This window comes from Okeania hirsuta (genome assembly GCF_003838195.1).
Classification (GTDB): Bacteria; Cyanobacteriota; Cyanobacteriia; order Cyanobacteriales; family Microcoleaceae; genus Okeania; species Okeania hirsuta.
The window spans coordinates 1-51,334 of the sequence record NZ_RCBY01000029.1 but is presented as its reverse complement, the minus strand read 5'-3'; the positions used below and the strand labels follow the sequence as shown (position 1 = coordinate 51,334).

At 36.0% G+C, this 51,334-nt stretch carries 39 protein-coding genes; 18 read left to right on the top strand and 21 right to left on the bottom strand.

The features are described 5' to 3' along the window. Positions 1-124: 124 nt before the first annotated feature. The 4 genes from D5R40_RS07620 to D5R40_RS07605 form a co-directional block, all read right to left on the bottom strand. Entirely contained in the window at positions 125-2,335 is a 2,211-nt protein-coding gene (locus tag D5R40_RS07620; RefSeq protein WP_124144096.1) for a molybdopterin oxidoreductase family protein, read from the bottom strand. 1,100 nt (positions 2,336-3,435) lie between these two features. Next, the gene (locus D5R40_RS07615; protein ID WP_124144095.1) at positions 3,436-4,953 is read right to left on the bottom strand and encodes an MFS transporter; all 1,518 of its coding nucleotides are present in this window, start codon (positions 4,951-4,953) and stop codon (positions 3,436-3,438) included. 335 nt (positions 4,954-5,288) lie between these two features. After that, entirely contained in the window at positions 5,289-5,975 is a 687-nt protein-coding gene (locus D5R40_RS07610; protein ID WP_124154443.1) for a hypothetical protein, read from the bottom strand. 149 nt (positions 5,976-6,124) lie between these two features. Continuing rightward, entirely contained in the window at positions 6,125-7,657 is a 1,533-nt protein-coding gene (locus D5R40_RS07605) for a ferredoxin--nitrite reductase (protein ID WP_124154442.1), read from the bottom strand. 529 nt (positions 7,658-8,186) lie between these two features. Between D5R40_RS07605 and D5R40_RS07600 the strand changes: the two genes are divergently transcribed. Further along, positions 8,187-8,738, top strand: a complete 552-nt coding sequence (locus D5R40_RS07600) for a PAS domain S-box protein (protein ID WP_124144092.1) — start codon at positions 8,187-8,189, stop codon at positions 8,736-8,738. Between the two features lie 130 nt (positions 8,739-8,868). Here D5R40_RS07600 and D5R40_RS37560 read toward each other — a convergent pair whose 3' ends face one another. The 3 genes from D5R40_RS37560 to D5R40_RS37550 are packed head-to-tail and all read right to left on the bottom strand — an operon-like array spanning position 8,869 to position 10,273. After that, complete coding sequence (locus D5R40_RS37560) at positions 8,869-9,147, bottom strand: IS66 family transposase (RefSeq protein WP_205127299.1); 279 nt, start codon at positions 9,145-9,147, stop codon at positions 8,869-8,871. Beyond that, entirely contained in the window at positions 9,131-9,334 is a 204-nt protein-coding gene (locus D5R40_RS37555; RefSeq protein ID WP_205127298.1) for a hypothetical protein, read from the bottom strand. Before D5R40_RS37555 ends, D5R40_RS37560 begins: the two co-directional genes overlap by 17 nt. A 54-nt stretch (positions 9,335-9,388) precedes the next feature. Continuing rightward, positions 9,389-10,273 carry an IS66 family transposase gene (locus D5R40_RS37550; protein ID WP_205127617.1) on the bottom strand — a complete coding sequence of 295 codons (885 nt, stop codon included), beginning with the start codon at positions 10,271-10,273 and terminating at the stop codon, positions 9,389-9,391. A 41-nt stretch (positions 10,274-10,314) separates the two neighbouring features. Between D5R40_RS37550 and D5R40_RS37545 the strand changes: the two genes are divergently transcribed. The 6 genes from D5R40_RS37545 to D5R40_RS07575 all read left to right on the top strand — a co-directional run bounded on the left by D5R40_RS37545 (position 10,315) and on the right by D5R40_RS07575 (position 16,218). After that, positions 10,315-10,482, top strand: a complete 168-nt coding sequence (locus D5R40_RS37545; protein WP_205127296.1) for a hypothetical protein — start codon at positions 10,315-10,317, stop codon at positions 10,480-10,482. Then, on the top strand, positions 10,460-10,645 hold the full coding sequence (locus D5R40_RS37540; protein ID WP_205127295.1) for a hypothetical protein: 186 nt from the start codon (positions 10,460-10,462) through the stop codon (positions 10,643-10,645). Before D5R40_RS37545 ends, D5R40_RS37540 begins: the two co-directional genes overlap by 23 nt. Continuing rightward, on the top strand, positions 10,588-10,782 hold the full coding sequence (locus tag D5R40_RS42475; protein WP_205127301.1) for an ATP-binding protein: 195 nt from the start codon (positions 10,588-10,590) through the stop codon (positions 10,780-10,782). The genes D5R40_RS37540 and D5R40_RS42475 overlap by 58 nt, the downstream gene beginning before the upstream one ends. Then, entirely contained in the window at positions 10,769-10,915 is a 147-nt protein-coding gene (locus D5R40_RS39265; protein WP_240038859.1) for a response regulator, read from the top strand. Before D5R40_RS42475 ends, D5R40_RS39265 begins: the two co-directional genes overlap by 14 nt. Positions 10,916-11,368: 453 nt before the next feature. After that, positions 11,369-14,029 carry a GGDEF domain-containing response regulator gene (locus D5R40_RS07580; RefSeq protein WP_124144091.1) on the top strand — a complete coding sequence of 887 codons (2,661 nt, stop codon included), beginning with the start codon at positions 11,369-11,371 and terminating at the stop codon, positions 14,027-14,029. A gap of 773 nt (positions 14,030-14,802) precedes the next feature. Then, positions 14,803-16,218, top strand: a complete 1,416-nt coding sequence (locus D5R40_RS07575) for a pentapeptide repeat-containing protein (protein ID WP_124144090.1) — start codon at positions 14,803-14,805, stop codon at positions 16,216-16,218. A 454-nt stretch (positions 16,219-16,672) separates the two neighbouring features. Here D5R40_RS07575 and D5R40_RS07570 read toward each other — a convergent pair whose 3' ends face one another. Continuing rightward, positions 16,673-18,622 (bottom strand): lipoxygenase family protein, encoded by a 1,950-nt coding sequence (locus tag D5R40_RS07570; RefSeq protein WP_124154441.1) that lies wholly within the window; start codon positions 18,620-18,622, stop codon positions 16,673-16,675. A 497-nt stretch (positions 18,623-19,119) separates the two neighbouring features. Then, the gene (locus D5R40_RS07565; RefSeq protein ID WP_124144088.1) at positions 19,120-19,992 is read right to left on the bottom strand and encodes an S-methyl-5'-thioadenosine phosphorylase; all 873 of its coding nucleotides are present in this window, start codon (positions 19,990-19,992) and stop codon (positions 19,120-19,122) included. A 987-nt stretch (positions 19,993-20,979) separates the two neighbouring features. On the opposite strand from D5R40_RS07565, the gene D5R40_RS07560 reads away from it, so the two are divergent. Next, a complete protein-coding gene (locus D5R40_RS07560) occupies positions 20,980-21,186 on the top strand; it encodes a hypothetical protein (protein ID WP_124144087.1) in 207 nt (68 codons plus the stop codon). Between the two features lie 1,493 nt (positions 21,187-22,679). Here D5R40_RS07560 and D5R40_RS07555 read toward each other — a convergent pair. Then, complete coding sequence (locus D5R40_RS07555) at positions 22,680-23,516, bottom strand: Tab2/Atab2 family RNA-binding protein (protein ID WP_124144086.1); 837 nt, start codon at positions 23,514-23,516, stop codon at positions 22,680-22,682. A gap of 93 nt (positions 23,517-23,609) precedes the next feature. On the opposite strand from D5R40_RS07555, the gene D5R40_RS07550 reads away from it, so the two are divergent. The 5 genes from D5R40_RS07550 to D5R40_RS07530 all read left to right on the top strand — a co-directional run bounded on the left by D5R40_RS07550 (position 23,610) and on the right by D5R40_RS07530 (position 30,013). Then, positions 23,610-24,875: a valine--pyruvate transaminase gene (locus D5R40_RS07550; RefSeq protein ID WP_124144085.1), complete on the top strand. Its 1,266-nt coding sequence runs from the start codon at positions 23,610-23,612 to the stop codon at positions 24,873-24,875. A gap of 1,251 nt (positions 24,876-26,126) precedes the next feature. Then, positions 26,127-26,606 (top strand): C40 family peptidase, encoded by a 480-nt coding sequence (locus tag D5R40_RS07545; RefSeq protein WP_124144084.1) that lies wholly within the window; start codon positions 26,127-26,129, stop codon positions 26,604-26,606. 213 nt (positions 26,607-26,819) lie between these two features. Continuing rightward, positions 26,820-27,410, top strand: a complete 591-nt coding sequence (locus tag D5R40_RS07540) for a class I SAM-dependent methyltransferase (RefSeq protein ID WP_161564950.1) — start codon at positions 26,820-26,822, stop codon at positions 27,408-27,410. A gap of 675 nt (positions 27,411-28,085) precedes the next feature. Next, positions 28,086-28,661 (top strand): hypothetical protein, encoded by a 576-nt coding sequence (locus D5R40_RS07535; RefSeq protein WP_124144082.1) that lies wholly within the window; start codon positions 28,086-28,088, stop codon positions 28,659-28,661. Between the two features lie 110 nt (positions 28,662-28,771). Continuing rightward, complete coding sequence (locus D5R40_RS07530; protein ID WP_240038858.1) at positions 28,772-30,013, top strand: polysaccharide deacetylase family protein; 1,242 nt, start codon at positions 28,772-28,774, stop codon at positions 30,011-30,013. 137 nt (positions 30,014-30,150) lie between these two features. Here the strand turns inward: D5R40_RS07530 and D5R40_RS07525 are convergent, their stop codons facing one another. Together D5R40_RS07525 and D5R40_RS37530 are read right to left on the bottom strand one after the other, a co-directional pair. After that, positions 30,151-35,919, bottom strand: a complete 5,769-nt coding sequence (locus D5R40_RS07525) for an AAA family ATPase (RefSeq protein ID WP_205127616.1) — start codon at positions 35,917-35,919, stop codon at positions 30,151-30,153. Between the two features lie 158 nt (positions 35,920-36,077). Then, a complete protein-coding gene (locus D5R40_RS37530; RefSeq protein WP_205127293.1) occupies positions 36,078-36,698 on the bottom strand; it encodes a hypothetical protein in 621 nt (206 codons plus the stop codon). Positions 36,699-36,824: 126 nt separating this feature from the next. On the opposite strand from D5R40_RS37530, the gene D5R40_RS37525 reads away from it, so the two are divergent. Continuing rightward, positions 36,825-36,980: a hypothetical protein gene (locus D5R40_RS37525; RefSeq protein WP_161564407.1), complete on the top strand. Its 156-nt coding sequence runs from the start codon at positions 36,825-36,827 to the stop codon at positions 36,978-36,980. A gap of 85 nt (positions 36,981-37,065) precedes the next feature. Here the strand turns inward: D5R40_RS37525 and D5R40_RS07515 are convergent, their stop codons facing one another. Next, positions 37,066-38,439, bottom strand: coding sequence for a radical SAM/SPASM domain-containing protein (locus tag D5R40_RS07515; RefSeq protein WP_124144081.1), 1,374 nt, complete (start codon positions 38,437-38,439; stop codon positions 37,066-37,068). Between the two features lie 154 nt (positions 38,440-38,593). On the opposite strand from D5R40_RS07515, the gene D5R40_RS07510 reads away from it, so the two are divergent. Together D5R40_RS07510 and D5R40_RS07505 are read left to right on the top strand one after the other, a co-directional pair. Further along, positions 38,594-38,860 (top strand): zinc ribbon domain-containing protein, encoded by a 267-nt coding sequence (locus tag D5R40_RS07510; protein ID WP_375339373.1) that lies wholly within the window; start codon positions 38,594-38,596, stop codon positions 38,858-38,860. A gap of 621 nt (positions 38,861-39,481) precedes the next feature. Further along, positions 39,482-40,165 carry a CADD family putative folate metabolism protein gene (locus D5R40_RS07505; RefSeq protein WP_192901082.1) on the top strand — a complete coding sequence of 228 codons (684 nt, stop codon included), beginning with the start codon at positions 39,482-39,484 and terminating at the stop codon, positions 40,163-40,165. Between the two features lie 110 nt (positions 40,166-40,275). Here the strand turns inward: D5R40_RS07505 and D5R40_RS07500 are convergent, their stop codons facing one another. Continuing rightward, complete coding sequence (locus D5R40_RS07500; RefSeq protein ID WP_124144079.1) at positions 40,276-41,271, bottom strand: phosphonate dehydrogenase; 996 nt, start codon at positions 41,269-41,271, stop codon at positions 40,276-40,278. On the opposite strand from D5R40_RS07500, the gene D5R40_RS37005 reads away from it, so the two are divergent. Beyond that, complete coding sequence (locus D5R40_RS37005) at positions 41,239-41,472, top strand: hypothetical protein (RefSeq protein WP_192901081.1); 234 nt, start codon at positions 41,239-41,241, stop codon at positions 41,470-41,472. The genes D5R40_RS07500 and D5R40_RS37005 overlap by 33 nt on opposite strands. Positions 41,473-41,703: 231 nt before the next feature. Here the strand turns inward: D5R40_RS37005 and phnE are convergent, their stop codons facing one another. The 3 genes from phnE to phnC form a co-directional block, all read right to left on the bottom strand. Continuing rightward, positions 41,704-42,507, bottom strand: coding sequence for a phosphonate ABC transporter, permease protein PhnE (gene phnE, locus D5R40_RS07495; protein ID WP_192901080.1), 804 nt, complete (start codon positions 42,505-42,507; stop codon positions 41,704-41,706). 233 nt (positions 42,508-42,740) lie between these two features. Continuing rightward, positions 42,741-43,664, bottom strand: coding sequence for a phosphate/phosphite/phosphonate ABC transporter substrate-binding protein (gene phnD, locus D5R40_RS07490; protein WP_124144077.1), 924 nt, complete (start codon positions 43,662-43,664; stop codon positions 42,741-42,743). A 171-nt stretch (positions 43,665-43,835) separates the two neighbouring features. Beyond that, positions 43,836-44,588, bottom strand: coding sequence for a phosphonate ABC transporter ATP-binding protein (phnC, locus tag D5R40_RS07485; RefSeq protein ID WP_124144076.1), 753 nt, complete (start codon positions 44,586-44,588; stop codon positions 43,836-43,838). A 1,009-nt stretch (positions 44,589-45,597) separates the two neighbouring features. Between phnC and D5R40_RS07480 the strand changes: the two genes are divergently transcribed. Continuing rightward, the gene (locus D5R40_RS07480) at positions 45,598-46,248 is read left to right on the top strand and encodes a class I SAM-dependent methyltransferase (protein WP_124144075.1); all 651 of its coding nucleotides are present in this window, start codon (positions 45,598-45,600) and stop codon (positions 46,246-46,248) included. Between the two features lie 190 nt (positions 46,249-46,438). Here the strand turns inward: D5R40_RS07480 and D5R40_RS07470 are convergent, their stop codons facing one another. The 4 genes from D5R40_RS07470 to D5R40_RS07455 all read right to left on the bottom strand — a co-directional run bounded on the left by D5R40_RS07470 (position 46,439) and on the right by D5R40_RS07455 (position 51,050). Then, positions 46,439-47,065: a Uma2 family endonuclease gene (locus D5R40_RS07470; RefSeq protein WP_240038857.1), complete on the bottom strand. Its 627-nt coding sequence runs from the start codon at positions 47,063-47,065 to the stop codon at positions 46,439-46,441. Positions 47,066-47,163: 98 nt separating this feature from the next. Beyond that, positions 47,164-47,310: a hypothetical protein gene (locus D5R40_RS34795; RefSeq protein ID WP_161564406.1), complete on the bottom strand. Its 147-nt coding sequence runs from the start codon at positions 47,308-47,310 to the stop codon at positions 47,164-47,166. Between the two features lie 661 nt (positions 47,311-47,971). Continuing rightward, positions 47,972-50,713, bottom strand: a complete 2,742-nt coding sequence (locus D5R40_RS07460) for a CHAT domain-containing protein (protein ID WP_124154439.1) — start codon at positions 50,711-50,713, stop codon at positions 47,972-47,974. A gap of 7 nt (positions 50,714-50,720) precedes the next feature. Next, a complete protein-coding gene (locus tag D5R40_RS07455; protein ID WP_124144073.1) occupies positions 50,721-51,050 on the bottom strand; it encodes a hypothetical protein in 330 nt (109 codons plus the stop codon). Between the last annotated feature and the right edge of the window lie 284 nt (positions 51,051-51,334).

The following is a 51,334-nucleotide window of genomic DNA, read 5'->3' as shown; positions in this document are numbered from 1 at the left end:
TTCTTCTGATTTATACTTTTGTTGGCAGCAAGCTAGGCTATCGTTCCAGACGACGTTGGGTTTTATTCTTCAACCCAACTTACACCTACATCCTCATAACTTCTGACTTGCGCGTAGCGCCATATCACCCCTTCATAGATATCGCTGACGATCTTTCTACAGAATACTCTGATTCCATCAAATCTTCCATAACAGCAGTTTCAAATTTAATTGGCCTCAACTGCACCGCACAAGCTTTTAACTCTGGTTGCCCAGACTCAGGACAAACTTGAGGATGAGTCAAAGCATTTGCCTCTGCTTGATTTGCCCATAGTGCCCCCCAGTGCATCGGCACAAATACAGTGCCTGGAGTAATAGCTTTAGTCACTTTTGCTGGAAATCTTGCTGCACCTCGTCGCGATCGCACCTCTACCCAATCATTTTCCTCAATCTCTAACTTCTGAGCATCCTTCGGATGAATTTCTATAAAAGGCATCGGGTGCATTTTTCTAATTTTATCAATGCGTCCTGTGCGTGTTTGAGTATGCCAATGACCATATAAGCGCCCTGTTGTCAACACAAAAGGATAATCAAAATTTGGTGGTTCTGCTAAACCTTGAGAGTAAAATGTAGCAAACCGTGCCCTGCCATCAGAAGTATTAAATCGGAAATCAGTATACAGACGCTCCTGAGATACTCCACTACTATCAGGGCAAGGCCACTGAATCGGACCTTTTTCCCGTAATTGGTCGTAGGTAATATCAGTTTGGTCGCAAGGGCGATCGCGTGTCAACTCAAGAAATTCAGCTCTCACTGCTTCCGAGTCAGCAAAATCAAACTGATTTGTAAATCCTAAACGGCGACCCACCTCTGCAAAAATTTCCCAATCTGCTTTTGCTTCTCCCAGGGGTTCGCGGAATGCAGTACACAAAGTTACCATTCGCTCCGAGTTTGTCATTGTGCCTGTTTTTTCTCCCCACTGAGCAGCAGGTAACAACAGATGAGCATATTCCGCTGTTTCAGTAGGATAATAAGCATCCTGATAAACAGTAAAAGGCGATCGTAACAAAGCTGCCTTAGTCCGCTCTAAATCTGGCATACTCACCGCTGGATTAGTCGCTGCAATCCACAAACAACCTAATTCTTGACGTTCTAAAGCCGTAATCATCTCCCAAGCAGTACGACCAGGAACAGCAGAAATTTGCCCAGGAGTCAATCCCCATAACTTTTCCAAATCAGCCCGATGTTGGGGATTTTTCACCACCCGATAACCAGGCAAAATATGAGCCAATCCTCCTGCTTCCCTACCACCCATAGCATTAGGTTGACCAGTCAGTGAAAACGGTCCTGCACCCGGTTTACCAATATGACCTGTCATCAAATGCAAATTAATCAGAGTACGGACTTTTGCCGTCCCCTCAGAGGACTGATTCATCCCCATTGACCACAAAGATAACACTTGCTTTGACTGACTCCAATAACGAGCTGCCGTTTCCAAATCATCCAAACGAATACCGCAGTGGCGTGCAACTAGATCGGGTGGGGAGTGACGAATCACATCAGTGTATTCAGGAAAACCAGTCGTACATTCATCAATGAATGTAGGATCGATCGCTCCCCAACGCATGAGTAGATGAGCAATACCGTTAAGTAGATCGATATCCGTACCTGGTCGAATAGCCAAATGCAAATCTGCTACTTCTGCTGTTTTAGTACGACGGGGGTCTACCACGATCATTTTCACTTTCCTATTTTTCTTGTGGTAAACCCGCAGACGATTAAATACAATGGGGTGACATTCAGCTGTATTAGTACCGATTAAAAATGCACAGTCTGTTTTTTCTAAATCGTCGTAGCAACAGGGGGGACCGTCAGAACCAAAACTTTGAATATATCCCGATACTGCCGAAGACATACACAGACGAGAGTTAGCGTCAAAGTTATTAGTTCCCAGACATCCTTTGAGCAATTTCTGAGCTACATAATAATCCTCTGTTTGAAACTGACCAGACCCGTACATACAAATTGCATCTGGTCCTTGGGTGAAGCGTACAGTTTGAATCCGATTAATAATCCGATTAAAAGCTTCCTCCCAAGTAACGCGACGGAAGGGTTCATCTAGAGTATCACGCATCATTGGATATTTGAGGCGACTTTTATCCAATGATTCAGCAACAGTGGCACCTTTTACACAAACTTTGCCTTGACTTGAGGGATGAGAGCGATCGCCCCGCACTTGCCAAATGGGATTACCTTTGCTATCTCGATTTGTTGCTTTTCCAGGAATTGCTGGCGGTAATACATCTAAGCCACAGCCAACTCCACAATAAGGGCAAAGAGTTTTGGTAGGTTCCATAGTTTACTTTAAGAATAATTTTATTGGCAGACGAACAAGTTAAATTCAAGCGAATATCATTTACATTTGGATGTTAAATAATTTAATTTTGTATTCCAGCAGAAGTTATTCTGCTGCTAAACTTTCCCTGATTTTTTGCTATTTATAATTAATATAATATAATACTTAATATCAATATTTAAGTTTTATGATTGTGAATTTAATTTTTGTTTATTATTGAAGACTTTATGAAAAATTATCTGTCACATTGGATACGTTTTAATACAGTTTTAAAATCGTAGGTTTTGTCATTGAACAAAGAGTCACAAAACGTTTACCCTACCTAAATTTTTTCATTGATAAATTTTAGTAAAAACCTTTAGTAAAAACCAAAATTTACTAATTCAGGCTGAAATAATATTATATTCAGTTGAATACCGGTACTTTGATATTCTTTACAGCGAAAATGCCTTCAAAGTTAGTAGGGGCAAGGGAAATACGTTGATCTGGCTAAAAATGGCTCAAACCTAGATATATCAGGAAAAAGGTTTTTTCAATGTAAAACCTAGACTATATAAGGGTTTGATGCTGTTATTAACATATTTTTTGCCAAAGTACCGATACTTATACATAATTAGGAATAGGGAGCATTTTATATTATTTGTCCCCTCTGGGCAGGGTCAATTTATTGTCACACTTAGAAAAATTGATGGGGAGATGGGGAGATGGGGACCCACCCCTAACCCCTTCTAGGAGGGGAATTTGGGGATATGGGGAGATTCTTAATATTTGCACAATTAAATGTATTTCATATCCATATAAATATTCTCTGACGAGAATGAATTAATCCTGCCCCCCTCCAGGGGAGCTACGCTAATAGATAATTACTTATAATAAAGTTTTTGTTTGTAGTTGGGCTTGAGCCTGTGCAATACTTAATATGAGAGCTAGAGCAAAACTACGAACTTGATGATAACTGTTCTACCGTAAGCATAGCTCCCCCGAAGGGGGCACATGATATTAACAGAAAATCAGGACAAGAGTAGGAAAAGTAATAAACCTGCCACATTCCCTAATCAGCAGAGCTTAACTGCAACTAAACTAAATGAAATAAGTGGGCATTAGTCTTCAGCAAACATAGGAACAGATTCTAGATTCACTTTCTCTTCATCCTCTTCATCCTTATGGTGCTCGGCAAATGAACCCTCTGGCTCTTTCAAGAAGAAAGCACACAGGAACGCCACAATTATTGACATTACACCAAGAACTTCAAAGAAAATTCGATTACCAACAGCACCTTCAGGCAACAGACTAAAAGTAGTCAGATAAACCACCGCACCTACGTTACCATAAGCACCAACATTACCAGCAATTTGACCTGTAACTCGGCGCTTAATTAAAGGAACTATAGCAAAAGTAGAACCTTCAGCAGCTTGCACAAAGAAAGAACACATCATAGTAAGTAACACAGCAGCAGGTAGCCACCAACCTCCAGTTACACGACCAAATGTGAGATAACCAATTCCCATCCCTGCGGTCAATACCGTCATTGTCAACTTGCGACTACCAAGTTTGTCTGAAATTAAACCACCACCAGGACGAGATGCCAAGTTCATAAAAGCATAGCTAGCTGCTATCATCCCTGCCACAGCTTTATCCAAGCCAAAAGTATTTTCAAAGAAAGCAGGAAGCATAGAAACTACTGCTAACTCAGAACCAAAGTTAACAAAATAAGTAAGTTCTAAAATTGCTACTTGAGAAAACTGATAGCGGTCAGCAGGAGGATAACGCTTATCACCTGCCATCAACTCTTTATTAGCTGCCCAACAGTTATAAGTTTGGAAACCATACAAACCTAAGAGCAATAGCCAGACAATAGAAAGTTGACCTTGAGATAGGAAACCAACTTTACTCAATCGCCAAGCTAGTAAACAAAGAACTCCTGTTAAAGGAAGATTCATCAAAATTAGGAAGATAAAATCTTTCTGGGTTGTAACTTCTAAACCTGTGGCACGCTTAGGCTTTTTATACACCTTACCAGGAGGAGTATCTTGAACATTGAAGAAATAAAACGCACCATAAAGTGCAGCTATAATACCTGTCAGAGCGATCGATAACCGCCAGTTTAATATCTCACCGCCACTAAAAGTTAACACAGCAGCTACAGTAGGAAGGGTAAAAGCAGAAGCAGCAGAACCAAAGTTACCCCAACCACCATAAATACCTTCTGCCAAACCTATTTCTTTAGGGGGAAACCATTCAGCGACCATGCGGATACCAATAACGAAACCAGCACCAACAATACTCAGTGCCAAACGACTGATAACTAACTGGCTGAAATTCTGTGCAAGGGCAAAGCCTATACAGGGAATAGCTGCATACATTAGTAGCAGCGAATAGGTAATTCTTGGTCCGTATTTATCTAACAACATCCCGATGATAATTCGGGCAGGTACTGTTAGTGCAACGTTACAGATAGCAATAGTTCTGATTTGAGAAGTTTCTAAACCAAAGTCTGCTTTTAATGATGTTGCTAATGGGGCTAAGTTAAACCAAACAACAAATGATAGAAAAAAAGCAAACCAAGTTAAATGGAGTATACGGTAACGGCCCCGAAAAGACCAAAGTTCTGTTAACATATTTTGTTGAATTACAATTATTAAGGCTATATAAGGTTACAAACAAAGATTAATTTCGCTGACAAGTGTAACTAAAAATAATCTGAGGCAGTTATGAAATTTGTGAATTAAATTAGTACCAGAGTGAGGTGTTAGTTTAAAGCGAACAATTAAATTTTTTTCTGATAACATAGTAGGTTGGCAAAAATTATAATTTATGTATTTTGCAGATTTTTCAGCACTTTAGCATCAAAAAGTTTCTTACTTTCATCGCTATCAGTGTAATTTTTAGTTAGTAGTGAATTATATATAAATTTCTACCTAACACCTACTATGTATTACCTCAAACCAAAGACCTATTTGGTTAACCATTGGTTAACTTGAACTACACCATTGGGAGTTAGTAGCACTAAATATTCTGCTGTTGGTTTGTTCTCATCAATAATACTAGAGTTAGCCAATTTGGCTAGAGGAGTTTCCCCAATGTACTCGGAAGCTGCTTTATTTATATGTTCATACTTGGCAACCATTCCTGCAGAGTTAATTGTGACTCGATAGGCTAAATTTTCAGAAAAAGTTGGATATTGTTTCCAAGCTTGGTCGATCTGGTTGTACAGCATTGAGTTTAATTTCTCAAGAGTATTTGAGTCAGTAATAACTTTTGGTGCTGCTTGAGTTTCTGGAACTGCTGCCATAGCTACTTGAGTTTCTATGGATGAAGTTTCTACAACAGGTACTGTATTAACTGCTGAGACTGACTCGGTAGTATCAACCGCAGAAGCAACAACAGAAGTTGATGGAGCAATAGTAGGTTTTGATGTGGGTGTGTTGGCTATAATAGTAGGAGTATCAGTAGTGGATGTAGCAACTATTGTTTCTTCTGCTTCTTGTTCTTGTTGTTGAGCATATTCTGCTAGAGAACTCTGCCAACTATTGACATAAGAACCAGCAAATAGTGTTAACCCGACTACAGACAGAATTTTCAGACCTAGAGACTTTGCAGTTTCGGATGAATTGTTAGAAGCATTAACTGTAGTAGACATTGTTGAGATTCTCCTTAATTGTTATTGTGCTTTGAGTGTAATAAATAAATTTTGGCTGTGAGACTAAATTTGAGAAACGCTATTTAAGCTTCTCCGGTCTTTATTTGTAAGATTTCTGATAGACTTTTGAAACACCCTTGATTGAAAACTTACTTTGGTTTAGCACCAAAATTTTCAATTAGTAAATTTCGTAAAATAGGTTTGAGGTCTTCACAGGGAATACCTTTTTGAACGCAACTGCCTAGTTTAGCATCTTTGCCAACTGTGCCTCCCATGTACAGGTCAACACTATCAACCATTTTGCCATTTTTGCGCGCTTTAGTACCCATTAAACCAATATCTGCAACCTGTGGCTGTCCACAAGAGTTGGGGCAACCAGTCCAGTGAATGCGTACTGGTTTTGGGATGAACAGTTCAGCCTCAACTTCCTTTGCCACTGCTAGGGCGCGACTTTTGGTTTCAATCATAGCAAAGTTACAAAACTGTGCCCCTGTGCATGAAACTACAGCCCGAGTTAATGGTTGAGGATTAATGGAAAATTTTTCTAGGAGTGGTTCCCCAAGGAATGGTTCTATTCTAGACTCAGGAACATTAGGAATAATAACATTTTGTTCCACAGTCAGCCGAATTTCTCCATTGCCATAAACCTCAGCTAGCCGTGCTAGGTCAAACATATTGTCAGCATACAGCCTACCAACCGGAATGTGCAACCCAATATAATTTAATCCTGGTTGTTTTTGTTTGTAAACCCCGATGTGGTCGCGTTTTTCCCAGATAATTTCGTCTTTTGGAGCTTCTGTCTCTAGAATTTGCCCCATTTGTTGCTGAACTTTTGAGCGGAATTCATCTAAACCCCACTCATCTATCAGCCACATTAGCCTTGATTTTTGGCGATTTCCTCGGGAGCCATTATCGCGAAATACTTCTAGAATAGCTCGACAGATGGCAACAACTTGATTTGGTTCTACCCAAGCATTAAGGGGTATAGCTGCTGCACAACGTTTGGCCGAGAAAAAGCCACCAACTAGAACATTAAAGCCAAATTTATCGTTTTTGTAGGCAGGAACAAAAGCAATATCATTTATTTCCGCATGGACAGAATTATCACGGCATCCGGCGATCGCTATATTGAATTTCCGTGGTAAATTGGTAAATTCTGGGTTGCCTTTGCTGTTGCCAGTAATCATGTCTTGGACTTGCTGAACTAACTCGCGGGTATCGTAGAGTTCATCAGCATCTATTCCGGCCACTGGGGAACCTGTGATGTTGCGTACATTATCCATGCCTGATTGAACGGTGGTTAAACCTACTTGTTCAAATCGATGGAAGATGTCTGGGATATCTTCTATCCTAATTCCCCGCAGTTGCAAGTTTTGTCTGGTGGTGATGTCGGCGCTGCCGTCTTCGCCGTACCGTTGGACTATTTCTGCCAAGACTCCCATTTGTTGACTGGTGATGAATCCATTTGGCATCCGCATCCGCAACATAAATTTGCCTGGAGTTACTGGTCGGAAGAATACACCTAACCATTTTAGTCTGTGGTCGCGGTCAGTTTTATCTATTGCTTCCCAGCCAATATTGGCAAATTTTTCTAGTTCTGTTTTCACTGCCAGACCATCTTTTTCTGCTTTAAATTTCTCAAATTTATTTAGTTTTTGTTGGCGTTCTACTGTGCCAGTCATCTATAACTATCCTCATTGGTAGGCAATCTCATAAATTTTCGGAAAATTAACTGTAAGATGCTTGAATTGACCCAATTACTGATTTTTTTGAGCCGACAACTAGAAAATCAAAATGTTTAAAATTTCTGCATCTGTTGTCACCATCTCATGTCAAATTTTTATTAATTTGTTGCTGACTAATGTAAATGAGTTTCAATTAAATATTCGTATTATTTGTTACAAAATATATACTTTTATGAATTTTATGTATTATTTAAATGCATTTATTGCATTTTAGCTGAAAAAGAGATATAGGGATAAAGCCTACTAACTGTTCCATGTTTTTTGTGCTGTAATTCAAGGATGTGGGTCAGCTTAGAAATCTAGAAACTACAAGTCAGTCGTCATTATTAATCAGACAAACAGCGAAATAGCCAAATTGTAAATATACAGAACTTTTTAGGGTGCTCAAGCGCACTTTAATAACAGTGGAAGGAAAGAGCGCGGACATAAAATATCTTTACCCCCAATATCTCCTGGTTGCAACAGATTGCAAGAAAAAGAACAACGCTTCCGTCTAGCTTTTGACGATGCACCTATTGGTATGGATCTGGTATCACTAGATGGAAATTTTTTCGAGGTTAACCATGCTTTGTGCGAAATGATAGGTTACAGTGAAGCTGAATTGATCCAGTTAACTTTCCAAAAAATTACTTATCCTGACGATCTAGCTGTTGACCTTGCCTTTGTGCAGGAACTCTTAGAAGGAAAAAAAAGCAAATATAATATGGAGAAGCGCTATATTAGCAACGAAGGTCATATTGTCTGGATAATTTTGAGTGTTTCTCTAGCAAAAGATCCATCAGACGAACCTCTGTATTTTATTGCTAAAATTCAAAATATTACTCCCCGCAAGCAAAATGAAGCTCAACAGCAAAGACTAATTACTCAGCTAAAAATCAGTAACCAAGAACTAGAAGATTTTCCTTATGTAGCTTCCCACGACTTGCAGGAACCACTACGGAAAATTCAGACCTTTGGCGATCGCCTCAAAGCTAAATATGGGGAAGTGTTGGATGAAAAAGGGCTAGACTATCTATAAAGAATGCAGAGTTCTGCCAACAGGATGCAAATTCTAATTAGGGATTTATTAGACTTCTCACGCATTACGACCAAAGGGCAACCCTATGTACCTGTAACCCTTTCTCAAATATTAGAAGAAGTGTAACTGCCTAGCTAGTAGTAATAGAGGTGAGAAAAAAAGATACATCACCAAGTAAGGCCCTAGTAATAACTTCCAACAAATTCAAACTATGGTTAGAAGCAGTAGAAAGAAAAGAACGGATATTGGCAAATGAAACCGCAAAATCAAAGGAGCGAAAGCCACCTGAATTTTTCTGCTTACACTTGATCATAGGCAAATCACGCTCTGCTTGATGATTGGTAAAGGGAACATCCGGTTCTGTCAGAAACCGTAAAACATCACCCTGAAAATTAGAAAGACGCAACAATTAAGTTATCACCAACACCTCGTTTCACCCGTCCTCGATTACCTTTGCTAGTCAGGGGTGATTCAGAGCAATGAAAACTCAGCCCTCGTTTGATGATTTGCTCATACAATTGAGTCAGACGAGAAACTATATTTTTAGGAATACCCTTGGGATAGCGATGTTTGTAATTACAAGCTAAACGTAACAACTTGTTGATTGACTTAGCCCAAGATTCTTGCTCTATTTCTTCTAGAGCTTTGAGTTATCGAAGATGATAGCCATTACACAAAGCGTGATTAACATCTTGGAGTTGATCATACGGCTTCCAGTGGTCATGGACTACTACACCTTTGATATCAGCCAATATTTCTATGTCTTTACGTTTACCACCAACTCGATACCAGGTTTCTGTTTCAGTTGAAACCACGTGTAACCAATTGGTTTTTCCTCCAATCCTGAATCCCGTCTCGTCTAGATGTTTAACTGATGCTGCTTTGAGTTGGGATGCAATCTCACTGACTACAGGTTCTATGATTTTGGCAAGTGTTTTTGTTGTCTTGGCTATTGTCCCTGGTGTGATTCGACAACCAAACAAATCCCACAGCACTTCACTCAATCTGTCTTCGGGAACAAAATGTTGATGATTTAGATACGCTGCAACTGCTTTAATTCTTACTCCATACTGTACTGGTGCTGTCACAGATTCTGGAAAACTTCCTTGTATCTGTGCCCCACATTCTAGACATTCTTTCACTGCTACTCTGTGTTCTGTGACAATTATTTCTGGCTCTGGTATATCAAATACTTGTCCCTTGATGATTTTTTTGACGGCTACAACCCCCAGTTCACATCCACATCTCTGACATGACCATGGTGTTGGATGTTCTACTATTTCCTTTGGTTCTAATACTTGCTCTAATCTCTGCCCTGGATGACCTTTGTGTCCTGCTGATGGTCGCTTCCCTTTTTCTGTTAAACTTTTTGTCCGTATTTTACTTGACTTTTTGAGTCCATAACTTGATGGTGGCTTTGAACTTGTTTGACTATCTAACCCCAAACGCCTCTCTAGCTCTGCTATCCTTTCGGGCAGTGCCAGATGTTCTTTCTCTAGGCTCTTGATTTTTTGATCTTTTTCTTCTGGACTCATAGTTCAAAAATACCATATTTTTTCCCTCATGTGAATATTCCTTGCTTTCCTACCTGGGCAGTTACGAAGAAGTTATTGAGGACTTAGAGAACCGCATTGAACAAACAAAAGCTCAGGTGGAAATAGAAGAATTACTTACTATTCAGGCCGACTCGATACAAATGCGACAATTTTTCCAAAACTTAATTGGCAATTCACTTAGAATTTAATATACCAGAAAATCACCCCATTGTCAAGGTAGAAGCAATTTTACAGTCGGAAACTAATCAAGTTCAAATTATGGTATCCGACAATGGAATTGGTTTTGAGGAAAAATATTTATACCTTTCCAACGCCTGCATAGCAAGCAAAAATATCAAGGCACTGGTATAGGACTGGCAATATGTCGTAAAATAATAGAAATACACAATGGTAATATTACTGCTCGTAGTATCCCTAATCAAGGAACTACTTTTGTGATTACTTTGCCTATTGAACAAAGTTTAGATAAGCAAAATGAGCATATCTAAGTTGAATAAAACACCAGTACCAATTCTCATGGCTGAAGATGATGAGGACGATCGTCTCTTGGCAATGGAAGCTTTTGAGGAAAGTAAATTACTTAATAAATTATATATTGTTGAGGATGGGGAAGAATTATGAGATTTTTTATATCATCGAGGTGCTTATACAGATATCACAACTTCACCTCAGCCAGGAATAATTTTTTAGACTTATATATGCCAAAATAAAGATGGCAGAGAAGCTCTCAAAGAAATTAAAGCTGACCCTAATTTACGTTTAATTCCTATTGTAGTTTTAACTACTTCTAAAGCAAAAGATATCTATACTTATTATCAATTAGGAATTAGTTCATTTATTGTCAAGCCAGTAACATTTGAGGGATTAATAGCAGTCATTCAAGGTTTGAGTAGATATTGGTTTGAAATTGTTGAACTCCCTGCTCGAAAATATTGAATCTGCTGGAGCAATTTTTCCGCCTAGTATTTCCTGGGAAAATTATATGTATTATAAATTGCTTTATGTTGGCTATAATGACAATTGTCTACCTGAATATAACGATAATTCAGAGTATATAAATTCAAGCAGATTTTTATGCAAAAATACACTATTAATCTTCTCTTAATAGAAGATAATAAAGATGATTTTATTGCCATCGATGACATCTTGTCAAAAGTAGAGTCATCAAACATATCCCTGGATTGGAAAAATACTTATGAAGAGGGATTAGCTGCAATAGAAACAGGAGAATATGACGTTTGTTTGCTTGACTATCGTTTAGGAGAAAAAGACGGGATAGAATTACTCAAAACAGCAATAGAACTTAATTGTCAGACACCAATTATATTCATCACAGGTCAAGGCGATCGAGAATTAGACCTACTGGCGATGAAAATTGGAGCAGCAGATTATTTGAATAAATTAGAAATTCGAGAATATACATTAGAGCGAGTAATTCGTTATACAATTGAAAGAAATAAAAATTTAATTGCCCTCCAAGAAAGTCAAGCAAAACTACAAGAAGCACAAAAAATTCCTCATTTAGGTAACTGGGAATTCAACCTAAAAACACAGAAAATAACTTGGTCTGATGAAGTATTTCGGATTTTTGGTCTGAGTGGGACTCAAAAGTCACTAACTTATGCAGAATTCCTCCAAATGTTCGTTCCCGAAAGTAGAAAGTTGTGGGAGGAAAATATGGCTTTAATATTAGAGAAAACACAAAAATGTGAATGTGAATATGAAATAATTCGCCCGGACGGAACACTGAGATATCTTTATACAAAGACGACTTTAATCACAAATAGTAACTTAGAATCAATCGGCATATTTGGCACAATTCTAGATATTACAAAGCGCCAACTGGCCGAATTAGAAGTCAAAAAAATCAGAAAACAAGAGCATTTATTAAGTCTGGTGATTGACAGAATTCATCAATCTTTAAACTTAGAGGAAATATTAGAAACGACAGTAGAGTCGGTGCGAGAGTTTTTGCAGTGCGACCGGGTACTAATTTACCGTTTCTTACCAAATGGTCATGGTGTGGTAGAAAAAGAATCTTTAGCACCAAATTGTCTTTCACTGTTAGGAATGACAATAGTCGATCCATGTTTTCGCAACAGCAATATTTTAGAACGTTACAAACAAGGATATTTTAGTATTATTCATAATATTAATCAATCGGGGATGCAACAATGTCATATTGATATGCTCAGGGAACTTCAGGTGAAAGCAAATATAGTGCTACCTATCCTAATTACAAACGAAACTAAAAACAAAAATCATACTGAAAACTCAGAAATTAATGTCTGGGGATTATTAATAGCTCATCATTGTCGAGAAAATAGACAGTGGGAAATATCGGAAACCGATTTATTAAGACGCTTGGCAGCTCAGACAGCGATCACTATTCAACAAGCTCAACTTTATCAACGCTTAGAAAAACTTAATCAAGAATTAGAAGCAATTGCATATATTGATGATTTAACAGGAGTGTTTAACCGTCGTCATTTTGAGCAAAAATTTAAACAAGAATGGAAAAGGTTGGCGCGAGAACAAGGTCTCATCTCAATTATTATGTTAGATATAGACTACTTTAAACCTTATAACGATACCTACGGCCATCAACAGGGAGATAAATGTTTGCAACAAGTAGCTAAAGCTATTCAAACGACAGTGAAACGCCCTGGAGATTTTGTCGCCCGATATGGTGGAGAAGAGTTTGTAGTTGTGTTGCCAAATACTCCCATGGAAGGAGCACTTAAGGTGGCAGAAAATATCAGAACAGAAATTGAAGCTTTAAAAATTCCTCATCAAGCTTCAGCAACAAGTCAGTGGGTGACAAGTAGCTTAGGAGTTGCAGATACTAATTGCTCAAAAACATCTAATCCAGAGAGATTGCTAAAAGCAGCAGATACAGCTCTCTACAATGCTAAAACTTCTGGCAGAAACCGCATAGGGATTTATTATATATCCATGGAAAGTCTAGAGAAACAACAGCAAGAAATTAATTTAGTTACACAACTACGAGATGCTTTAAGAGAAAACGGTTTTTATCTGTTTTCACAAGCAATTGTCCCATTGCATGAAGGTGTACAAGCAAGACTTTATGAAGTTTTGCTTAGATTTAGATATCCTTCAGGTAAAATTGTTTCACCAGCTACTTTCCTACCAGTAGCGGAGCGCTATCATCTAATGCCAATAATTGACCGTTGGGTCGTAAAAAATCTACTATATTTCATGTCTTTGCATAAAATTGATAATTCACACCGAGATTGTATTTTTACTGTTAATCTTTCTGGTGCTAGCATCAACGATAGCCATTTTTTAGAATTTATCGAACATCAATTTGCCTGTTTTGAAGTGCCTCCCCAAAAAATTTGTTTTGAGATTACTGAGACCATAGCTATTACTAATTTAGATAAAGCAGCAAAATTTATTCAGTCTCTCAAACAAGTTGGTTGTAGTTTTGCTTTAGATGATTTTGGCAAAGGAATGTCTTCTTTTTCTGATCTCACAAACTTGCCAGTAGATTATCTCAAGATTAACGGGATGTTTATTAAGAAGATGGAAAAAGATACTGTCACTCAAGCAATAGTAGAAGGTATTCATCATATTGGCAGGGCAATGAATTTAAAAGTAATAGCTGAATATATAGAAACAGAGTCAATTCTCAACAAAGTCAATAGTTTAGGAATAGATTATGGTCAAGGCTTTTATCTTGACAAACCCAGCGCACTTTTGTTTTCTGTTTAAGAACTATTCAAGAATGATAAAAATTAGTTTTTCAGTTTGGTGTTCAAAGGAATTTATTTATAGAACCCATTTGGAATATTAGCCCGCGGTATGTGCTTTTGGCTGCCGTCCGACCCGAAGACCGAATCAGGTGGAACATTTTTTTAGACCGAATGGCAGCGGATTTGATATAATATCAAATACGTTTAATACCAATTTGATAAATGTTTGCTACAAATAGTTAGCCTATTTCTTAAGAGTCAGGAGTCAGAATGAATTGCTTCAATATACTTAAGGTAAAGTATAACAATAAATACTACTTATTGCAATAATTGTGACACGAACACTTTAACCAGAGCTTGTTGATTAAGTCTAAAACCTTGATATGTAGATGCTTTAGCCTTTTTTCACAACAAAAAGTGCAAGCTTATAGAGGCGAAAAGCTCAAAATGTGAAGATATTCAACAGACAAAGGCGAAAAAAATTCCGATAACTTTTCCTTCTAAATACTCTGTAATTATCATGTATACTGGCTTATAAATTCCGATTGCTAACTTCTTAACACCTGAATCTTGACTTCTACTTTCACCAAAATACTTTTTCAGTAAAGCCTAACTATTGTATTTTATCAAGATTTCTGCTATTGAATTACCAATATAAGCACCTCTTCCAAAAAATAGAAAATTAAAGCATAGTTCTCAGGGGACGAGGGTTTGAAGGATGAAAGTAGTCTTTTAGACTTTAGCTAAATTAGAAAAAAAGTAGTATAAAAATGAGAATAAGGAAAAAATACTATGAGTAAGCAACATTGGTTAGATATAAGTGAATATGTCTGCCTAGCAGGTTCAGTTTTAGGAACCATTGCTTCAGTTACTTCTGGACAGGCAATATACACAGCAGCACCTTTGACTTTGGCCTTGTCTGCAAGTGTAGCTAATAGAAAGCGGCTAGATAAATTGCAACAACAAGAACAAAGAGTGGCGCTTACAGATATTCAGAAAACCTTCTTAGAAGATGTGGATAGAGTTGATAGTCAGACATTTAAGTTGCAAGAAAAACTGAATCTTCAAACTGAGGACCAAGAAAAGAAATTAGAAGTAATAACAGAACAGCTGAATCAAAAATTAGTAGCTGAAAGGGAAACCTTAGAGCAGCAAACTCAGCAACAAAGGCATAAATTACAAGAAGCTATAGAGTCAATACCAACTGAACTACAACAACTCATTCAACGTTTAGAACCATTAGAACGTCAGCAGAAAGAAATAATCAGTCAACGCTTACCTTGGGCAGTTTCAGCCATTGAGGAGTTACAAGATAGAGCTGCTGCCATAGCACCCTTAGAAAGTAAATTTGGTCATATTAGTAGAAATCTGCAAATTTTGAATAATCGTGTTGAGAGTCTGCCTCAACCAGAGTTTTTTGGTAAAATTGAAACAGCTATTACTTCAGTACAAAAGCGACTTGATTTGAATCCTGTCAATTTTCAAGGTGCAGTGCTAACAGATGCAGATTTCAGTGGTATTTATCTCAAAAATGCAAAACTAATAGATGCTAACCTCAGTGGTATTAACTTGGGTGGTGCTTGTTTAAATAATGCCAATCTTACAGATGTTAACCTCAGCAACGCTAATTTAATAGGTGCAGATTTGGCAGTTGCTAATCTAGCCTATGCAAATTTGAATCATGCTGAACTTGGTCAAGTTGATTTGTCTGGTGCTAACCTCAGTGGAGTAGATTTATCCTCAGCTAACCTCAGTGGTGTTAATCTTTCGTCTGCGAATCTCACAGATGCAGATTTAAGTAATGCTAACCTCAGTGGTGCAAACCTAACTCACGCTAACCTCAGTGGAGTTATTCTCAGTGATGCAGATTTAAGTAATGCTAACCTAACTAATGCTAACTTGTCTCATGCAGGGTTAAATAATACTAATCTCAGTCATGCAAATCTTTGTGCTGCACAATTGTGGTGTGCTGATATAAGTGATGCTGACTTAACTGGTACATTCATAGATCAAAACACTAAATTAGACAAAGAAACTCAAGAGAAATTGCAAAGAGCAAGTCATAAAACAAAGAATCAAAATCTTCGTAGTTATGGCACGAAAGTAACTAATATTAATCATAATGGCGTTCATCTGATGGGTCCTAATTTTTTGGAAGGAAAATCAAATGATAGCATTGTTCAACCTTCAATTATTGATACAAAGTGAGTCCTCCGATATCATCTCTCTTTGAATAACCACAATCAGAAATTTAGGGAGTAGGGAACAGGGATAATTCGTGATCAAAAACCTTCTCCCTTTAAATCTTTAAGCGTTGAAATTTTACTATTCCCTATTCCCTTTTCAGAGCTTCCTACTGACCAATGTTAAATTAATTTTGCACAGGTACTTATAATCTTTAGACATCTCCAATAATAAAACATAAAATCAATTATCCCACTCTTACTCATCAATTATTTCTCCCTACTCCCTGCTCCCTACTCCCTACTCCCTCTTTTGGAGGAGATGTCTTTTATATCATGTCCGGTTGAATAGTGATAAATAAATAACTACGGAGCAGTCAGGAGTCAGGAGTCAGGAGTCAGGAGTCAGGAGGGAAGAAAGAAGAAGAACAGGAGAAGAAGGAGAGAGTTTTCTTATCACTAATTATCCGGATATGATATTAGATATTAATACTCTGGGGAATTTGAGAAGGCAGCAAATACCTATACTGTGGGCGATTAAAATTGCGCTGCTCAATAGTTGCTTCAACCTGGTTCAGATTTTCCTGAAACTTCTCCAGTAGAGGTTTCACCTTGGAATCAGTAAAATGATTTTTTGAATACTCACCCAGTTTCGTGTAATAGACAGACCCCAGTAAATATGTGAGATTCAGTTGTCCTTGTGCCTGCTCTAGAGGTGGCAGCAGATCCAAATAATCTTGCTCGCTTACTTCACCTTTGAGAATTGAACTAGGCAAATAACCAGCTAATGGAACCGCCGGAGCATAAGACATTATATCTTTCTGGGGAAAATTAACAGCAGCGTGTTGAGCACTAGCAGTAAAAATAATTAACGTCACAGCATTAATCAAATACTCTAGTGTCCTAATACCTCCATCCTCACCAAAATCAGGTACACGAGCACCATCAAAAGCCATAACTTCACCTGCCCAAGCTTGTAGTCGCCGATCTGCCTGAACTTCTTCATCTCTGGAATAATAAAGACTCAGATAATCTGAAACCCATTGATGAATAGCATCCCACAGCAACAGAGCATCATCGCGATCAGGATAAACAGGAAGTAAATTAGAATCGTCAACGCCCCGCTGCTTCAGTTGCTCCGGTAACATAGCTCCATTAAAACCATAACTCTGTAACCCTAACACCGCCAAAACACGAGCGTTATCAATAGTAGATGACAGTAAACTATCAACTCCACCCTTGGGAGCAATTAAAATTCCCTGAGCACCATCGTTAATTGCTAAAGTACCTTCAAAGTGAGGACGCAACAGCAGACTTAAGCAATGATTTTGGGGGAGTTGGCGATGGGTAGGTGGAATAAATGATCCCACAAATAAATGAGTTCTCCCTAAATGACTGACTGCCTCGTGAAAGTTAGCATCTACTATCTCTACAACTGTTTTAGCAAATAACCAAGCATACTTAGAAGAGTTGGGGGTAAAGATGGGGTTATCTGCTCCTGGAGTTTGACCGCATTGAATAGCTACAGGACGTAATTTACGGTTTGGGTCTGAACCTTTTGGCACTGCGAATAAAGCTAGAGGAGCATAAATATACTTTTGGTATTTATTAGGATAAGTACCATTAAGAGCACCTGCCAAAATTTTATAGTCTGCTAGATAGAGTCGCCCTTCTTTTCCTGCTGCTGCTAATGAATCATCATTACCCATAACTTCCTGATATTGAGTCTCCGTCACCGGAAAACGTTCGTCAAGACTTGATACCTGCTCAATCATTAGGGGGTTATAACCTGCTACTCGCATATAAGCAAACACTTCATCTTCTTCAAAAGTATAAGCGATGCTTGGTATACCTCCTGTTTCTGGAAATAGCTCTTTATAGGAGAAGAGCTTTTGATAATCTTCAAGACTGGTTGCATGACCTTCTGGACTTCCTTCCTTTAATACTTTTACAGCTTCCTCCAAAATATCTTTAAGTACTGACAGACCATTTTCCCTGAGGATGGAAACAAACAGGTCATCTATTTCATGAAAATCGTCAGGTATTCCTTGACTCAACAATTGTTGAGTTAATAATAATTGTTGATTCAACAATAATTGGAAAAAAAATGGTATGATTTTATTATCCTCTCCAATTTTTATTGATTTTATTTGCTTATAGATTACTTCTAAGATATATTTAATTACATCGTCTCTTACCCCCTTATTTCCTTGGTTTCCTCGGTTTGTAATTACGATATTCACAAATAGAAGACGTATACTCTTTACCAATAATAAAAACCATTCTTTAGAAGGTTTTTCTCGTTCTGGTAATTCATTCACCATTGCCACAGGAGGAATGTGGTTATAGTTATATTGATATTCTTGTTTGGCTACTTCTAAATTATGATTTACTGATGAACTTGTGGTATCCGTCGGACAGTTAGTCATGTTTAATAAATGCCTTTTGGTAGAAATTAGGTATAGTTTATCAAAAAAGAAGTCAGGAGTTAGGACTCAGTAGCAAATAAAGATTCTGCTTCCGATAATACCATTAGAAGTAAATTTCTCACAATAATTCTGACTCCTAACCCCTCCCTTCAAAATTAGGTAGTAGTCTACAAGTAGTGATGTTTGCTCGAAAAAGTCAAGTAGTCTGAAAAACTATTCCTTGAAAACCTCTAATATCAAATCCGGTTAAACAACTCACTATCAATTGAGTAGTCGTAGGGGCAATTCGCGAATCGCCCCTACATTAGAAGATACTAAACCTATACATTCTACTATTGTCAAGAATTTAACACTCAACTGCCTACACACCTCATGTATAACCCTCTAGATGCTTAGATTGTTTGTGCAATTAAACGGACATGATATAAATTAGGGATATTTTCTGTTCCCTGTTCCCTTTCTCTACATAAAATCCATATATACAGGACTACCCAAAATTAAATATATTTCTGCAATAATAATCCCAACTTTTCTTTAGTTGTAGCAGGTACTTTATCCAAAGGAGTCAAAATAGCATTTTTCAAGGCAGAATGAGAGTCAGAAACAAACTGATTTTGACTCAATCTCCGGACAGTTTCCTGAATAACTTTTTGGGCATTCACCGCATTCTTGTGTAAATTATTAATCACCATCTCCACAGTCACGCTCTCATGTTCTTCATGCCAACAATCATAATCTGTAGATAGCGCTAAAGTTGCATAAGCTATTTCCGCTTCCCTTGCCAACTTCGCTTCTGGTAAATTTGTCATCCCAATAACTGTTGCGCCCCAACTACGATATAAATTTGATTCTGCTTTGGTAGAAAAAGCAGGTCCCTCCATACATAAATAAGTGCCACTACGATGCACATTTATATCCGATAAATTCAAACTTTCCGCAGCATCTGCCAGCATTTTTGCTAGTTGAGGACAAGTAGGATTTTCAAAAGTAATGTGTCCTGCTATTCCTTCACCGAAAAAAGTAGATATCCGACCTTTTGTCCGGTCAATGAACTGGTCTACTACTACTAAGTCTAGTGGTTTAACTTCTTCTTTGAGAGAACCAACTGCAGAAGCAGAGATTAAATATTCCACACCCAGACTTTTCATACCATAGATATTGGCGCGAAATGGTAATTCAGATGGTAATAAAGCGTGATTACGATCGTGTCTGGGGAGAAATGCTACTCGTGTTCCTTCCAAAGTACCAACAATAAAAGCATCAGAGGGAGACCCGAAGGGGGTATCTACCCGTATCTCCTCCACATCTGTGAGTGCCTCCATTTTGTACAAACCACTGCCGCCAATAATTCCTATTTTTACTTTGGTCATCCTGAGATTAGCTAATATGTTTAATTTCTCAGGTATTCTACCGAATTTCTGGTAAAATAATTTTGGATTGTATCCGTTTAAATACTGATTGAAGAAAGTAACCGATAATGCGGTTTACGGGGACTCTCACCCCACCAACGGCATTACGCAGGTGATAGTGGGGTGAGTTATTAAACCCATTACAGACTAAAGATAAATAACTAGCAATACGCCACTATAGAGAACAGGGCACAGAGTCAAGTAAGTATTTATGACTAATACATAAGCATTAGACATACTATATATCTAAGTATTTTTAATCACCGAATGTATAAAAAAAAATTACTTTTTTCAAAATCTTCAATATTTATGCTTACTCCCTTTCCCCTAACAGAAGTTAGAGAATGATTTCAAATTTAACCAACTTCAGACACCGGAACAGATTCAAAACATAGTTCAGCACATTTGTGCTTTAGTTTAGTAGTTTTAAAGGATCAGAGAATAATTAGCGAGCGCATAACCGAAATACCCGATTTGGTAAAGGTTTAATAATCTTGGGGACTGAGTTACAATTTTGTAGTATTTAAATTACATTATAGGTAATCTTCTGGCAGGAAGGGATTCATTGATGGATAATTACCTCTCTCTTTTAGGGAGAGGATTAACTAAAAGGAAAAAATTTATTCTCTTGGTCGATTGGATATGGCGAGGAGACCTCGCCATCCCTCGACCGCTTTTTTCCCCTTGAAAGGGGAGGCTAACAAAGCTGAATTATTTAATTATTTAATTATTAATTATTCGGTAATCTTAACCAAATTTTCATAAAACAAACTATACTTTAATCGTATTGTAGGAAAATAAGAATTTATCAATTTTGTCTCGTGCCCTTTTTTGATACTCCTACCTAATTATCCTACCCAGATATTTTTTCAATTTTCTGTTCTGCAGGTAGCCAGTATTTTAGGAATATTTCTCTTTTATCGGACAATTATCTGATTTTTTAGAAAAATGAACAAATCTCAAGCTAAAGCTAGAACAACTTCCCTAGAATTAGTTGTCAGTAATATTTTTGCCGCTCGTAAAATTTCGGCTAGCGATCGCCAATTTTTAAGAACGGCGTTATTTTTACCTCGTCTTTTAAGTACTACAGAACAAAACCAGATTAAACAAGTTTATGAAGAATTAATGGCTGGACGAATTAGTATTGTCAAATAGTGGAATTTAGTGAACTTTTTAAATTACCTCTGAATTCTGCCTTTTGAATGTTACTTCAGAGTATAGAGTCAATTAATAATGATTTTATTCTAATTCCTCATCATCTATCCATACAATCTACCTGATTTATACTCAGCATTTCGGATATTAAGTTTTTGCACAAATTTGGGCTGTAGTAGTTATACAATATCCACCTGAATGCTTATAAATTAAGTGAGCAACGAGCAGGGAGAATAGAGATATTTACTGTTGGAGTGAGGGGATCGTTCAACAATTAATAATTAATAATTAATAATTAATAATTACCTCTCTTTGAAAAGAAGAGGATTGACTAATAATGAAAATTTTTTCTTGTTTCTCCTTTAAAGGAGAGGCTTTAAACCTTAATTATTCGGTAAAATAAATCTCAAGAAACGCTTCAAAGATCTAGTATTCAGTGGGTTACTGTGACAGCGTTAAATATTTTATTTTGTGAGATTATTCTTGCCTTTTTCCTAGGTCATGCTCCGCAAACATTTTGACGACAACCGTTTTGCTGGCGCACAACGCATCCTATCTGCTGCGGAGGAACTGCGCTAAGATCATGAAGGGCGCAAACGTTAACGTTCTGCGACATATATAGCGGAAGCTCTGCATTAGCAAAACTAACCCTACATCAAGGCTTAATTTTCTATTTCTATTTATTCAGGACTTACGCACGGACAATAAATCGAGTGAGGGCGTTAGCGGAGCTTGGCGCTAGCTAATACCATTTGCCCCTACATATGGCGTTTTCAAGGTTAATTTGCGTAAGTCCTGTCTATTTATTAAGGAGTAGGCAGTAGTAGGAAAGTTGCATGCAACGTCCCTACAGAGTAGGTAGACAGGATTTGTTAAATTAATTTTTTTTACTGTAATATCATGTCTAATTAGGGTTTGCTGAAAAAAGCTTTTTTGTAGGGGTAGAAGACAGGAGACAGGAGACAGGAGAAATGGGAATGAGCGAGGAGGTAGGAGTAACAATTGTAAGAATGATTTTTCTGCTCAACTATGCGCCTAAAATACTAGCTTTTTGAGCCAAATCAACTGAAACAGGTGTACTGCAATTCGAGCCTCACAGAACTCAAAGCTTTATATATCAATACTTTTATAATTAATCAGCAAGCCCTAATTAGTGATGAAAAAATTTTCTCCTCTTCTTCTTTCCTATTTTTCTTCCCTCCTGATATCAAATCCGGTGGGGTTGCACATAGAATCTGGTTATATAATATCTGTTTATACTTTTTTAAATTACTTCAATATTTAATCTTCCCTGCTCCCCCACTCCCCTACTCCCAAGTATATAATAACAACCGGATTTGATATGACTCCTGAGTGCTGACTCCTCTTTCATTATTTATAACTATTCAACCGAACAGAATAGACATCTCCAATAATCAAAAATAAAATCAATTATTTCACCCTACTCCCTACTCCCTACTCCCTACTCCCTACTCCCTCTTTTCCGCAGAGGTCTAATATAAAAGCCAAAATCCACTATAAGTCATCCCAGAATCATCTGGTTGTACTAACAGAAAATGCAACCCCTGACTATGTTGTTTTCTCTCTTCATAAACTTGAGCTGCTAATGACACTTCTTGGTCTGAAAAAGTAGCAACTACCCACCGATCTACTAATCCCGCTTCTAAAATTAACCCATCAGGATCGCCAGAAACATACTTTAAAAAGTATGGTTGCGCTGCTTCTAACCATTGAGCTAATCTCATAGACTGACGACCTCCATCTATAACAACCCCTGGTATAGGAAGTGTTGAAGACAATCCTAAATTTAAGGGTAAAAGAAATTCGGGTACTGCCACAATAGGAATTGGGCGCTCAATAATATCTTTAATATTACCCGCAGGTAATGTAGCAAATCTCCAGCGATCGCCCCAAAGATTTTCAGCTAATGGTACGGGTGGAGGAGAATCTAATTTTAAGGGATCGTAAGATTCCCCAGTATATGTTTCCATCCTCTGATATTGTTGCGCCCTATCTAGTAACCATTGTTTTAAAGCAGTAGTATGTCTAGTCGCTTCCACTTTTACCCCCAAAATTTGAGCTGCAGTTTCAATTAAACCCAAAGATTGAGGTCGAAATACTTGAATTGTACTTGGTAAATCCTGGCCTTGACCCACTTTTTGTAGTTGCTCCACTAGCCAATTGGCATTAACTTCTGACTGGGGACAAATAGCAGTAAATTCTAAGCTACGAGTGGGAGTACAAATTAATAATTCCCATAACTGTTGGCCTTGTTGATCCTTGAGTGGACGGCGATAATAATCTGCTTGCCAAATAGTTCTATTATTCATTTATTTTTGGAGTAAAGAAGGAAAATTGCCTGGTTGAATTACTCTTGGCTACAATTAAAAAATTGTCAATCTATTTATATTTGATTAGATGCTATGGTTAATCCTGCCCTGAGTGAATTTGGTGCAACTATGTCCCGCCTCACAGGTGTGCGGGCAATTATGGCAGATATTATTGCTACCCTACGAGCAGGCCAGGGTCAGGAGTTTCTCAACTTTAGTTCAGGAAATCCCCTGGTTTTGCCAGAAGTAGAAAAGTTGTGGCGGGATTGTACCACAAAATTATTGGCAAGTCCAGAATATGGGGAAGTTGTGGGGCGTTACGGTTCATCTCAGGGTTATCAACCGTTGATTGATGCAGTTATTAATGATTTTAACCGTCGCTATGGACTTAATTTAAGCGATCGCAATATTTTAATTACTCCTGGTTCTCAGTCTATATATTTCTATGCTGCTAATGCTTTTGGTGGATATACTAGCAGCCAAACTCTGAAAAAAATTGTTCTACCTCTGAGTCCAGATTATACAGGTTATGGGGGAGTGAGTTTAGTGCCAGATGCGGTGGTCGCTTATAAACCGACTCTGGAAATAGATGCTGAATCTCATCGCTTCAAATATTGTCCAGATTTTAGTCAGTTGGTCATTGATGAAAATACTGGCTGTGTCATTTTCTCACGCCCCTGTAATCCGACTGGTAATGTGATTAGTGCTGATGAGGTGAAGAAAATTGCAGATCGGGCCGCTGTTTATGATGTGCCAGTATTTGTGGATGCTGCTTATGCTCCTCCATATCCAGGATTAAATTTTGTGGAGATGGAGCCAATATTTGGGGACAATATCTGTCATTGTATGAGTTTATCGAAGGCTGGACTTCCTGGAGAAAGAATTGGTATTGCCATTGGGGACGAACGAATAATTGAGGTTTTGCAGGCTTTCCAGACTAATATGTGTATTCATTCTCCTCGTTATGGACAAGCGATCGCTACTTATGCAATTAATTCTGGGGCCTTGGCAGAAATTTCTACTGAAGTAATTCGGCCTTTTTACAAAAATAAGTTTTCAATTTTAGAATCAACTTTATCAAAAGCTTTACCAAAAAATTTGCCCTGGTTTCTCCATCGTTTTGAGGGAGCAATTTTTGCTTGGTTATGGTTGAAAGATTTACCGATGACTGACTGGGAGCTTTATCAAAAGTTGAAGGAGGTGGGGGTTATTGTGGTACCTGGGAGTTCTTTTTTCCCTGGTTTACGGGAAGAATGGCCTCATAAACAGGAGTGTATTCGGATTAGTTTAACTGCTTCTGATGAGGATATTCAAGAGGGAATGGAGCGTTTAGCTAAGATGGTGATTTCTATTTTTTAAAGCACGTCTACTAACCTTATTTAATATAGCTATTATCCAAGTTAGAGTTAACAATAATTTTGCAGTTGGAGAGATTATTTATAGTAGTCTGACTATTGTTGATAAGATTTACTTGGAAGTTTCTATAATGTAAGCATTCAGCTATCAGCTATTAGCTATTAATTCATTGCCTTTAGATCGTTGATTAATTGATAATTGATCATGGGTAATTGATAATTACCTCGGGTTTTAACCGTTACCGAATTGAATATAAGGAAATATCCTAGCACTTTTTTTTCCCTTAAAAGGAGAGGGTTCAAGGCGCGAATTATTTAATTATTAAGTAAGCATTCAGCGGTCAGCTATCAGCTATGAGTTATTCACTCATTATCTTGGAAGGAGGAATTAGTATTTAAGGAGTGAAATATGTTTGCGCAGCATTCCGCAGGAAATGAAATAGTCCTTTCAACTAACCTTGGTCATTACTTGATTATTTATTTCATTTCAAAAGCTGATAACTGAATGCTAATAGTTGAATGCTTAATTATTTTACTTGATTATTTATTTCAAAAGCTCAGGACTTACCTATAACCACCGTATATAGCAAACGGCCGTTTGCCCCTACAGATGGTGTATAATTTCGTATTTTGCGTAAGTCCTGAAGCTGATGGCTGAATGCTTACATTATTAATTATTAATTATTCGGTAATTAGTATTGAGAGATTTAAAGAGAATTAAAAGTATTGAAAAAAACTGCCCTCGAACGCGATAAGTCTATATTCATTCTATTTCCTAGTCCCTAAAATTATCAATATATGTACTTTCTCAAGTAGGAAACTTTTGTATAAGTTTGTTAAACACATTAAGCAAGTTGTCATAGTATAAACTTAAAAAAATACATACAGCAGTTTCCGAAGCTATGAGGTAGAGTTGTTTTGATTCTTTTGTGTTCCCTGTTCCCTATTCCTTGTTCCCTCTTAAGCAAGTTGTCATAGTATAAACTTAAAAAAATACATACAGCAATTTCCGAAGCTATGAGGTAGAGTTGTTTTGATTCTTTTGTGTTCCCTGTTCCCTATTCCTTGTTCCCTCTTAAGCAAGTTGTCATAGTATAAACTTAAAAAAATACATACAGCAATTTCCGAAGCTATGAGGTAGAGTTGTTTTGATTCTTTTGTGTTCCCTGTTCCCTATTCCTTGTTCCCTCAAACCTAAAATTTTGTACTTCATAAAAACGGTAAAAGCTTTATAAATAAAAGGAGTATAAAACGTATGAATTCCTCAATTTATAGTATTGCAATTGAATCCACTGCTGGAATTGCTAGACATTATTTTATTTCGTCTGACGGAACATTTGAAAATTCAATTGGATGGGGTCCTCTAGGAATTGAATATCAAGGAAAAGAGGCAGAATTAACAGTTGAACAAGAACAACGAGCTTGTGAATATTTACACAAATTTGGCAAGTACAATATTCATACTAATAATTGTGAAATGTTTGCTTGGTATGTGATTACTGGAAGACATTATTCTAGGCAAACTCAAGAAAAAATTCATACTGCAATTGGAGCTAAAATGGTTTCTCTTATACAACCTGTTTTGACAGCTAGAGAAATAGTTAATTATCAGTATGAACAAGCAATAGTTTGTAAATTTAATGAAGACCTGGAAAAAGCAAAACTTGCTCGCTTAAAATCAGAGCAAACTATGCGTGATGATTTTTGGAAAAAAAGAGATGCCAAGGAAAATTAGATTTGAGAATAAGTTAATTTCCTAAAGCTGATAGCTGACCGCTGAATGCTTAGATGCTAAGATAAATAAATATCCTACAGATAGAAAAAACACTATTTAAAAATGATAACTGTCAAATAAGCAAGAGAAAAAGCAATATCTTTTCTTAGTAACCAAGGACTTGAAAGAGAATTTATTGAAAATGCCTCAGTCAAACTTGATGATGCCGAAAAATTGATTAATATTAGCCGTCAAAAAAATCATCAAAAAATATTAGAAATTGGCACGTTTGTCGGAGTTTCCACTGCTGTATTAGGATTGTGTCTACCAGAGTCAAAAATTGTTTGTGTCGATGCCGATCTTCCTGTAGAACTTCTCAATCTTCTTTGCGTTAAACAATTTGAAATTAAAAATAAACAAACTCATTTATATTTTGTTGAAAAAGTGCTTAAACACTTTGAATTTTTGACAATATTTACCTTAAAACGAGGTTTTTTTTCTTGCGGTTTTCCCAACCAAGAAGATTTAGATAAAGTTGTAAATTATGGGATTAACCTTGAAGACAGAGAAATTATTGGTCGAGAAGTATGTGAAGAATATGGACCATTCGATCTAGCATTTCTGGATGCAGATCATAGAACGGAGGCGGTCAAACAAGACCTAACACTACTTTCTAGTTATATTAAACCAGAAGGAACAATAATTCTTCATGATGTTGGTTTAGATTATTGGGGACAACAAGTACGACAAGGTGTGGAATTGTTCTTAAAAGAACATCCTCAAAAAAAATTTAATGTTGAAGGTGAAATTGGCTTTATCTCTTAACGTTTTGTCAGCAACGAATGATTCTTAAAACTTACAGCAGTTTTGGAGTTGATGAGGTACAAAATTTTAGGACTTTAGGTAGGGAGTAGGGAAAAAAATATTCATCTTAAAACTGTACCTCACGCTTCCTAAAAAGTGCTGTAAAATTGGGTCAAAAATTCCAGATACCGAGTATCAAGCATTGTTTTAGTCAGATACTCGGTTGATTTTTTATATCTTAATCTTTCTCAATATCAAATTTTATAGCAATGAGCGCTGGTATCTTTACAAATCGCAGGAGGGGCTAAATAGCTAAAAGTCTTATATTATCGGCAATTTACTCCCCCAGATGAGCTGTTGCCTGTTGCCTGTTGCCTGCGCACAGCGCTATAGAAGCTACATATAGCAAAGAACGAGTTGGTATTTGACTTATGCTAGTGTTTTTCCTAATATTTCCTATTCCCTTATTACAACTTTCAATAAATCATTTTTATTTGTAACTCAAATAAAGTCATAATCAGAAATGGTCAATCTTAGTCATCGATACAAACCGAAAATTCCCTTGCTCAAAGTGAAGTTCTAAAGAAAATGAAAACTTTCCTGATCAAAGCAAAGTTCTCAAGAATAAGCTATAAGTAATAATACAATGAGGGGTATAGCCCCTCGCTGCGATGACAAATTTATCAAGGATGTCCAATGCTAAAGACTTTTCCCATTGATACAACGCGAAATATCAATCCTCTCAGCAATAACTTCAGAGTCAACAATTTCAACAGATATACCGTAGCCATTCCTGACGATGAAATGACTGAATCAGAATTCTTACAACTCTCAACAATGCCTAGTTGTATTAGCCTTGACCTAGAAAATTTAAAATCCTTTGAAGTAGTAGACCATCAGTTTAAAAATTGGGGCCTAACTTTCTCTAATGCAATTGCGATTGAACCATCAAACCCTGCTTTTGCAGTGCCTCCAGGCGTCAAAGTCTTAATGGGAGCGCCAAAAAGTGGCCTAATAGAAATTCACTTTAAATCTCCAGTCAAGTTTGTCAGTGGAGTAGTCACCAGTTCTCGCCGAACAGTCTTATCAGCTTATAATCAAAATGAAGAACTTCTGGCCAAAGACGAAACCTCCGCCTCAAACTTACTTAACTCTAATTCACATATTTCCCCAAATGCTCAATTAACTGTGAATGCCCAGAACATTCACAAAGTTAGTTTCTACGCTTTTGAGGGTCAACTAATAGTTGTTGATTTGAAGTTTGGCTTCTGAAACTCCCCAAAAGTTCCATCGAGCTTCAAGATTTGAGAACTTGTCCTAACTTTTCTTAAAAGTGCTATGATTGACTAGTATCCTGGCTAAAGTGCAGGAAATTTTATATAGTGTCAAATCCCAATCCTCTGTCCATATTTGTCCCCTGGTTACATTTTCACCAACCTCCGATTTGGAATAATGGTCAACTACAGGGCAACTTAGAAAAAATGCTTGGCAGTGAAGAAAACTCTGAAGAGCATTGGAATGCTCAATGGTTTGCTCAAGCATACAAAAATCCTGCCCGTTATGCGAAACAACTCATACAAGAAGGTCATCAACCCCGGATGATGGTAGATTACTCTGGAGTATTGCTCGAAGAAATGGCCAAACTTTCTACCAATGGCATTTTTTCTCATCTTCACGTTGATAATGAACCAGTAGGAGATGTGATTAGTCTCTGGCGAGAAGTTCTCACAGAATATTCAGACACAATAGAATTTACTGGTAGTGCATATAGTCATTGCTATTTTCCGGCCACTCCTGAACGAGACCACGAAGCTCAAATTATGGAATGGCGACGAGTCTTTGCCGATTTATTTGGGACAGAGGCACTATCGCGGATAAGAGGGTTTTGGTTGCCAGAGATGGGTATGACAGGAGACCCTGCTGAAGCATTAAAATTTGTGCGTCTGTTGAAGAAGTGCGGTTATGAATGGATTATTTTACCTAATGCAGCGTTGGAACATCCTGAAGGTTGGAGTACGCCAGAGTTAGAAAATCGAGTGCATTGGTTGGTGGTAGAGTCAGGTGGTGAGTCGGAACGTATTCTCTGTGTGGTTAGGGATACGGATATGGGTATTCGACAGCAAAGTGGTCAAAATGCTGATGGTTGTATTAGTGATGTCCGATATCGTGGGCAAGAAGTGGGAATGAAATCGCCTGCTTTGGTAGTGCCGACTTCTGATGGGGAAAATGGTAATGTGATGATGTTTGAATATTTTAAGAATTCTTTTGCTCCTCTATTTCGGGAGAGCGATCGCTGGTCTGATGTAGGTTTTCTGACTGTAAGTCAATATATCGATACATATTTATCAGAGGGTTCAGTGACAGAGGTAAGACTTAAGTCAACCGGGGGTTCGTGGATCGGCGGTCATCAGCAATGGCAAGAGGGAGACCTTAGACAACAGGTATTGGCAGCAGTTGAAAAGTTGAGTCAAGATTATGCCAAGGTTGTAGAGTCTGGTAAGGGGTCTGCTGAAAAAACTAGAGCGTTATTGTTATGTGAAACCAGTTGTTTTGTTTATTGGGGTTCTGATTTTTGGGCAGAGCAGGCAAAGTTATTTATTGAGTGGGCAAGAGCAATGTTATAGAACCTGCTTGAGATATTTTTAATTTAAAAAGACAGAGCGAAGTTTGGGTAAGTTTAGTAGAACGGAGACCAGAATAGAATATTTCACAATTACTCCTGACTTCTGAGAACTGACTTCTGAGGACTAACTCCTGACTATTAGCTCAACTCAAGCAGATTTTTTTCAGTCCAACTGTGATTAAATATTAATTCATAAATGCGGTTATGAATTTTCAGCAAATCATTTTGCTTAATTACCAGTCCTGATAAACATAATTCTTTTTCTTCTGGAATGTTTGTTCTCATTATCTCTTTTTGCTCTAATAATTGTTGATAAATTTCGAGCATTTGTCTTCTATTTTTACTATGAAAAATACGATCGCGTATTGTTTTTAAATGTTCTGGTTCATCTTGACTTTCCCAATTTTTCAGGATTTTTTCTTGTACTAAGTTTTCTATCCACTTAGCTTCACCATTGACTGGAATTGGTATTTCTGAATTACGAATTAATTGACATAGTTTTTGAGTTAAAAAAGGTTGTCCTCCAGTCCAGTTTAATATTTCTTGCAGCATGGTTTGAGGATTACTAACTTTTTCTGTTATTCCATATAATAAAGGTTGTGCTTCATGTTTTTTGAAGCTTTCTAGTTCAATTGTTTGACCAATGTTAAAAGGGGTTCTTCTCATATCAGTCATTAATTCTGAAGGAGTTGCTACCCCAAAAAAAGCAAAGGCGAGATTCTGGTATATAGATTCTGGATGAATCATTCGTTTATTGTAGCAAGAGCGTATCAGGGCAAAAAAGTCATTTACTGGAAATTTCAAGCTTAAAATTGTATCAACTTCATCAAGAAAAATGAAGACTTTTTTGATAGATTCATCGTTCTCATTATTCAGTTCTACTAATAAAATATCTTCAATAAATTGACTTAATCTTTGTACTGGAGAAATATCTAATCTGTCATTCCACCAAGTTTTTAATTTGATTAAATTAAATTTTTTCATTAAACGAAAACTGCGCAATAGATCCACTGCTAATCCTTTATACCATTGTTCTACGGTGACGTTTTCATTACCAATTTGAGTTAAATCTATTGCTGCACAATGATGTCCTTCATGGTTGAGATGGTGGATCATTCTGACCATCAGACTAGATTTTCCCATTTGTCGGGCATTTAAAATATAACAAAAATCTCCTTGTTTTAAGGCTTGGTAGAGGATGCGATCGGCTTGCCGGACTACATAAGTAGGGGAATTATTGGGCAAACTTCCACCTACTTTATAATTAAAATCAGAGGTTGGTTTGCCAGTTTTTAGTAGTTCATTTTCAAAGATTAGTTCTGCTTGAGTTGCTTTGAGAACGTCTAAGGTTTGAGATAGTTCTTTTGTGCGTTCTTCTACTCTTTGTTCTAGGGTTTGATAAAGTCGGGAATTGTCGATAGAAATTGCTGCTTGAGCAGATAAAATGTTTAATAGTTCGACTCTTTCTGAGGTGAATGTATCTGTGGTTAAATTATTTTCTAAATAAACTATTCCGCTTAATTGACCTTGATTAATTAAGGGAGTACAGAGAATTGATTTACTTTTTGTGGCGATTATATAAGGGTCATTAATAAATTGTCCTTCGTGAGCTGCGTCGTTGAGAACAATATTTTCTTTGGTGCGAATTACATAGTTAATAATGGTGGTTGGTAATATGGGAATTGATGTTTGGGGGTCTATAGACTCGATGGGAATAGATTGTAAAATTGTTACTTCATCGCTGTTGATTTTTCCTTGAGCTTCTATAACCCAATTTCCTTGATGGTAGAGAATTAAAAATCCTGTTTGTGCTCCAGCATTTTCGATGGTAATTTTCATTAAATTGTGCAGGAGATTTTCCAGCTTAATTTCACCATAAATTGCTTGAGATGCTTTCATTACTGTGGTTAAGTCGAGAATTTCTCCATGATTACCGGAGGTAGAAATAGTTGTACTAATACCTTTTGATTTATTTTTATTTGCTACTCCTAATAAATATTGGGGATATTCCTCTTCTAATTGTTTGACTTTAGCTTTTGCTCCCCAACGGATGTAACAATGATGGGCATTTCTGAGGTAAAATTGACCTATTTCTTGTCTGTAAAGGGCAAGATAAAATTCTGCTGCTCGTTCGTAAGCTAAAGCTTCTTCGTGAATAAATTCATATTTTTTTGCTCCTTGAATGGCGCGATCGTACAGTTGTTGCGCTTGTAAAGTTTGTCCTAATACTCGTGCTTTTTCTGCTTCTACTAAATCGTATTTGTGCTGGAAGTTTTCTGAGCAATTTCCAGTCCACATTTTCATGCTTTCCTGATTTTTTTCTACTTGTTTGAGTAATTGTTTCTGTTTAATTGGATCTGAATTATGGTAATTAGCTAGGAAAGTAAGAGATGAATAGAAATTCTGCTGAGGTGCAGGCAAGTATTTGGAACAAGCATCAATATTTTTTTGAGCTTTGATTAGATAATTAAGGGCTTTATCGTATTGTTTGAAAAAGTAAAGTAGAAATATTTTTGCAAAATAAGCTATAAATAACAACCATGTATTTTTATTTTCACTCCAGTCATCTAAATACGATTCTTCTATTGATAAAGAATCACCAATAACAATAAAATCTTTTTGCTCATTAATTAAATTGTTTACTATTTGATTACAGATATGTTGAAAATTAATACAGTATTCTATTTGAAGTTTCTGAATCAAAGGAAAATATTCTTCATCTTTTTTCAAAATATTTTCTAAACTATATCCTCCAAATAAATTGATAAGATGATAACTAATGAAACAGTAAAAAGCAAAAAGATAATCTCCTACATCTATGCCTTTTTGAAAGCCATATAAGCATTTTTTATGGACTTCAATATTTCTCAAATATTCTTTCCAATGCCATGCACAGCCATAATACATATGGATTACCAGAGCATCTAGTGAGGGCATATAATACTTATCTTGCAACTTTAGAGACAGCTGTCCAAACTGATATGCTAAGTTAGTATCGTTAGTGGGAAGAAAACTGTAAAAAATATAGCTAGCAGCTGCTTGAGAAGGATTACCATATTCAATACAGAGATTAATTTGCTTGAATATACACCAATTTACTAGAGGTGAATTGGTAGTAGCTATAGAAGGTACTATCTTTTGTAAAATTAGTATCGCCGAAGTTTTATAAGGATTTGTAAGTTTTGGAAGATGAATTAAATCCTTAATCTGTTTATTGTTTAACAGACATTCTAAATGCTTAGATTCTTGATTGGTTCTTTTTATGATTTCATCACCATCTTGAGGCACATCAATGTCAATTTTGGGTAATGCCAATGCCTTACAAAAATTTTCTATTGCTTTTTGTTGCTTCAGTTCAGCAAAATAAGATAAACTCTTAATCTCATATATCTTTACTTTATCTAAAGTCTCGTAATTTTTACTTAGCAAAATCTCAGAGCAATCTTGAACTCTTAGATAATTAGCTGTTAAATAAAGAAGTTCTAATAATTCTAGATGAATTTCAAATATTAATGAACTTTGGTAATTCCATTGGTGAAAATCTAAAAGTTTTACCCCTGTTTCTAAATACTTTAATGCTATTTGATAAGCAGTCGATGCTTTAGCTTTTTTTCCAGCTTGAAAATTTAATTTAGCTAACTCATCTTTTTCTAATTGCTCATAAATTAAGTCTAAACCTTCGTTAAGTTGATTAACAATATCAAAAATATTATTCTGTAATTCATCTTCTTGAATATTTTTTAGTAGCAAACGACCTACTTGTAGATGAACCTGCTTTTTTTCTGCTTCTGGTATCAAATAATAAGCAGCTTGTTGTACTCGGTCATGTAAAAATTTGTAGGAAATATATGTAGAATGTTGAGATGAGATGTCTGAGCTATTTGATAATTCTTCTGAACTCCAAAGCAAAGGAACTTTATAATTATTGTCTAGAGGAATTATTAAACTTTCATCTAGAGCTGACTGTATTTCTTTAGCTGTGACTGTTTGAGATTTATTATTAACGATCGCCAGAATTTCTAAATTAAAATTATTGCCGATACAAGCAGCTAATTTAAGAACTTGTTGAGTTTTTTCATCCAATTTTTCAATTTTATTTACCATCAATTCAACTACATTATCGGTAATCGATACACTTTCAATTTCTTCTATATCCCATTGCCAGTAACTAGGAGATTGAGCTGGTTTAAATGCTAAGAAACTTTCTTGATATAAATAATTAAGCAGTTGAGTGATAAAAAATGGATTGCCTCCTGTTTTTTTGGCAACTAATTCCGCTAAAGGTTTGGTGATTTCTGTGGAGCAATTTAGAGTTTCAGCGGTTAATTGATTAATATGATGAATTTTTAATGGTTCGAGGGTAATCTCCGATACTGCTACTTGTGCAGTCTGAATTTTCTCTAAAGTGTTGACTAGGGGATGAGTAGAATTAACTTCATTATCTCGATATGCTCCAATTAACAGAAAATATTGGTTGTCAGGATCTACAATTAGTTGCTCAATTAAGTTCAGAGATGGTAAATCTGCCCATTGTAAATCGTCAATAAAGATTACTAAAGGATGTTCTTTTTGACAAAAGACACTCAGAAATCTTTGAAAGAATAAATTAAATCTATTTTGATTTTCGCTAGCTCCTAATTGTTCTACTGCTGGTTGTTGAGCGATGATTTTTTCTAGCTCAGGAATTACATCAATAATAATTTGACCGTTATTTCCTAGAGCTTCTAGGATTTGATTTTTCCAATTTTGTAGGGTAGTTTCTGGTTCACTTAGTAGTTTACGGATTAATTCTTGAAATGCTTGAGAAATTGCTGAATAAGGAATATCTCTCTGGAGTTGGTCAAATTTTCCACTAATAAATTTTCCTCGTTTTTTTGTAATGGGTTTGTGAATTTCATTGACTAATGCTGATTTGCCTATTCCTGAATAACCAGAAATTAGAATCATTCCTGTGGTTCCCAGACTAACTTGCTCGAATACTGTTAACAGTTGCTCGACTTCTTGTTCTCTACCATAGAGTTTTTGAGGAATCTGAAATTTATCACAAATATCTTGAGTTGCTAAAGGAAAGTCTGAAATTTCTCCTAAAGTTTTTAATTGCTCTAGACAGGTTTGTAGGTCTGCTTTGATTCCCTGAGTACTTTGATATCTTTCTTCTGGGGTTTTTGCTAATAGTTTGTTGATGATGTTAGAGATAGAATTAGGAATATCGGGAATTAGTTGATGTAGTGGTAATGGTTGTTGGGCAATATGACAATGAACTAACTCCATGAGGTCAGTTGTTTCAAAAGGTAGTTTATTGGTTAAAAGTTCATAGAAAGTTACCCCGAGAGAATAAAAGTCGCTACGATAATCTATACCTCGGTTCATTCTACCTGTTTGTTCTGGGGCGATATATGCTAAGGTTCCTTCTAGTTGCTTGGGGGGAACGACTGTGAGAAATTCTTGGGATAAACGGGTAGATATGCCAAAGTCAATGATTTTTAGTTGTTCTGTTTGGGGGTTATAGACAATATTTGAGGGGTTAATGTCTTTGTGGATAATATTAGACTTATGAATTGCTGCTAGACTTTCTGTTGTTTTGATGGCGATGGTTAGAAAGTTTTCTAAGTTTAATTGAGATTGGGATAGTAATGATTTTAGAGATTGACCGCCGAAGTCTTCTAGAAGTATTACTAAACTATTTTCATATCTTTGTAAGTCGTAAGCTTTAATAATACTATCTGCATTTAAAGAACGAGTAATTTTATATTCTTGTTTGTAACGGGTGAGTTCAGAAGCAGTAGGGTAGTTTTCTTTCAGGATTTTCAGAATAATAGATTGATTATCTGGCTTTAGGGTGGCTCTATAAACTAAGGAGTTAGAACTTTCATAGATTTTTTTGATGATTTCATAGTCTTTCATCATATTTTATCAAGTAAGTAAGGTTTTGAGGTAGTTATTTTTACCAGTGAAGGAGTGGCTCTTCGTACTTAATTGTACCCATAAAAAAATCCCGCACTTGTTACGAGGCGGGTGAAGTCTATCCTAAATGTCAAGATTTTTAAAGATGTAATTAGCAACAACTAACTACAGGTTGTTGGAATATAAGGATTTTCTGAAAAATATGTATCTTCTTCTCTGTTAGCTATCCAATTATCCAAATCTTCTATTGTCACTGTTGAATTTCCGATTGGGGGGCATGGAGGATAGGGAATTTCAAATGTAAACAGGTATGCAGAATTGATATCTGGATCTTTCATCACTCCATTAAAAGAATTAATGTTGACATTAAATAAGTAACCAAGGAACTCAGTATCGCTTTCACCCAGTTCAAATTCGTCAAAGATAGGAAAAATATATTTTTCATTTATCTCTGGACCAAAAACAGCTTGCAGCAAGTCCCATTCTTTACCTGGACATTGAGGACTAGCTCTGAACAATTTTTTTAAATTTTCACCGACTTCATCACCTGTAGTTGGTTTCATAAAGTAAGCTTTTAATTCATTAGCAGTATTTTTTTTATCTGCATTTTCCGGACTCTCTTCATCAGCCCATCGCCAAATATAGGTAATGATTTGAGAAATTTGCTTTGCTTGCTGATAAAGACGCGTGAGAAACTCTACCGAATGAGAATTTATATTTTTTTCTCTCGATAGTTTACTAATTTTACTAGCCTTATGAAATAAATTACGACCTCCAAACATAAGTTCTCTCCTTTTTTTTATTAATTAAATCAAACCATAAAAATATCTGGGATTATCCCAAACAATTTTGTTCACCATATTCTTGAGATAACTTTTCCTTAAGCTCTACAACACTTTTAACAGTATATGACTGACAATCCATTTGTGGATAATCTGAGCCAAAAGTTAAATTTTCAGAGCCAAGTAAATCAACTATTTGAGAAATACAAGGTACTTATGGATCAACCGCAATATATTGACGACAAAGATACTCTATACATCAGTATAGATAGCATATCTTGAGACTTCCCAATGTTAATTTTTGTATTTTTCATTCAACCGTCACCAGACTCTAAAAGGCCCACCTGCAGTTAAGGATGAAACTTTATTAAACTTGAGAATAAATTTCTGTGACTGTAGTACTCAGAACTTGACATTCATCTTTTGTTTCTCTATTAATAACTTGTGACATCCACATATCACAATCTTTACAAGCTGTTCTTTTTTCTAATTCATTCAATATTAAATCTCGTCGCAGTTGCTTAAATAATTCTCCAGACCAAATTTCTTGTAATGTTTGTTGATGATAATCTCCTAAACTTTCAATATCTTTGTCAAAGCCTAATCTAAATAAAGTTTCTATACAATAATATATTCTGCCATCGGGCAAGACTGCCATTTCTATAAAAGGAAATAAACAAGGCCACCTTTCTTGAGCTTTTTGTTGATAATATTGGAGAGATTTTTGTACTGCTTGATTAGTTTTTTTGAGTCGCATATTGGTTTGTTGATATTCGGCGACATTTAAAATAAAAATACTATTTACTTTCGATAACCAACGATTAAAAAATAGTTGTTCTTCTGCTTCTGTTACATCTTGATTTCTGACAAAGGATGTTCTGACTTCACAGGAAATTCCTAATTTATCTCTAATTTTCAGGAAATTAATTACATTAGATTCTACTCGGTTAAAATCAGCTCCTCTAACTTTTAAATAAGTTTCTGGAGTTGCTGCATCAATACTAATATCAATACTGGTTAATCCGGCTTTTAATAATGCTGTAGCTCTAGTCTCATCCAGCAGTTGACCATTAGTTGTCAGATGAACTTTAGGAACTCCTTGCTGTCTACAGAGTTGAATAAAATCTATAATTTGAGGATGTAGAAGAGGTTCTTCAACACTGCCAATAAAAATGGTAATTCCGGCTTTGCCACAGTCTTGTGCTAGTCGTTCCATCATTTGCCAAGACATCTGTTTTTTCCCTTGAAAAAAGTCTGTGGTATGAGTTGGTTTTAACAGAGAACTGTGATAGGGACACATGACACATTTGAGATTGCAGGTATTACCGACAATTACTCTGACATAAGAGGGATTAATTGCTTTTCCATAATGGTCAGTAAAGTAATGTAGTTGTTCATCAATATCAATTTCAGATATTAAGGTCAAAGGAATGCGATCGTTTTTTTTACCTGTTAAGAAATCTTCAATTTGTGGCTGTAATTTATGCCAGATGTTACTGAATTGTTGGGGATATAAATAGGCTAATATCGGATAAGTGGGTAAACCTAATTCTGAGAGAATAGGCAAAGTTGGTTGAAAAACAATTATGGAATTATCTTCTTTGGCTGTAAGTAATAATTTTTCTAGGCTTTTTGGATGTAAAGGAATACCATGAGGGGGAATTTCTAGTACCCTATTTGGTATTTTCCAGTTATCATCGATTGGGGTAGTTAATAGTTTTTGAGGATCGTTGATCATCATTTTTTTGTTACTTGATTAAGATATGTTTATGGAGTCTGTTAGTATTTTAGTTATTGTTTTTCAAAAAAACATCCCGCATTTGTGATGAGGCTGGTACAGTCTATCCTAAATTTCAAGATTTTTAAAGATGTAACTAGTAACAACTTGCTGTTAGTTGTTGGAATATAAGGATTTTCCGAGTTCTAACTGTGGTCATGTAGTAGAAAAATTACCTCTAAAGATTAGAGAGTGGGATTGTCACTCCTGTGGTAGTCACCATGATAGGGATATAAATGCAAGTATAAATATTTTGGCTGCTGGGCTAGCAGTGTCAGTCTGCGGAGCGACCGTAAGATCTGAAGGGAACAAATCCCAGAGGACAGGTGCGATGAGGCAGAAAACCCCTAACAGCAATGCTAGGGAATCCCGCGCTGTCTCGTAAGAGCAGCGTCGGGAGGATGTCAACACTCTACTTTGTGTAAGTCCCATTATTGAATTCTCATTCCTGACTTCAGCGATCGCTATTTGAAAAGTTTTAATTATCAATTTCAGCTTCTAATTTTAAATTTTTCAACTTTGTCATCAACCTCTGACAAAAAACATCAAAAAAAGCCTCAATTAGCTAACGGAGTTTCAATAGTTTCAGCTTTCCCATGATAAAATTAATAGATAATAATCCAAGGGTATTTGTGACTTGATAAGATTTTTAAGCCCAAAACCATGATTATTTCGTTGTTTTTCAAGAAATTACCTGATATTTATTCAACAAAGATTGACTAATTTTCATCAGTTGCTCTAACAATGGTTTGACGTAGTTACAAATATATGGTAATGGCTAAATATCTTCCAAACTATAGCACTACATCTTTTAGTGAGGACGATAAATTTTAGTTATAGCAGTACGCAAATAGGTTAGGGCAATTGTAAACACTCAAACTCAATCAGGGATTACTTCTGACTTCTGACTTCTGACTTGCGCGTAGCGCTATAGAGCAACATATGATAATATCCATATCTGAAACTATTAATTTACTAAATAAGTATGTTGCTTCAAAATACACAAATGACTGCACAAGATTTCCTTGCACAACTTGATGAGATTATTGAAAAACAACATTTACTTAAGCATTCTTTCTACCAAATGTGGAATGAAGGAAAACTTTCTCTAGAAATGTTGCAAGAGTATGCTCAAGAGTATTATCTACAAGTTCATTATTTCCCCACTTATGTTAGTGCTACTCATGCAGCTTGTGATGATTTAGAAACTCGTAAAATGCTCTTGGAAAATCTCATGGAAGAGGAAATGGGAGCAGCAAATCATCCGGAATTATGGTTACGTTTTGCGGAAGGTTTGGGTGTAAAACGAGAGGCAGTTAAGAATAGGCAACATTTAGCAAAAACCAAGGAATCTGTAAGTATTCTCAAAGAGTTATCCCGCAGTGAAAATCCGGCAAAAGGTTTAGCTGCTCTTTATGCTTATGAGTCTCAAATTCCTGAAGTAGCTACTACTAAAATTGCTGGTTTGAAAGAATTTTATGGCATTAATTCTGAATCAGCTTTAGCCTTTTTTCAAGTACATGAAAAAGCTGATGAAATTCACAGCCAAGTTACAAGAGAAGCATTAGTAAAAATGTGCGAAACTGATGTTGAAAAACAGGAAGCATTATCAGCAGCAGCTAAGGCAGTAGATGCTTTAAATTTATTGCTTGATGGTGTTTATGAAGAATATTGTCAAGCTGTAAATTAACTAAATTTACAATCAAAAGTTTTAAATAATTAGGTTACTGATGAGAGACTAGGGGTTTTACATATCTGCCTCTAGTCTTTTGAATAGTAATTATTCAAATTGATTCTATATTATAGCTTATTAATTGCTCCTTGAGGCATATTTCCTGATAAAACTTGAATAATATTTTTAGCTGCTTCAAGAGCAATATCATGGCGAATTTCATCAACAGCGGAACCTATATGAGGTGTAAAAAAAGTCTGATTTTTCTCGGTTATTAATGCCTCACAAATGTCTTGAGGACGATGAGGAATTGCCCAATCTTCCATCTCAAATACATCAGCAGCATATCCAGCTAAATGTCCTGATTGAATTGCTGAGGCGATCGCTGTCTCATCTACAACTGACCCCCGACAAGGATTAATTAGGAAACTGTTTGGTTTCATCTGAGCTAAGGTATCTTGATTAATCAGATGATAGGTATTAGGAATTAAGGGTACCATTAATACTACATAATCACTAATTGTTAAGAGTTCTTCTAAAGACACTCTAGAGATTTTCCAGACAGTTTCTTGTTCTACAGATAAGGGAATAGGATCGCTGTAGAGTAAATTCATTTCAAATCCTACTAATCTTTGAGCTAAAGCTTTTCCTAATTTTCCCATCCCTACAATTCCTAGGGTTTTATGTAATAATCCGGTACTATAAAGTTGTGGTTTCCATCCTTGAAAGTTAGTATCACGAATTAGGCGATCGCCTTCTAACATTCGACGACCTAATCCAATTAGTAAACCAATGGTTAATTCTGCTGTGGGTGCTGCTAATAAATCGGGAACAATTGTGAACCAAATACCTCGTTTTGTACAAGCATCTATATCAAAATTATCATAACCTCTTAAAGCTCCTGCAATAACTTTTAATTGGGGACAAGCATCTAAAAAACTCGATTCAATATAGTCAGGCATAAATACCATTAAACCTTCAGCTTCTTTAGTTCGTTTGATAATTTCTTCACGAGATAATGTGTCTTGAGTTTGATTGAGAATAACATCACAACTTTGACTCAAATAATCAATAACTTCAGGATGAATCCAATGGGTAATAACAACTTTAGGTTTTTTATTCATAATGAGGAAGGAGGAAGGAAGAAGGAGGAAGGAAGAGGGAAGAAGGAAGAAGGAGGAAGGAAAAAGGAAGAAGGAAGAAGGAGGAAGGAAAAAGGAAGAAGGTTGATTTTTAATAGTAAACATCAAAAACCGAGTTTCTGGCTTCGCCAGCGTAATACCACATTAAAAAAAATGCTACAAAAAGATAGCTGCTCTAATTAATTTTAGATAGTTATATCTATCGTTTGGGTGCATCTCAATGCAAGAATAAAGCCAAAAATTTATAGTTTTTAGGCAACAGGCAACAGGGAATAGAGAATAGGGAATATATAGGAAAAAAGTATTTTTGCAAATATGAGATGCACCCTATAGTTTTTCCCTTTTTTTCAATATTTACTCCTTCTTCCTTCTTCTTTGTTCCCTCTTCCTTCTTCCTTCTTTCTTTGACTAGAATTAAATAAATTTTTGACGTAAATAATTACTTAAACTATCAACTAAAGTAACCATTATTAACACAACCAATAAAAGTGCGGAAACTTCCTCATATTTGAGTAAACGTAAGGCTCCAATAATCTCAAACCCAATGCCACCAGCTCCCACAGCACCTAATACCATTGAAGCTCGAAAATTGTATTCCCAACGGTAAAAAGTCACATCAGCAATTTGAGGAAAAATTTGAGGAAAAATGCTATGAAAAATAATTTGTAAATGATTAGCACCTGCAGATTTTGCAGCTTCAATCGGAGAATTATCTGTATGTTCTATAGCTTCAGCAAAAAATTTTCCCACCATACCAATTGAATGAAATCCTAATGCTAATACCCCAGGAAGTGTGCCAAATCCAACTGCTGCCACAAAAAGAATTCCTAGAATTAATTCAGGAATTGCCCTGGCTATATTTAGAATCATTCTTGATAGGAAATAAACAAAAGGATGAGGTGTAGTATTACGAGCAGCTCCTAAAGAAAGGGGAAGAGAAAGAGCAATAGCCATACCTGTTCCAGCAATACTCATAGCAATAGTATCAACTAAAGGTTTAATCCAGTCTAGAGCGCGACTAAAATCTGGCGGAAACATTTCTCCAACCATGCCAATTAAGTCAGGAACCCCCTCAGATAACCGTTGTCCATCAAGTAATCCCACACTCCCAAAGCTCACTAAAATAATGCCTAACAAAGTCAATGTTTTAGTCAAAGAAATATACCAACTTCTTTGTTGTTGACGGAGCAAACTATCAAATTTATTAGAAGTAACCATTATTTCAGTTATCAGTTATCATTTATCAGTTGTCAGTAAAGATAATTTTTAGAAGAAAATTGACTAATTTTTGTAAACATTCAGCGGTCAGCGGTCAGCCATCAGCCATTAGTTATTGCTTTTCGTTTTACATAAAAGCTTCATTGAAACTTGAGCTGCTTAAGAGCAGGGTTTAGAATTAAATATTACTATACTAATCCGGGTCTTATAGCTGATAGCTGACAGCTTATTTATTATTTACTCAATTCAGCAAAATCAAGATCGAGTAATTTTCCTAAGTCTCTCACCACATTATAATCTTCATCTGTAATTGATTGAAATCCATCTGCTTTAAATGGTTTTAGTATCGCTTCATCTTCTAATTCTAAAAATGCCTGTTGAATTTGTGCTTTAAGTTCAGGTTCTAAATCAGAACGCATTGTCCAAGGATATTGAGGAAAAGGTTTAGATTCAGCAATAATAATTACCTTATTTTTATCAATTGTTCCCCTCTCAACTAAGGCAGTGAAAATGGGTTTGCTCAACCCTCCCGCTTGTGCTTTTCCATTAGCAACAGCAACAGCAACAGCATCATGGGCACCCGCAAAAACTTCTTCATAATTTTCCCCTGGTTTTAATCCTTTTTCCATTAACATTGACTTGGGAATTAAGTGACTAGAAGTAGAAGCTTGATCGCCATAGGCCATAACTTTTCCTTCTATTTTTTCATAGGAATCAATTCCTGATTCTGCATTACCAATAACTAGAGCTTGATAAGTGGTTTTTCCATCTTTTTCTAAAGCAGCAAAGGGTTCAATATTACTTTTAGTTTTGGCTAAAACGTAAGATAATGGACCAAAATAGGCTAAATCTAAACGTCCTTTGCTAGCCACTTCAATCATAGAAGAATAATCAGTGCTGACAAATAATTCAATATCTTTACTTAGTTTATTTTCTAAATAAGTCTCAAGTCCTTGATTATTTTGAATGACAGTAGCTGCAGATTCATCTGGTAATAAAGCAACAACTAATTTATCAGGGTTAGCTTTTATATCTGCTTGTGTAGGCTGATTTTCTGTACTTGATGTTTGAGTATTAGAATTACTACAACTCACTAAACCTAACCAAGCCAAAAAAACCACTATCAAAAAATTTTTTTTGAGGATTAAACTTAACATAATCTGTCTTGACTAAACAATTAATGAAATAATTATAAATCTTGTCTATCAAAAGTCAATCCCTTTTTTTTCTAATGTGTTATAAATAACATTTATGCAGTTTTACTTAAAGGTAGAGTTAGATATATAGCAATTTCCAAAGTTATGAGGTAAAGTTGTTTTTCTTCTTTTCTATTCCCTATTCCCTATTCCCTGTTCCCTTTGATAAATTTCTTCAAGTTGTTGGTTTTTTATCTCTGAAGGACTACCATCAAAGAGAATAGTCCCTTTACCTAATCCAATAATACGATCAGCATATTCTAAAGCTAAATCAACTTGGTGTAAACTAACTAAAGCTCCAATTCCATCTTCCTGACAAATATTTCGTAAATTGGATAAAACTTGATGAGAACTGGCAGGATCTAAACTAGCGATCGGTTCATCAGCTAAGAGAAATTTAGGTTTTTGGGCCAAAGCACGAGCAATTCCTACTCGTTGTTGTTGTCCTCCACTTAAAGCTTTCACAGGTGTTAAAGCTTTGTCTAATAAACCTACTCTTTCTAGACAGTTTAAGGCAATATATTGATCTTTTTTAGGAAGAGGGAATAAACTTCTCAGGGTAGAATGATAAGCTAAACGACCTACTAGAACATTTTTCAGAGCTGTTTGTCGAGGAATTAATTGATGTTGTTGAAAAATCATTCCTGTCCTTTGACGATGTTTTTGTAATATTTTGGGGTGATGTAAATTACTGTTACCTTCAGTAATGACTTGACCACTTGTAGGATGAGTAAGAAAGTTTATACAGCGTAAGAGGGTAGATTTTCCCGCCCCAGAAGACCCTAAAATTACCGTGAATTCCCCTTGAGTAAATTCAACAGAAATGTTCTGTAAAGCTATTGTGCCATCTTGGTAAGTTACCCCCAGATTATTCAGAGAAATCATAATGTTTGATTAGTTAAATGATTAATTAATTTTTCCTAGAGTTTACTTTTTATATCAATATTTGGTCAAGTATATAGCAATTCCCAAAAAGCGTGAGGTACAAAATTCCTTGGTTTTAGGGAGTAGGGAGTAGGGAGTATTCAATAATTAATAATTAATCATTAATAATTACCTCTTCTTTTCAAGGAGAGGATTGACTCAAAGGAAATTTTTTTCTTGTTTCTCCTTTAAAGGAGAGGCTTTAAACCTTAATTATTCGGTAACTCTGGTTTTGTAGGAATCGATAAATAAGAAAAAAAACTGTACCTCATTAGCTTGGGAAACGCTATATTTTGTGAAATTTTTGTCTAAATATCCCCAAGTTAAGTATCTATATTAAACTTCTCCATAAAATAGGGAGTAGGAATAAATAATTGATGTATCTAGTGTCGCTACGCGGAAGTTAAAAGTTAAAAGTCAAAAGTATTGATATATTGAAAAAGTTTAGGCAAGCTATAACCTTCAAAAATTGATGAAAAAATAAACCTCAGTATTTCAAGGTTATAGCTTTAACTGGAGGTATACCAATTTGATAAATGTTTGCTACAAATAGCTAGGGGAATTTTTTAGGTGTCAACCCACCCCTAACCTCTCCCAGGAGGGGAATTCAGGAGTCAGAATGAATAGCTTCGATACCATTTATTAGTTAAAAACTTATCTTATTAGTCAAAGAGACATCTCCTTTCAACAATTAATAATTACCTCTCCTTGAAAAGAAGATAATTGACGCAAAAGGGAAAATTTTTTCTTCTCTTGGTCGATTGGATATGGCGAGGAAACCCGCTCTTGACAGAGCCGCTCCGCTAACGCCATCCCACCCTTCGGGAAGCTGCGAAGATCGACCGCTTTTTTCTCCTTTAAAGGAGAGGTTTTAAACCTTAATTATTCGGTAAAATATTTTGACTGCCCTTATTATTAGTAATATTCTTTTTTCAAATTTATAGTACTAATAACTGATAACTGAAATAACATGAACGAAATTAAAATTCAAAGGCAATACGATGAACTTGCTAATATTTACGATTTACGCTGGCGTAATTATATAATTAATACTCTTACCTTTCTACATAATTGGGAGCAAATTGAGCCACAAGCAAGTATTTTAGATGTTGCTTGTGGCACTGGGGAATTTGAAAGACTTTTGCTTGACAAAAATCTAAAACAAGAAATTATAGGAGTTGATATATCTGAAAATATGTTAAATGTAGCTAGGAAAAAATATCAGGCTTATTCTAACGTTAAGTTTCAACAAGCATCTGTTCATTCATTGCCATTTAACAGTCATTCTTTTGATGTAGTTGTATGTGCTAATTCTTTTCATTTTTTTGACAAACCTCAAGTAGCATTAGGAGAAATGAAACGGGTGCTTAAACCAAATGGTAAAGTAATAATTATTGACTGGAATAAAGATTATTTTGTCTGTAGAATTTGTGACTGGTTCTTACAAATTTTCGACCCTGCTCATCAACAATGTTATACCCAAGCAGAATTACATCAGTTATTAGTATCTGCTCAATTTGAAGTACATTCTGCAACTAAATTTCGTTTAGGAGTTATTTGGGGAATGATGGCTGTAACTGCATTTTTTAGGAGTCAGGAGTCAGGAGTCAGGAGTCAATAGAAATAGCCTATATATCATTTATTAGAGTTATTAGAATAAAACTCTGTTTTTAGTAAAATAGACATTTCTAGGTAAATTTTTCTAACCATTGACGAAATTCACGGAGTAAAGCATTCTCTCCTTTTTCTCCTCGCCTAATGAGAAAGTTTAAAATAACTGACTTGGATAAAATTGGCAAAACATTTGACTTTTATTGTTCCTGATAACTCCAATTTTCCAAACAATAATTGAAGAAGGAGACAGGAGACAGGAGACAGGAGACAGGAGGAAAATTACATGGGGATTCTAACCCCAAGTAATTTTGAACACCGTGTAGACGGTGGGGTATTAAACCCACAAAGAAAATGATAAATAATTTTTCTCCATCAAATCTCCATATTTCTCGGATACCTAAAGCAGCATAAATTGTTAAACGGTCTAAAGAACTGCTGGTAATATAAATCTCAATTGCTAAATCTGGAGGTGGGTCGCGATCTAAATCAAATTTAATTTTACCTCGTACTAATTCCTCATTGGTGATGTAATAACATTCATCAGGTTCAACCCCTTTTTGCAAATCTTTTCGACTTAATGTTGTCGAACCAAGACTTGATATTTCTAATCCTAATACTTCTGTAGTTGTTTGTACCAGTCGTCCTAAAAAACCTTTATTAATTTCATGTTCTGGTAAGGGAGTCATAATTTCTAATGTACCTTGGTCGTAGGTCAATTTTTTACCAGGATTTTCTGCTAAATCTAACAATAATGCTTGATAGGTTTCCCATTTAATTCCTGTTAATAGAGTTGAATTTTCTGGTTTTAATAGAGTTTTAGTCATGGTAATTTCAGTGAGGGGAGCCTTCAAAATCCCCCTTTCCAAGGGGGATTTAGGGGGATTTTAAATGTACTTTGTAACTGTGGGATTTGCTATAGTATCTAATATTCAAATAATTCTCTCTGCTCAAAATTACCTTGAGAATATCTAACAAAAGTTTCATCTTGGATACTGCCATAAGTGTTTTCAATAAATTCATGCCAAGACTGATTTTCAGGTTGGTTATTATCTTGAATTAAATTAATCATTGTCCCCAAAACCTGTTTTTCTTCTGGGGTTAAGTTATTAATAATTTATGCTAGGGATTTAACTAATTTTAAATTCATAAAAACCTCTAATAATTACTTTGGAAGGATATGGCAGTTTGTAGGTTGGGTTGAGGTAACGTTAGCGCAGCTTATCCGAAGGATAAACCCAACTCTAACTGCTTGTTTTGAATTTGGTATTATTTGTTGGGTTTCACTTCGTTCTACCCAACCTACTGTTACTCAAATTAATTAATGTCACTTATCGCTACATTTGTCAAAGGAAATTCTAGTATTTGTAGGTTGGGTTGAGGTAACGTTAGCGCAGCTTATCCGAAGGATAAACCCAACTCTAACTGCTTGTTTTGAATTTGGTATTATTTGTTGGGTTTCACTTCGTTCTACCCAACCTACTGTTACTCAAATTAATTAATGTCACTTATCGCTACATTTGTCAAAGGAAAATCTAAGAGGTTGAATAGAAAAGTATAAGTACCTCACAACAAGAGGTGGCAATGCAATTTTTTAATGATGTGTAGAGGGAGAAATGGGTTATAAAAAACTGATAACTGATAACTGAACTGTACCAAGTATCAAAAATGCTGAAATAGAGAAAACTCACGAAATTGAGTTTCAAAAATTTTTTTATCTTAACGGTTCTAGCTTAGTATACACAAGGCCCCTGTAGAAGGGAAGGTGCCAATCCAAATGTGTATTCACCAGAAGTTAGGTCAGAGTCATCCAACCATTCCACTTCACGCCATCCGACTTCGTTACAGAACGCTTCCCATACTTGTTCATTACATTCTCTCGTACTAACCAAATTCTGATAAGTTCCCTCTAGGACAGAAAAGCCAAACTTACCTTTACTATATTTTACCCAAATTTGGTCTATTTTTCTAAGTATTGAAAGTGGAATCTCCTCATGAATATCTTCTTTGTGAATATTGTTTAATGCCATTACTTGATACAAAATAAATGCTGTCTCTTCATCAGCTTTTATCCATTCATCTTGACACAAATATTCTTCTAATTTAACATAAAAATTATCCTCTGATAGTTCAGTTTTGCTTTGCCTAAGTTCAGACTCATAAGCTTCATCAACTTCAGAAAAATCAGCATCAAGCATTTGATAAAACCCCCGTCGAAATCTCTGAGAATTTTCTTTGTTAGCAAACATTAAACGGAAAATCTCACGCCATTTTTCCTGACTTCTATTGTCTCTCCTGCCCCATACCTCAAACAACTTTTTCAAACCTTTTTCATACAAAGAATAAACATCAGGAACTCCCGGCAATTTAATACTCGAAATAATACGAGGTAAAATCCGCGAAACTCGATAAAGACGCTCAGATTCTTCTACTTCCGAACTAACCTCTATCAAACCTAAATCAATCCCTCTATTTAGTTGTTCTTTATAACCAGAAATAGACTCACAAACCGCCTCTAAAGCTAACATCGGTACAGGAATTTCAAACACCAAACAATGACTCAATACCCGCACAATTTTTTTATCAACTTGTGCATAAAGTTCAGACAAAATAATCTTTCCTTGCCAATCTTCAGAACCAGATTCAAGCTGACTTAACTTCTCCTCAATATCCTCACAACCAAGCACATCTTTATCCAACCATTCCAATAAACGAGCATTTCCATCTGCAAGTTTTAACGCTCTTGCGATTAACTTTTCATCAACTTTTCCCGACTTAAAATTCTCCAGACGTTTCAACTTTTTCTCTAAGTCAGCTTTTCTAAATGCGTCTAAACCTTGTACCCAAAACTCATTTAATAAATCAGATTGAAACTCATAACGACAAGTAATAATAATTTTTTCCCTCGCACCTACTTCTCGAATTGCAAAAACCAAAGCATTTAAAACTTCTGCCGCTTCAGGTTTCAAAACATATCCGCCTTCACGAGGTTCGAGATTCCATTCAAAGTCATCGAAAAGAAAAAGAAAAGGTTTTTCTCCAGCTTCAATCAAATTTTCAAACAAATCTCGCAACCTATATTTAAGTTCATCTTGGTTATTCTTTAAGGCAAAACGTAGGTCAGCATCTCTCAATTTATCCGCCAATTTTTCCACTAAATTAGAATTATCAATTTGTCGCCACCATAAAACATTTTCATATTCCGATAAACGTTCCCAAAGTCGAGAAGCAATGGTACTTTTTCCCAAACCTCCCATACCATGAATTAATACTCCCAACTTCTCATCCAACTTAAAAGCACGGAGACAATTTTGTAACTGACGACGACGGCCAACAAAATCTTGACGAGTAGCAACCCTAAGTTTGCCTTCTGGATCTCTAAATTCAATAGTTTTCTGGTAACGGGGTGCAGGTTTTCTACCTGGTTTTCTCAAGGGAGTTACTAACGCTCCCGGTAAACTACCCGCCACATAAAGTCGTAATTTATGCCAGTCTCTAGCATTAACCTTAATTAATTCTTGGTAAGTTTCCGCTAATGCTACCGTTACTCCCTTACCAGAAGACAATCCCTGATATAGTTTTGCTGCTGCTGTCGTTGCGTCTGTATCTAATACCCGATCGCCCCATCCTAAAACTGCTGTTGCACCTTGACTTAATAAAGATTCTGCCATTGACGGAATATTTTCCCGATGTGAATATCCACTCCCACAACCGGATAAAAAAATCAGTTTTGGGTGCTGAAATTGTAACTCTGTAGCAATATCTTCGGCACTACTATATTCTGCTTCTCCATATTCTGTCTCAGTAACAAAGCAAGGTTTATTGTTCCGAAGTTTTGCATGGCCTGTGAGATGAACAACATCAAAAAAATTCTCTTCCTGACTTTCCACTAGATAACCTAACTCAGTCAAACAACCACTTTCTTCTACTTCTAAATATAGAGGCGATCGCTTAGTTGCCTCTAAAATACTTCCCTCCTCCGCTTCAAAATCAAGTTCAGAAAAATCGTCTCTCGTATTGCGGGGGGAACTTGCAATAAACACAACATTTAATGCTCGGTTATGAGGTTGATTTTGAAAAAAAAGTTGTTGATTATCTGTCATCCAACGAACAGGAATAATGGCAGGTTTACGCTGAACTAAAAATCCATTATCATCATGGAGCAACTCCCAAGGTAAATGAGCTAATCTTTCGGAAGTAGAAATTGCTAAAACAATTCCTTCCCGTTGATTTTTATCTAATTCTCTTTGCAAAATACGGTCATTTCCATCTAACCAATTATAAAGTCTTTGACCAGTTTTGGCGTATTCGTCTGGCAGTCTAGTGTAATAACCTCTCTCTAACTTTTCAATTAGAGCAGAAATTTCTGTCAGAGATAATTGATAAGATTGGTAATCATTGGGATTATTCCAAAAGTATCGGAATTGGGCATAATCATCCCCTATTAATTTCAAGTTTAAGTGGAGAATTTGCATAGCTATTTTATCCGAAACTTTCCAAAATATCTTTGATTTGTTCTACAGTTGCATCTTTCAGTAAAAGTCGCTTTTCTCCAGAAACAATTTCGACCTTCTCTAGTTTTTTCTCATGTTTTTTGAAACACTGAAAAATCTTCTCTGCAATGGTTAAAGTATTATTAATAATAACAGAAGTTCCTGAACCAATTCCAACTATTGTCAGAATGGTTGCTAAATCAATCCCTTTTTGATTGCCATCTGCATCTATTTTATAACTACCTTCTATACCTTCAATTTCCAGAATTTCTTCTGTAGCTTGGACAGCATCTAAACCATCAATAGCTATTTTAAGCATTATTCAACTCACCAACTTTTTTGATTTGATTATAACAGATACAGGACTTATACCAATTTTCTCCTTCTTATATCATGTCCGTTTAATTAGTGATCAAAAAATCATCTTCTCACTTCTACGGCCAGGGAAAACGCATCTAATTTTTTTGACAAATGACCAAAAATAAAATTTCAAATGGAGAATATGCGATCGCGTTGCGGACTGGCAGTCTATCGCTTCTCAAATCACTGTCAAAAATACCAAAATTTTCAAGAGTAAAAAGTCTCAAATCAATTCAATAATTA

Coding starts and splice junctions, on each gene's coding strand:
- D5R40_RS07620 (WP_124144096.1), bottom strand. CDS start 2,335: ATGGAACCTACCAAAACTCTTTGCCCTTATTGTGGAGTTGGCTGTGGC.
- D5R40_RS07615 (WP_124144095.1), bottom strand. CDS start 4,953: ATGTTAACAGAACTTTGGTCTTTTCGGGGCCGTTACCGTATACTCCAT.
- D5R40_RS07610 (WP_124154443.1), bottom strand. CDS start 5,975: ATGTCTACTACAGTTAATGCTTCTAACAATTCATCCGAAACTGCAAAG.
- D5R40_RS07605 (WP_124154442.1), bottom strand. CDS start 7,657: ATGACTGGCACAGTAGAACGCCAACAAAAACTAAATAAATTTGAGAAA.
- D5R40_RS37550 (WP_205127617.1), bottom strand. CDS start 10,273: ATGAGTCCAGAAGAAAAAGATCAAAAAATCAAGAGCCTAGAGAAAGAA.
- D5R40_RS39265 (WP_240038859.1), top strand. CDS start 10,769: ATGAGCATATCTAAGTTGAATAAAACACCAGTACCAATTCTCATGGCT.
- D5R40_RS07580 (WP_124144091.1), top strand. CDS start 11,369: ATGCAAAAATACACTATTAATCTTCTCTTAATAGAAGATAATAAAGAT.
- D5R40_RS07575 (WP_124144090.1), top strand. CDS start 14,803: ATGAGTAAGCAACATTGGTTAGATATAAGTGAATATGTCTGCCTAGCA.
- D5R40_RS07570 (WP_124154441.1), bottom strand. CDS start 18,622: ATGACTAACTGTCCGACGGATACCACAAGTTCATCAGTAAATCATAAT.
- D5R40_RS07565 (WP_124144088.1), bottom strand. CDS start 19,992: ATGACCAAAGTAAAAATAGGAATTATTGGCGGCAGTGGTTTGTACAAA.
- D5R40_RS07560 (WP_124144087.1), top strand. CDS start 20,980: ATGAACAAATCTCAAGCTAAAGCTAGAACAACTTCCCTAGAATTAGTT.
- D5R40_RS07555 (WP_124144086.1), bottom strand. CDS start 23,516: ATGAATAATAGAACTATTTGGCAAGCAGATTATTATCGCCGTCCACTC.
- D5R40_RS07550 (WP_124144085.1), top strand. CDS start 23,610: ATGGTTAATCCTGCCCTGAGTGAATTTGGTGCAACTATGTCCCGCCTC.
- D5R40_RS07545 (WP_124144084.1), top strand. CDS start 26,127: ATGAATTCCTCAATTTATAGTATTGCAATTGAATCCACTGCTGGAATT.
- D5R40_RS07535 (WP_124144082.1), top strand. CDS start 28,086: ATGCTAAAGACTTTTCCCATTGATACAACGCGAAATATCAATCCTCTC.
- D5R40_RS07525 (WP_205127616.1), bottom strand. CDS start 35,919: ATGATGAAAGACTATGAAATCATCAAAAAAATCTATGAAAGTTCTAAC.
- D5R40_RS37530 (WP_205127293.1), bottom strand. CDS start 36,698: ATGTTTGGAGGTCGTAATTTATTTCATAAGGCTAGTAAAATTAGTAAA.
- D5R40_RS37525 (WP_161564407.1), top strand. CDS start 36,825: ATGACTGACAATCCATTTGTGGATAATCTGAGCCAAAAGTTAAATTTT.
- D5R40_RS07515 (WP_124144081.1), bottom strand. CDS start 38,439: ATGATGATCAACGATCCTCAAAAACTATTAACTACCCCAATCGATGAT.
- D5R40_RS07505 (WP_192901082.1), top strand. CDS start 39,482: ATGACTGCACAAGATTTCCTTGCACAACTTGATGAGATTATTGAAAAA.
- D5R40_RS37005 (WP_192901081.1), top strand. CDS start 41,239: ATGGGTAATAACAACTTTAGGTTTTTTATTCATAATGAGGAAGGAGGA.
- D5R40_RS07500 (WP_124144079.1), bottom strand. CDS start 41,271: ATGAATAAAAAACCTAAAGTTGTTATTACCCATTGGATTCATCCTGAA.
- phnE (WP_192901080.1), bottom strand. CDS start 42,507: ATGGTTACTTCTAATAAATTTGATAGTTTGCTCCGTCAACAACAAAGA.
- phnD (WP_124144077.1), bottom strand. CDS start 43,664: ATGTTAAGTTTAATCCTCAAAAAAAATTTTTTGATAGTGGTTTTTTTG.
- phnC (WP_124144076.1), bottom strand. CDS start 44,588: ATGATTTCTCTGAATAATCTGGGGGTAACTTACCAAGATGGCACAATA.
- D5R40_RS07480 (WP_124144075.1), top strand. CDS start 45,598: ATGAACGAAATTAAAATTCAAAGGCAATACGATGAACTTGCTAATATT.
- D5R40_RS07470 (WP_240038857.1), bottom strand. CDS start 47,065: ATGACTAAAACTCTATTAAAACCAGAAAATTCAACTCTATTAACAGGA.
- D5R40_RS34795 (WP_161564406.1), bottom strand. CDS start 47,310: ATGATTAATTTAATTCAAGATAATAACCAACCTGAAAATCAGTCTTGG.
- D5R40_RS07460 (WP_124154439.1), bottom strand. CDS start 50,713: ATGCAAATTCTCCACTTAAACTTGAAATTAATAGGGGATGATTATGCC.
- D5R40_RS07455 (WP_124144073.1), bottom strand. CDS start 51,050: ATGCTTAAAATAGCTATTGATGGTTTAGATGCTGTCCAAGCTACAGAA.